At 73.1% G+C, this 57,102-nt stretch carries 51 protein-coding genes and 7 tRNA genes (2 of these 58 running past the window's edge); 15 read left to right on the top strand and 43 right to left on the bottom strand.

Translation table 11 applies throughout. The annotated features are described in order from the left end of the window. The 4 genes from CD790_RS08675 to CD790_RS08660 form a co-directional block, all read right to left on the bottom strand. On the bottom strand, positions 1–893 hold the 5' portion of the coding sequence (locus tag CD790_RS08675) for a replication-associated recombination protein A (RefSeq protein WP_144382448.1). 460 nt of this gene lie to the left of the window's left edge; only the first 893 of its 1,353 coding nucleotides appear in the window; its start codon is at positions 891–893; its stop codon lies beyond the left edge, outside the window. 96 nt (positions 894–989) lie between these two features. After that, positions 990–1,646 carry a vitamin K epoxide reductase family protein gene (locus CD790_RS08670; RefSeq protein ID WP_144382447.1) on the bottom strand — a complete coding sequence of 219 codons (657 nt, stop codon included), beginning with the start codon at positions 1,644–1,646 and terminating at the stop codon, positions 990–992. Positions 1,647–2,047: 401 nt separating this feature from the next. Beyond that, positions 2,048–3,310 carry a histidine--tRNA ligase gene (gene hisS, locus CD790_RS08665; RefSeq protein ID WP_144382446.1) on the bottom strand — a complete coding sequence of 421 codons (1,263 nt, stop codon included), beginning with the start codon at positions 3,308–3,310 and terminating at the stop codon, positions 2,048–2,050. An 11-nt stretch (positions 3,311–3,321) separates the two neighbouring features. Further along, positions 3,322–4,038, bottom strand: a complete 717-nt coding sequence (locus CD790_RS08660) for an MBL fold metallo-hydrolase (RefSeq protein ID WP_144382445.1) — start codon at positions 4,036–4,038, stop codon at positions 3,322–3,324. 177 nt (positions 4,039–4,215) lie between these two features. Between CD790_RS08660 and CD790_RS08655 the strand changes: the two genes are divergently transcribed. Further along, positions 4,216–5,007 (top strand): peptidylprolyl isomerase, encoded by a 792-nt coding sequence (locus CD790_RS08655; RefSeq protein WP_144382444.1) that lies wholly within the window; start codon positions 4,216–4,218, stop codon positions 5,005–5,007. Positions 5,008–5,231: 224 nt separating this feature from the next. After that, the gene (locus tag CD790_RS08650; protein ID WP_144382443.1) at positions 5,232–6,461 is read left to right on the top strand and encodes a DUF349 domain-containing protein; all 1,230 of its coding nucleotides are present in this window, start codon (positions 5,232–5,234) and stop codon (positions 6,459–6,461) included. A 255-nt stretch (positions 6,462–6,716) separates the two neighbouring features. Here the strand turns inward: CD790_RS08650 and CD790_RS08645 are convergent, their stop codons facing one another. The 15 genes from CD790_RS08645 to pgsA form a co-directional block, all read right to left on the bottom strand. Continuing rightward, complete coding sequence (locus CD790_RS08645) at positions 6,717–9,230, bottom strand: bifunctional (p)ppGpp synthetase/guanosine-3',5'-bis(diphosphate) 3'-pyrophosphohydrolase (RefSeq protein WP_144382442.1); 2,514 nt, start codon at positions 9,228–9,230, stop codon at positions 6,717–6,719. Positions 9,231–9,412: 182 nt separating this feature from the next. After that, complete coding sequence (locus CD790_RS08640) at positions 9,413–9,967, bottom strand: adenine phosphoribosyltransferase (protein WP_144382441.1); 555 nt, start codon at positions 9,965–9,967, stop codon at positions 9,413–9,415. Beyond that, complete coding sequence (gene secF, locus CD790_RS08635) at positions 9,964–11,097, bottom strand: protein translocase subunit SecF (RefSeq protein ID WP_144382440.1); 1,134 nt, start codon at positions 11,095–11,097, stop codon at positions 9,964–9,966. Before secF ends, CD790_RS08640 begins: the two co-directional genes overlap by 4 nt. A 1-nt stretch (position 11,098) precedes the next feature. Further along, positions 11,099–12,898 (bottom strand): protein translocase subunit SecD, encoded by a 1,800-nt coding sequence (gene secD / locus CD790_RS08630; RefSeq protein WP_144382439.1) that lies wholly within the window; start codon positions 12,896–12,898, stop codon positions 11,099–11,101. Between the two features lie 154 nt (positions 12,899–13,052). Continuing rightward, positions 13,053–13,565 carry a preprotein translocase subunit YajC gene (yajC, locus tag CD790_RS08625; RefSeq protein ID WP_144382438.1) on the bottom strand — a complete coding sequence of 171 codons (513 nt, stop codon included), beginning with the start codon at positions 13,563–13,565 and terminating at the stop codon, positions 13,053–13,055. A gap of 236 nt (positions 13,566–13,801) precedes the next feature. Then, a complete protein-coding gene (gene ruvB / locus CD790_RS08620) occupies positions 13,802–14,893 on the bottom strand; it encodes a Holliday junction branch migration DNA helicase RuvB (protein ID WP_186318928.1) in 1,092 nt (363 codons plus the stop codon). A 123-nt stretch (positions 14,894–15,016) separates the two neighbouring features. Next, positions 15,017–15,637, bottom strand: a complete 621-nt coding sequence (gene ruvA / locus CD790_RS08615; protein WP_144382437.1) for a Holliday junction branch migration protein RuvA — start codon at positions 15,635–15,637, stop codon at positions 15,017–15,019. Next, a complete protein-coding gene (ruvC, locus tag CD790_RS08610) occupies positions 15,634–16,167 on the bottom strand; it encodes a crossover junction endodeoxyribonuclease RuvC (protein WP_144382436.1) in 534 nt (177 codons plus the stop codon). Before ruvC ends, ruvA begins: the two co-directional genes overlap by 4 nt. 165 nt (positions 16,168–16,332) lie before the next feature. Then, entirely contained in the window at positions 16,333–17,085 is a 753-nt protein-coding gene (locus CD790_RS08605) for a YebC/PmpR family DNA-binding transcriptional regulator (RefSeq protein WP_144382435.1), read from the bottom strand. 113 nt (positions 17,086–17,198) lie between these two features. Next, the gene (pdxT, locus tag CD790_RS08600) at positions 17,199–17,792 is read right to left on the bottom strand and encodes a pyridoxal 5'-phosphate synthase glutaminase subunit PdxT (protein ID WP_144382434.1); all 594 of its coding nucleotides are present in this window, start codon (positions 17,790–17,792) and stop codon (positions 17,199–17,201) included. 274 nt (positions 17,793–18,066) lie between these two features. Continuing rightward, positions 18,067–18,990 carry a pyridoxal 5'-phosphate synthase lyase subunit PdxS gene (pdxS, locus tag CD790_RS08595; RefSeq protein WP_144382433.1) on the bottom strand — a complete coding sequence of 308 codons (924 nt, stop codon included), beginning with the start codon at positions 18,988–18,990 and terminating at the stop codon, positions 18,067–18,069. 240 nt (positions 18,991–19,230) lie between these two features. After that, entirely contained in the window at positions 19,231–19,770 is a 540-nt protein-coding gene (locus tag CD790_RS08590) for a hypothetical protein (protein WP_260867419.1), read from the bottom strand. Between the two features lie 109 nt (positions 19,771–19,879). After that, on the bottom strand, positions 19,880–21,055 hold the full coding sequence (locus tag CD790_RS08585; RefSeq protein ID WP_144382431.1) for a glycosyltransferase family 4 protein: 1,176 nt from the start codon (positions 21,053–21,055) through the stop codon (positions 19,880–19,882). A 13-nt stretch (positions 21,056–21,068) separates the two neighbouring features. Then, a complete protein-coding gene (locus tag CD790_RS08580) occupies positions 21,069–22,001 on the bottom strand; it encodes a phosphatidylinositol mannoside acyltransferase (protein ID WP_144382430.1) in 933 nt (310 codons plus the stop codon). Beyond that, positions 21,998–22,666: a phosphatidylinositol phosphate synthase gene (gene pgsA / locus CD790_RS08575; protein WP_144382429.1), complete on the bottom strand. Its 669-nt coding sequence runs from the start codon at positions 22,664–22,666 to the stop codon at positions 21,998–22,000. Before pgsA ends, CD790_RS08580 begins: the two co-directional genes overlap by 4 nt. Positions 22,667–22,851: 185 nt before the next feature. On the opposite strand from pgsA, the gene CD790_RS08570 reads away from it, so the two are divergent. Together CD790_RS08570 and CD790_RS08565 are read left to right on the top strand one after the other, a co-directional pair. Then, positions 22,852–25,053 (top strand): elongation factor G-like protein EF-G2, encoded by a 2,202-nt coding sequence (locus CD790_RS08570; protein ID WP_144382428.1) that lies wholly within the window; start codon positions 22,852–22,854, stop codon positions 25,051–25,053. A gap of 229 nt (positions 25,054–25,282) precedes the next feature. Beyond that, entirely contained in the window at positions 25,283–26,938 is a 1,656-nt protein-coding gene (locus CD790_RS08565; protein ID WP_144382427.1) for a hypothetical protein, read from the top strand. Between the two features lie 348 nt (positions 26,939–27,286). Here the strand turns inward: CD790_RS08565 and CD790_RS08560 are convergent, their stop codons facing one another. Continuing rightward, a complete protein-coding gene (locus CD790_RS08560) occupies positions 27,287–27,847 on the bottom strand; it encodes an HIT domain-containing protein (protein WP_144382426.1) in 561 nt (186 codons plus the stop codon). A 67-nt stretch (positions 27,848–27,914) separates the two neighbouring features. Between CD790_RS08560 and CD790_RS08555 the strand changes: the two genes are divergently transcribed. Further along, the gene (locus CD790_RS08555; protein WP_144382425.1) at positions 27,915–28,628 is read left to right on the top strand and encodes a potassium channel family protein; all 714 of its coding nucleotides are present in this window, start codon (positions 27,915–27,917) and stop codon (positions 28,626–28,628) included. Between the two features lie 31 nt (positions 28,629–28,659). Here the strand turns inward: CD790_RS08555 and thrS are convergent, their stop codons facing one another. From thrS to CD790_RS08540, 3 genes are all read right to left on the bottom strand, one after another. Further along, positions 28,660–30,639 (bottom strand): threonine--tRNA ligase, encoded by a 1,980-nt coding sequence (gene thrS / locus CD790_RS08550; protein ID WP_144382424.1) that lies wholly within the window; start codon positions 30,637–30,639, stop codon positions 28,660–28,662. 145 nt (positions 30,640–30,784) lie between these two features. Then, positions 30,785–31,996 (bottom strand): hypothetical protein, encoded by a 1,212-nt coding sequence (locus tag CD790_RS08545; protein ID WP_144382423.1) that lies wholly within the window; start codon positions 31,994–31,996, stop codon positions 30,785–30,787. Then, positions 31,996–32,574 (bottom strand): DUF4365 domain-containing protein, encoded by a 579-nt coding sequence (locus CD790_RS08540; RefSeq protein WP_144382422.1) that lies wholly within the window; start codon positions 32,572–32,574, stop codon positions 31,996–31,998. The genes CD790_RS08545 and CD790_RS08540 overlap by 1 nt, the downstream gene beginning before the upstream one ends. A 182-nt stretch (positions 32,575–32,756) precedes the next feature. Here CD790_RS08540 and CD790_RS08535 point away from each other — a divergent pair, with 182 nt between their 5' ends. Next, positions 32,757–33,482, top strand: coding sequence for a 3'-5' exonuclease (locus CD790_RS08535; RefSeq protein WP_144382421.1), 726 nt, complete (start codon positions 32,757–32,759; stop codon positions 33,480–33,482). Between the two features lie 236 nt (positions 33,483–33,718). Here the strand turns inward: CD790_RS08535 and CD790_RS08530 are convergent. The 4 genes from CD790_RS08530 to CD790_RS08515 form a co-directional block, all read right to left on the bottom strand. Beyond that, positions 33,719–33,790, bottom strand: a tRNA-Val gene (locus CD790_RS08530). A 64-nt stretch (positions 33,791–33,854) separates the two neighbouring features. Next, complete coding sequence (locus CD790_RS08525; protein ID WP_144382420.1) at positions 33,855–34,346, bottom strand: SRPBCC family protein; 492 nt, start codon at positions 34,344–34,346, stop codon at positions 33,855–33,857. A 128-nt stretch (positions 34,347–34,474) separates the two neighbouring features. After that, positions 34,475–34,546 (bottom strand) — tRNA-Val (locus CD790_RS08520). A gap of 63 nt (positions 34,547–34,609) precedes the next feature. Next, positions 34,610–35,062 carry a TIGR02611 family protein gene (locus CD790_RS08515; protein WP_144382419.1) on the bottom strand — a complete coding sequence of 151 codons (453 nt, stop codon included), beginning with the start codon at positions 35,060–35,062 and terminating at the stop codon, positions 34,610–34,612. A gap of 189 nt (positions 35,063–35,251) precedes the next feature. On the opposite strand from CD790_RS08515, the gene CD790_RS08510 reads away from it, so the two are divergent. Both CD790_RS08510 and CD790_RS08505 read left to right on the top strand, forming a co-directional pair. Then, the gene (locus tag CD790_RS08510; RefSeq protein ID WP_003959770.1) at positions 35,252–35,665 is read left to right on the top strand and encodes an SsgA family sporulation/cell division regulator; all 414 of its coding nucleotides are present in this window, start codon (positions 35,252–35,254) and stop codon (positions 35,663–35,665) included. 196 nt (positions 35,666–35,861) lie between these two features. Continuing rightward, complete coding sequence (locus CD790_RS08505; RefSeq protein ID WP_144382418.1) at positions 35,862–36,419, top strand: CGNR zinc finger domain-containing protein; 558 nt, start codon at positions 35,862–35,864, stop codon at positions 36,417–36,419. 77 nt (positions 36,420–36,496) lie between these two features. Here CD790_RS08505 and CD790_RS08500 read toward each other — a convergent pair whose 3' ends face one another. Further along, complete coding sequence (locus CD790_RS08500) at positions 36,497–36,745, bottom strand: hypothetical protein (protein ID WP_144382417.1); 249 nt, start codon at positions 36,743–36,745, stop codon at positions 36,497–36,499. A gap of 226 nt (positions 36,746–36,971) precedes the next feature. After that, entirely contained in the window at positions 36,972–37,412 is a 441-nt protein-coding gene (locus CD790_RS08495; RefSeq protein WP_144382416.1) for a dihydrodipicolinate synthase family protein, read from the bottom strand. Positions 37,413–37,566: 154 nt separating this feature from the next. Here CD790_RS08495 and CD790_RS08490 point away from each other — a divergent pair, with 154 nt between their 5' ends. Then, positions 37,567–38,091, top strand: coding sequence for a DsbA family protein (locus CD790_RS08490; RefSeq protein WP_144382415.1), 525 nt, complete (start codon positions 37,567–37,569; stop codon positions 38,089–38,091). Between the two features lie 173 nt (positions 38,092–38,264). On the opposite strand, the gene CD790_RS08485 is transcribed toward CD790_RS08490, so the two are convergent. The 3 genes from CD790_RS08485 to CD790_RS08475 all read right to left on the bottom strand — a co-directional run bounded on the left by CD790_RS08485 (position 38,265) and on the right by CD790_RS08475 (position 41,148). After that, on the bottom strand, positions 38,265–39,104 hold the full coding sequence (locus CD790_RS08485) for an N-acetyltransferase (RefSeq protein ID WP_144382414.1): 840 nt from the start codon (positions 39,102–39,104) through the stop codon (positions 38,265–38,267). A gap of 140 nt (positions 39,105–39,244) precedes the next feature. Then, positions 39,245–40,084, bottom strand: coding sequence for an aminotransferase class IV (locus CD790_RS08480; protein ID WP_144382413.1), 840 nt, complete (start codon positions 40,082–40,084; stop codon positions 39,245–39,247). Then, a complete protein-coding gene (locus CD790_RS08475; RefSeq protein ID WP_186318927.1) occupies positions 40,081–41,148 on the bottom strand; it encodes a chorismate-binding protein in 1,068 nt (355 codons plus the stop codon). The genes CD790_RS08480 and CD790_RS08475 overlap by 4 nt, the downstream gene beginning before the upstream one ends. A 171-nt stretch (positions 41,149–41,319) precedes the next feature. Here CD790_RS08475 and CD790_RS08470 point away from each other — a divergent pair. The 5 genes from CD790_RS08470 (at position 41,320) to CD790_RS08450 (ending at position 41,778) form a co-directional block, all read left to right on the top strand. After that, a tRNA-Gly gene (locus tag CD790_RS08470) sits at positions 41,320–41,392 on the top strand. Positions 41,393–41,422: 30 nt separating this feature from the next. Beyond that, a tRNA-Cys gene (locus CD790_RS08465) sits at positions 41,423–41,496 on the top strand. 1 nt (position 41,497) lies between these two features. After that, positions 41,498–41,569, top strand: a tRNA-Val gene (locus CD790_RS08460). Between the two features lie 23 nt (positions 41,570–41,592). Beyond that, positions 41,593–41,664 (top strand) — tRNA-Val (locus tag CD790_RS08455). Positions 41,665–41,706: 42 nt separating this feature from the next. Beyond that, positions 41,707–41,778 (top strand) — tRNA-Val (locus tag CD790_RS08450). 55 nt (positions 41,779–41,833) lie between these two features. Here CD790_RS08450 and CD790_RS08445 read toward each other — a convergent pair. From CD790_RS08445 to CD790_RS08430, 4 genes are all read right to left on the bottom strand, one after another. Next, positions 41,834–42,112, bottom strand: coding sequence for a zf-TFIIB domain-containing protein (locus CD790_RS08445; RefSeq protein WP_144382411.1), 279 nt, complete (start codon positions 42,110–42,112; stop codon positions 41,834–41,836). Positions 42,113–42,178: 66 nt separating this feature from the next. After that, positions 42,179–43,390: a phosphotransferase family protein gene (locus CD790_RS08440; RefSeq protein WP_260867414.1), complete on the bottom strand. Its 1,212-nt coding sequence runs from the start codon at positions 43,388–43,390 to the stop codon at positions 42,179–42,181. Positions 43,391–43,802: 412 nt separating this feature from the next. Beyond that, a complete protein-coding gene (locus tag CD790_RS08435) occupies positions 43,803–44,009 on the bottom strand; it encodes a hypothetical protein (RefSeq protein ID WP_144382410.1) in 207 nt (68 codons plus the stop codon). 189 nt (positions 44,010–44,198) lie between these two features. After that, the gene (locus CD790_RS08430) at positions 44,199–44,531 is read right to left on the bottom strand and encodes a hypothetical protein (protein WP_144382409.1); all 333 of its coding nucleotides are present in this window, start codon (positions 44,529–44,531) and stop codon (positions 44,199–44,201) included. Positions 44,532–44,760: 229 nt separating this feature from the next. On the opposite strand from CD790_RS08430, the gene CD790_RS08425 reads away from it, so the two are divergent. After that, positions 44,761–46,125, top strand: coding sequence for a serine/threonine-protein kinase (locus CD790_RS08425; RefSeq protein ID WP_144382408.1), 1,365 nt, complete (start codon positions 44,761–44,763; stop codon positions 46,123–46,125). Positions 46,126–46,155: 30 nt separating this feature from the next. Here the strand turns inward: CD790_RS08425 and CD790_RS08420 are convergent, their stop codons facing one another. The 7 genes from CD790_RS08420 to CD790_RS08390 form a co-directional block, all read right to left on the bottom strand. After that, positions 46,156–46,974, bottom strand: a complete 819-nt coding sequence (locus CD790_RS08420) for an RNA methyltransferase (RefSeq protein ID WP_144382407.1) — start codon at positions 46,972–46,974, stop codon at positions 46,156–46,158. A gap of 64 nt (positions 46,975–47,038) precedes the next feature. Continuing rightward, complete coding sequence (gene cobA, locus CD790_RS08415; protein WP_144382406.1) at positions 47,039–48,259, bottom strand: uroporphyrinogen-III C-methyltransferase; 1,221 nt, start codon at positions 48,257–48,259, stop codon at positions 47,039–47,041. A gap of 285 nt (positions 48,260–48,544) precedes the next feature. Next, a complete protein-coding gene (gene cobT / locus CD790_RS08410) occupies positions 48,545–53,044 on the bottom strand; it encodes a nicotinate-nucleotide--dimethylbenzimidazole phosphoribosyltransferase (protein WP_144382405.1) in 4,500 nt (1,499 codons plus the stop codon). 221 nt (positions 53,045–53,265) lie between these two features. Next, on the bottom strand, positions 53,266–54,510 hold the full coding sequence (cbiE, locus tag CD790_RS08405) for a precorrin-6y C5,15-methyltransferase (decarboxylating) subunit CbiE (RefSeq protein ID WP_144382404.1): 1,245 nt from the start codon (positions 54,508–54,510) through the stop codon (positions 53,266–53,268). Positions 54,511–54,898: 388 nt separating this feature from the next. Beyond that, positions 54,899–55,537: a GNAT family N-acetyltransferase gene (locus CD790_RS08400; RefSeq protein WP_144382403.1), complete on the bottom strand. Its 639-nt coding sequence runs from the start codon at positions 55,535–55,537 to the stop codon at positions 54,899–54,901. A 307-nt stretch (positions 55,538–55,844) separates the two neighbouring features. Then, positions 55,845–56,672, bottom strand: a complete 828-nt coding sequence (locus CD790_RS08395; RefSeq protein WP_144382402.1) for a MetQ/NlpA family ABC transporter substrate-binding protein — start codon at positions 56,670–56,672, stop codon at positions 55,845–55,847. Between the two features lie 113 nt (positions 56,673–56,785). Then, positions 56,786–57,102: the end of a methionine ABC transporter permease gene (locus CD790_RS08390; protein WP_144382401.1), read on the bottom strand. It continues 562 nt past the right edge of the window; only the last 317 of its 879 coding nucleotides appear in the window; the start codon falls outside the window, past its right edge; it ends in the stop codon at positions 56,786–56,788.

Raw genomic sequence — 57,102 nt, 5'->3', positions numbered from 1 at the left:
CGCGGGTCCTCCCCCGCCTCGATCATGCGGGCCAGGTAGTGCAGTGCCGCGTCCACGTCGGAGCCGCGGATGGACTTGATGAGGGCGCTGGCCACGTCGTAGTGCTGGTCGCCGTCGCGGTCGTACTTCACCGCGGCGCGGTCGACCGACTCCTCCAGCGTGGACAGGGTGATCTCGGACTCGCCCTTGGCCATCGCCGAGCCCGCGCCGGCCTCCAGGGCGGTCAGCGCCCGCCGGGCGTCGCCGCCGGCGATCCGCAGCAGGTGCGCCTCCGCGTCCTCGGGGAGGGTGACCGCTCCGCCGAGCCCGCGCTCCTCGGTGAGCGCGCGCCGCAGCAGCCCGCGCAGGTCCTCGTCGGTCAGCGGCTCCAGGGTGAGCAGCAGCGAGCGGGACAGCAGCGGGGAGATGACCGAGAAGTACGGGTTCTCCGTGGTGGCCGCGATGAGCGTGACCCAGCGGTTCTCCACGGCGGGCAGCAGCGAGTCCTGCTGGGCCTTGCTGAAACGGTGGATCTCGTCCAGGAAGAGCACCGTCTCCCGGCCGTAGGCGCCCGTGGAGCGGCGGGCACCGTCGATGACGGCCCGCACCTCCTTGACCCCGGCGGTGATCGCGGAGAGCTCGACGAAGCGCTTCTGGGTGGCCTGGCTGACCACATAGGCCAGCGTGGTCTTGCCGATGCCGGGCGGCCCCCAGAGGATCACCGAGGACGGCCCGGCCGGGCCGCCGCTGCCCTCTCCCACCAGCCGGCGCAGCGGCGAGCCGGGGCGCAGCAGATGGCCCTGGCCCACCACCTCGTCGAGGGTGCGCGGGCGCATCCGGACCGCCAACGGACTACTGGCCGGGTCCTTCTCCTGGCGTTCCTCTGCGGCGGCGGTGAACAGGTCTGGCTCCACGTTCGGAAGCCTATGCGACGACACTGACAACGCCGCCCGGATCAGGCCGGTGGCGGCTGATCGGGCGGCGCGGGGCGAGGCCGGGACGGGACCGGGTCAGGCGGTGCCGCCGGTCCAGAAGTCCCACCAGCGGGTCAGGATGAGCATCCCGATGACGGCGACCCAGAGCACCGGCACCACCCAGTGGAACTCCATCAGGCCACGCTTGAGCCCCTCGGGGGCCGGCAGGAAGCCGTGCTTGAGGTTGTGCCCGGTCACGTAGCAGAACATCACGATGGTGGCGACCCAGGCCAGGCAGCACCACAGGCAGAGCGAGCCGATGACGTACAGCGACTGGTACTGGAGCCAGGTGCAGAAGGCCACGCCGAAGAGCGTGCCGGCGTTGAAGGTCAGCCAGTACCAGCGCGGGAAGCGCGCCCCGGCCAGCAGCGACATGCCGACGCAGATGACGATCCCGTACGCCACCAGGCCCATCATCGGGTTGGGGAAGCCGAAGGCCTCGGCCTGATCGCTCTCCATGATGTTGCCGCAGGAGACGATGGGGTTGAGGCTGCAGCCCGGGGTGTAGGTCTTGCCCTCGACCTTGGCCTCGAGGATGTGGTTCTTGTCGATCGTGATGATCCAGGCGGCGAGCAGGCCCAGCGCACCGGTGATCACCAAGAGCAGTCCGAGGGCGCGGCTGCCGCCGACCGCGCTCCGCGCGTCGCCCCGTGTCCGCTCCGTGTCCACGTCCTCAACCACTGTCGTCGCCATATCCGCCGTTTCCGAGTCTCCCGAGGCCACGCGGCCGCATTGCCGCCTTAGAGCACCACTGCCGCGTCGGCGGCCACCGTCATTGTGCCGCACCCCCGTCCGTCGCGGTTCCCCATGCGACAGCCTCGGCCATCCTGACGTGCCCGTCGTTGGACGGGCGTAAGGGCGTGACTGGCGTGCCGGCCCGGACCGGAATCCGTGGGCGGGAATCGCCTGGCGGGATGAGGTCGGGGGCTCGTTGTTGACGGCGGTGCGGCGACGACCGCGCCGCCACCCTCGGCCGGAAACCGGCGACGACCGCGCGGCCGCTTCCGCCGGAACCCGGCGTACGGCACCGCCGCCGTCCCGCCGGAAACCGGCGGCGTACGGCCACGCGGAGCCGTACGCCGCCGCTCCGGGCGTCAGCCGAGGCGCGAGCGGACCGCGTCGAGCACCCCGTCGAGCGGGACCGCGGACTGCTCGCCGGACTCCATGTCCTTGAGCTGCGCGACGCCCTCGGCCAGGTCGCGCTCGCCGGCGACCAGGGCGAAGCGGGCGCCGGAGCGGTTGGCCGACTTCATGGCGCCCTTGAGCCCGCGGCCGCCGAAGGCGAAGTCGGTGGCGACGCCGGCCCGGCGCAGCTCGGTGACGACGCCGAAGAGGACGCGACGCGCCTCCTCGCCCAGCGGCACCGCGAACACGCTGGTGGCGGCGGGCAGGTCCAGCTCGACGCCCTCGGCCTTGAGCGCGAGGACGGTGCGGTCGACGCCGAGCGCCCAGCCGACCGACGGCAGCTCGGGGCCGCCGATCATCTCGGACAGCCCGTCGTAGCGGCCGCCGCCGCCGACGGCGGACTGGGAGCCGAGGCCGTCGTGGACGAACTCGAAGGTGGTCCGGGTGTAGTAGTCCAGGCCGCGCACCAGCTTGGGGTCGTCCTGGAACTCCACGCCGGCCGCGCGCAGCAGCTCGCGCACCCGCTCGTGGTACTCCTTGCACGCCTCGCAGAGGTGATCGCGGAGCATCGGCGCGCCGACGAGCTGCTTCTGCACCGCCTCCCGCTTGTCGTCCAGCACCCGCAGCGGGTTGATCTCGACCCGGCGCCGGGTGTCCTCGTCCAGCTCCAGGCCGCGCAGGAAGTCCTGGAGGGCGGACCGGTAGGCCGGGCGGCACTCCTTGTCGCCCAGGGAGTTCAGCAGCAGCCGGAAGTTCCGCAGGCCCAGCGAGCGGTAGGCGTCGACGGCCAGGATGATCAGCTCGGCGTCGAGCGCCGGGTCCTCGGCACCGATCGCCTCGGCGCCGACCTGCGAGAAGTGGCGGTAACGGCCGGCCTGCGGGCGCTCGTAGCGGTAGTAGGAGCCCGAGTACCAGAGCTTGACCGGCAGGTTCCCGGTCTTGTGCAGGTTGGCCTCCAGCGCGGCGCGCAGCACGGAGGCGGTGCCCTCGGGGCGCAGCGCAAGCTGCTCCTTGCCGCGCTGAGTGAGGGTGTACATCTCCTTGGTCACGATGTCGGTGGACTCGCCGACGCCGCGGGAGAAGAGCTCGACGTGCTCGAAGCCGGGGGTCTCGATGTAGCCGTATCCGGCGCGCTTGAGCGGTGCGGAGATCGCCTCGCGCACGGCGAGGAAGGTCGCGGAGTCCGGCGGGATCAGGTCGTACGTGCCACGGGGGGCGGAGAAGGTGCTCACGGGGTGAATCGTCACATTCCTCGTCGCGGGGCGGGCGCGGGTGCGCCGCCGCCGAGGCCGGCGGCCACCTCCCGGAGGTACGGGTTGGTGGCACGCTCGCGGCCGATGGTGGTCTGGGGGCCGTGGCCGGACAGCACCACGGTCGAGTCCTCGAGCGGCAGGCACACGCGCGCCAGGGATTCGAGCATCTCGCCATGGTCACCGCCGGGCAGGTCGGTGCGTCCGATGGAGCCGGCGAAGAGCAGATCGCCCGAGAAGAAGACGGATGGGATGTCCGCCTGTTCGGGCATCTGGAAGGTCACCGACCCCTTGGTATGGCCCGGCGCGTGCGCGACGGTCAGCTCCATGCCGGCCAGCTTCAGTCGGGTGCCGTCCGTCAGCTCGTGCACATCGTCCGGCTCCCCCACGGTGAGCTCGCCCATCAGCGGCATCCCGATGGAGCGGCCCAGGGCCTTCTCCGGGTCGCTCATCATGTAGCGGTCCGCGGGGTGGATGTAGGCCGGCACGTCGTGGGCGCCGCACACGGGCACCACGGACGCGACGTGGTCGATGTGGCCGTGGGTGAGGACGACGGCGACGGGCTTGAGCCGATGCCTGGCGATCGCCTCCTCGACTCCCTGGGCCGCCTGGTGGCCCGGGTCGATGATCACGCACTCCTCGCCGGCGGCGGGGGCGACCAGGTAGCAGTTGGTCCCCCAGGCCCCGGCGGGGAACCCGGCAATGAGCACGTTCGTCCTTAACTGTCGTCCGGATCGATCACCCGGTCGCCCGGAACGATCGTCCGGAATGGTCCGGAAGAAAGTTGTACGGCAGTTCCAGAGCCTACCGGCGGCGGTCGCGCCGCGGCGAACCCGTATACGGTACGGCCAGGCGCCCCACGACGCAGACGCGGAGGAGACAACCCGGTGGCCAGTCAGGAGCAGCGGCGGCGGCAGCTCGCCCGCGCGAAGTACGAGCGGCAGCAGCAGCGTCGTGAGGTGGCGCGGCGAAAGACCAAGCGCCGCAACACGGTGATCGCCTCCTCCCTCGCCGTGGTGCTCACGGCGGGCGTCGTGGTCGCCGCCGCGGGGGCGTTCTCCGGCGACGACGACAAGGGGGCGACGCCGAACGCCGTCGACACCCCCACCCCGCCGCCCACCCCCGACCCCAAGCCCGAGCCGTCGATGACGATCGACAAGAAGGCGAAGTACGGGATGGCGCTGAAGACCAACCACGGCGACATCCGGATCGCCATGGACGCCGCCAAGACCCCGCGCACCGTGAACTCCTTCAAGTCCCTCGCGGACAAGCACTTCTTCGACGGCTCGCCGTGCCACCGGCTCGCCGTCGAGGGCATCTTCGTGCTCCAGTGCGGCGACCCGGACGGCACCGGCCGGGGCGGGCCGGGCTACACCATCCCCGACGAGAACCTCAAGGACCCGCGCCTGAAGGGCGGCGTCTACCCGCGGGGCACGGTGGCCATGGCCAACCGCTACAACGGGGTGGACGAGGCGACCCGGAACTCCGGCAGCAGCCAGTTCTTCCTCGTCTACAAGGACAGCAAACTCCCGCCCAACTACACCCCCTTCGGCACGCTGGACGCCGAGGGGCTGAAGGTCCTGGAGAAGATCGCCGCGGGGGGCGTCGAGGGCGGTGTCACGGACGGCGCCCCGAAGAAGGCCGTCACCATCGAGAAGGCGACCGTTCAGAAGGACTGATTTGAGTCGCGCGGGATACGGACAGCCGGGGCGCCGGTCGCCTATGTTGGCGTTGTGCAGGGTGCCTGCTCCGACGGCTGCCGCCCTGCAGCACCGAACACGCCGGCCACCGGGCGGCGCGACAGCAGCTCGTCGGACCGGTCAGGGCGTGGCCCGGCCGGAAGAAACTGTGGACGATGCCAGCGGGCGGAGCGCCCGCCTCGGCATCATGTGGAGGAGGCGCTGTGAGCAGCGACCCATGGGGCCGCGTCGATGAGACGGGGACCGTGTACGTGCGTACGGCCGATGGCGAGCAGGTCGTCGGATCGTGGCAGGCGGGCACTCCTGAGGAGGCCCTCGCCTACTTCGAGCGCAAGTACGAGGGCCTGGTCGTCGAGATCGGTCTCCTGGAGCGCCGGGTCAAGACCACCGACCTGTCGACCAAGGACGCCCTGACCGCCATCGAGCACCTGCGCGTGCAGGTGGACGAGCACCACGCGGTGGGTGATCTTCAGGCGCTGAGCGAGCGGCTCGACAAGCTGGTCAGCGAGGTGGAGGCGCGCCGCGAAGAGCGCAAGGCGGCGAAGGCCAGGCAGGCCGAGGACGCGCGCCAGGCCAAGGAGGCGCTGGTCGCCGAGGCCGAGGAGCTGGCCGCCAGCGACCAGTGGCGGGCCGCCGGCGAGCGGCTGCGGGCCCTGGTGGACACCTGGAAGGGCCTGCCGCGGCTGGACCGCAAGTCCGACGACGAGCTGTGGCACCGCTTCTCGCACGCCCGCTCGGCGTTCTCCAAGCGGCGCAAGGCCCACTTCGCCTCCCTGGACGCGCAGCGCGAGGAGGCCCGCAAGGCCAAGGAGCGGCTGGTCGCCGAGGCCGAGGCGCTCTCCGGCTCGACGGACTGGGGCCCCACGGCCGCCCGCTACCGGGAGCTGATGGCCGAATGGAAGGCCGCCGGACGGGCCCAGCGGGAGGCCGAGGACGATCTCTGGAACCGCTTCCGCGGGGCCCAGGACGTCTTCTTCCAGGCCCGTGGCGAGGTCTTCGCGGAGCGTGACGCCGAGCAGCGGGAGAACCTGACCCGCAAGGAGGAGCTGGTCGTCGAGGCCGAGAAGCTGCTCCCCGTCTCGGACCTGAAGGCGGCCCGCGCGGCGTTCCGCTCGATCAACGAGCGGTGGGAGGCCATCGGCCACGTCCCGCGCGACGCCCGGCCCCGCATCGAGGGCCGGATGCACGCCGTCGAGCGCGCCATCCAGGAGGCCGAAGAGGCCGAGTGGCGGCGTACGAACCCCGAGGCGCGGGCCCGTGCCGCGGGGCTCACCGGTCAGCTCCAGGACGCCGTCGACAAGCTGCGCGGCCAGATCGACGCCGCCCGCGCGGCCGGCAACAACGCCAAGGCCGACAAGCTCGCCAAGGAGCTCGAGGGCCGCCAGGCGCTGCTGGACCAGGCGCTCAAGGGCCTGGAGGAGTTCGGCGGCTGACGCCCTCCGACGCACGCTGACACCGCACAGGGGCCCCGGGTACGCAGGTACCCGGGGCCCCTGTCGTCGGCTGGTACGGGCGGCGCCCCCATCCCGCCGCAACGGCGAGAAACCACGACGGCGCAGCCCGGCGGTGCCACACCGCCAGCAGCCGCCACGGGGCTTCTGCCGGGAGGCACCACGACGCCCGCCCGAGGGCACAGCCCCTGCCCCGGGGGCACGCCATGTACGAAACCAGCCGCGCCGCCCGCGGGGCTAGCGCTGGCGGGCCGAGGTCACCCGGTAGACGTCGTAGACGCCCTCCACGCCGCGTACGGCCTTCAGGACGTGGCCCAGGTGCTTGGGGTCGCCCATCTCGAAGGTGAAGCGGGAGGTGGCGACGCGGTCACGGGAGGTCTGGACGGCCGCGGAGAGGATGTTGACGTGCTGGTCGGACAGCACGCGCGTGACGTCGGAGAGCAGCCGCGAGCGGTCCAGCGCCTCCACCTGGATGGCGACCAGGAAGACCGAGGACTGGGTGGGCGCCCACTCGACGTCCAGGATGCGCTCGGGCTGCTGGGAGAGCGAGTCGACGTTGACGCAGTCCGCGCGGTGCACCGAGACGCCGCTGCCGCGGGTGACGAAGCCGATGATGGGGTCGCCCGGCACCGGCGTACAACAGCGGGCCAGCTTGACCCACACGTCCTCGACGCCCTTGACCACGACGCCCGGGTCGGCGCTGGAGCGCCGCTTGGTGCGGGTGCGGATCGGCGGGGCGGTCTCGGCGATGTCCTCGTTGGCCGCCTCCTCGCCGCCGAGCGCCTGGACCAGCTTCTGCACGACGCTCTGCGCGGAGACATGGCCCTCGCCGATGGCCGCGTAGAGCGAGGAGATGTCCGGATAGCGCATCTCGTGCGCGAGGGTGACCAGCGAGTCGCCCGTGAGGATGCGCTGGATCGGCAGGTTCTGCTTGCGCATCGCGCGGACGATGGCGTCCTTGCCCTGCTCGATCGCCTCGTCGCGGCGCTCCTTGGAGAACCAGCCACGGATCTTGTTGCGGGCGCGCGGGGACTTGACGAAGCCCAGCCAGTCGCGGGACGGGCCGGCGCCGGACGCCTTGGAGGTGAAGACCTCCACCAGGTCGCCGTTGTCCAGCGTCGACTCCAGGGGCACCAGGCGCCCGTTGACCCGCGCCCCTATGGTGCGGTGGCCGACCTCGGTGTGCACGGCGTAGGCGAAGTCCACGGGAGTGGCACCCGCGGGGAGCGCTATGACGTCGCCCTTGGGGGTGAAGACGAACACCTCGTTGCGGGACAGGTCGAAGCGGAGCGACTCCAGGAACTCGCCGGGGTCCTCGGTCTCCTTCTGCCAGTCCAGCAGCTGCCGCAGCCAGGCCATGTCGTTGACGGTGTCCGTGCCGGCGCCCTTGCCCGGATGGCGCGGCACGTCGGTGCGCACCTTGGAGGCGCCGGCGACGGCCTCCTGCTTGTACTTCCAGTGCGCGGCGATGCCGTACTCCGCGCGGCGGTGCATGTCGAAGGTGCGGATCTGCAGCTCGACCGGCTTGCCGCTGGGCCCGATGACCGTCGTGTGCAGCGACTGGTACATGTTGAACTTGGGCATCGCGATGTAGTCCTTGAACCGCCCCGGCACCGGGTTCCACCGCGCGTGGATGGTGCCCAGCGCCGCGTAGCAGTCGCGGACGGTGTCGACCAGGACCCGGATGCCCACCAGGTCGTAGATCTCGGCGAAGTCGCGGCCCCGCACGATCATCTTCTGGTACACGGAGTAGTAGTGCTTGGGGCGGCCGGTGACGGTCGCCTTGATGCGCGCGGCCCGCAGGTCGCCCTGCACCTGATCGGTGACGATGGCCAGATACTCGTCACGCTTGGGCGCCCGCTCGGCGACCAGCCGGACGATCTCGTCGTACATCTTGGGGTAGAGGATCGCGAAGGCGAGGTCCTCCAGCTCCCACTTGATGGTGTTCATGCCCAGCCGGTGCGCCAGCGGGGCGTAGATCTCCAGCGTCTCGCGGGCCTTCTTCTCCTGCTTCTCCCGCTTGAGGTAGCGCATGGTGCGCATGTTGTGCAGCCGGTCGGCCAGCTTGATGACCAGCACCCGGGGGTCCTTGGCCATGGCCACGACCATCTTGCGCACGGTCTCGGCCTGCGCGGCCTCGCCGAACTTGACCTTGTCCAGCTTGGTCACGCCGTCGACCAGCAGGGCGACCTGGTCGCCGAAGTCCTGCCGCAGGGTCTCCAGGCCGTACTCGGTGTCCTCGACGGTGTCGTGCAGCAGCCCCGCCATCAGGGTGGCCGGGTCCATGCCCAGCTCGGCGAGGATGGTGGTCACCGCCAGCGGATGGGTGATGTACGGGTCGCCGCTCTTGCGCTTCTGGCCGCGGTGCCAGCGCTCGGCGACCTGGTAGGCGCGCTCGATCTGGCGCAGCGTCGCCGTGTCCGCCTTGGGGTCGTTGCCGCGCACGATGCGCAGCAGCGGCTCCAGGACCGGGTTGTACGGGCTGGAGCGCTGGACGCCGAGACGGGCCAGGCGAGCGCGGACCCGGTTGGACGAGCCGGAGCGGGGCGCGGGGCCCTGGAGCGGGCGTGCCGGGGCGGGGGTCGCGGATGTCGCTCCGGCCAGGCCGGCCGGGGTGGCCGGGGGCTTCGGCGCGGGCCGCGACGCGGTCTCGCCGGCCTTCTTGGGCGTGGCCGCGCCCGCCGTGGCGTCGGGGGCTGCGGTCGGCTCGTCCGGATGCGCGGCGGTCAGCGGCTTGGCCTCGTCTGGCAAGAGCACTCCTCAAGCGGTGCCGGACCATATAGCGGTCGGGATGCCATGGTATCGATCCCGCCACTCCCGCCGCTCAGCGACCGCCGCTCTCCTCGCACGCCGAAGGGCGGGAATCCGCATGATCCGGATTCCCGCCCTCTGGATTGTCCGAGTTTTCCGCCCTCTGGGCGGTCGGCCCCGGCTCAGACCGTGATCAACGCCTCCAGCGGCGCGTTGTCGAGATCGGCCGCCAGCCGGCCACGGCCGTCGAGGAAGCCCAGCTCCATCAGCACGGCGACGCCGGCGACCTGGGCGCCGGCCCGCCGGATGAGCTGGAGCGAGGCCGCGGCGGTGCCGCCGGTGGCCAGTACGTCGTCGATGACCAGGACCCGGTCGCCGGGCGCCAGCGCGTCGGCGTGGATCTCGATCTCGGCGGTGCCGTACTCCAGCTGGTACGCCTGGCCCAGGGTGGCGCCGGGCAGCTTGCCGGCCTTGCGCGCCGGGACGAAGCCGAGGCCGGCGCGGACCGCGACCGGCGCGGCCAGGATGAAGCCGCGGGCTTCGAGTCCGACGACCTTGTCCGCGCCGTGCCTGACGCAGAGCTCGGCGAGCGCCTCGGTGAGCGCGCCGAAGGCCGTGGCGTCGGCCAGCAGCGGGGTGATGTCCTTGAACATCACTCCCGGCTGCGGGTAGTCCGGGACGTCGACGATCCGACTGAGCAGCAGTTCCCGCAGCTCCTGGCTGCCCGCCGCGCTCATCGGCGCTTCCCCGAGGGACGGCCCCGCCCGCGGTTGCGGGCCGCCGGCTGGCGACGCTGGCCGACGACCCCGGCCGGGGTGGCGTCGTCCGCGTCGTCGTCCTGCTCCGGCTCGGCGTCGGCGTCGGCCGGCTGGTCCTGGCCCTCGGCCCCGGCCTTGCCGGCCGCTGCGCGCTTGGCGCGCACCCGGCGGGCCAGCGCCCGCAGCTCCGGCTCGCGCTCCTTCAGGTCGGCGACCAGCGGCGTCGCGATGAAGATCGACGAGTAGGCACCGGCGGCGAGGCCGACGAAGAGGGCCAGCGAGATGTCGTTCAGCATGCCGCCGCCGAGGACGCCGCCGCCGATGAAGAGCAGGCCGGCGACCGGCAGCAGCGCCACGATCGTGGTGTTGATGGAACGCACCAGGGTGGCGTTGAGACTGCGGTTGGCGATCTCGCTGTAGGTGTAGCGGGTCTGCTTGGTGATGCCCTTCGCCCCCTCCTTCAGACCGTCGAAGACGACGACGGTGTCGTAGAGGGAGTAGCCGAGGATCGTCAGCAGACCGATCACCGTGCCCGGGGTGACCTCGAAGCCGACCAGCGCGTAGACGCCGACGGTGATGGTGAGGTCGTGGACCAGCGCGATCAGGGCCGCCAGCGCCATGCGCCACTCGAAGGCGATGGCGAGATAGATCACCACCAACACCATGAAGATCGCTAGACCTTGCCATGCCTTGCTGGCGATCTGTTCACCCCAGCTGGGGCCGACGAGCTGCGAGTTGATCTTGGATGCCTCGACGCCCATCTTCTTGGCGAGCGCCTCCTGGACCGGCTGCGCCTCGTTGGTGTCCAGCTCGCTGATCTGGATGCGCATGCGCCCGTCGCCGAGCTTCTGGACGACGGCGGTGTGGCCGCCGGAGGCCGCCTCCGCGGTCTCCCGGGCCTGCTCGGTGGAGATGCTCGCCTTGGGCGTGGTGAAGACGGCGCCGCCCGAGAACTCGATGCCCATGTTCAGGCCGCGCACCGCCAGGCCGACGATGGCCGTGATGGTGATGAGGATGGAGATGCCGTACCAGAGCTTGCGCTTGGCGACGAAGTCATAACCGACCTCGCCTCGGTACAGCTTGGCGCCGAGGGTGCCGAGTCGCGACATCTCACGCCTCCTTCGTGTCGACGGGGGCGGTGGGACGGCCGCGGCGCAGCGGCGGGCGGGCGCCGAGGCGCTTGGGGTCCAGACCGGACCACGGGTGGCCGCTGGCGAAGAACTTCTTCCGGGCCAGGATCGTCATGAGCGGCTTGGTGAAGAAGAACACCACCACGACGTCGAGCAGCGTGGTCAGGCCGAGGGTGAACGCGAAGCCCTGCACCTTGCCGACGGTGACGATGAAGAGCACCGCGGCGGCGAGGAAGGACACGAAGTCGGAGACCAGGATGGTGCGGCGGGCGCGCGGCCAGGCGCGCTCCACCGACGGCCGCAGCGTGCGGCCCTCGCGGATCTCGTCCCGGATGCGTTCGAAGTAGACGATGAACGAGTCGGCGGTGATGCCGATGGCCACGATCGCACCGCAGACGGCCGGCAGGTTCAGCGCGAAGCCGATGCCCGGGCCGAGCAGCACCATGATCGCGTAAGTGAGGATCGCGGAGACCCCGAGGCTCGCGATGGCCACCAGCGACAGACCGCGGTAGTACACGACGAGGTAGATCATCACGAGCGCGAGGCCGATGCCGCCCGCGATCAGACCGGCCCGCAGCTGCTCACTGCCGAGGGCGGCGGAGACGGTGGTCTCGTCGGCGATGTCGAAGGTCAGCGGCAGCGCGCCGTAGGACAGCACGTTGGCCAGGTCCTCGGACTCCTGCTGGCTGAAGCTGCCGGAGATCTGGGCGTTGCCGCCGGCGATGGTCCGCGTGACGCTCGGGTCGGAGACGACCGCGCCGTCCAGCACGATGGCGAACTGGTTCTGCGGCGGGGCCTGGGCGGCCAGCTTGCTGGTGACGTCGGCGAACTTGTCGGCGCCCTTGTTGGTGAAGTCCAGCTGGACGATCCAGCCCTCGCCGGGCTGGTAGACGGAGGAGGCGTCGTCGACGTCGGTGCCCTCGACCTCGGAGGGGCCGAGGATGAACTTGCGGTCGCCCTCGGTGGAGCAGGCGACGATCGACTTCTTCGGGTCGCCCGCGGCGGCGGCCTCACCGGCCTTGGCACGGCTGGCCTCGGTGGAGCAGTCGAGGGCCGCCAGCTGGGCGTTCAGGTCCTCGGCGTCGGACTTCTCGTCCTCGGCCTTCTTGTCCTCGGCCTTCTTGTCCGCGGAGTCCTTGCCGCCCTTGTCCTGCGGGGTCCCGGTCGGCTTCGGGGTCTCGTCGGCGCGCAGGCCCTCGGAGACGGGGCGGCCCTGGGTGCTGGCCGTGGGGCCGGGCTTGGCGGTGGAGCCGTCGGCCTTGTCGCCCTTGTCGGCCTGGTCCTTGTCGCCCTTGTCGCCCTGCTGCTTGTCCTTGCCGGGCGCGCTGGCGCCGGGGTCGGGGGTGGCATCCGGCTGCGGCGTCCTGCCGCCTTCGGTGTAGGTCACCACGGGCCGGAAGAACAGCTGGGCGGTGGTGCCGACCTGCTTGCGGGCCTGCTTCGCGTTCATCCCCTTGGGGATGTTCACGATGATGTGCTTGTCGCCCTGCGTCTGGACCTCGGCCTCGGACACACCCAGACCGTTGACCCGCCGCTCGATGATGTCGACGGCGGTCTTCATGTTGTCCGAGTTGATCGCGTTGGGCCTGCCCGGCTGGTTCTTGGCCTCCAGCGTGAAACTGGTGCCGCCCGCGAGATCGATACCCAACCGCGGCGTGGTGTGGCCGGAGATGAACATCCCCCCGGTGAGTGCCACGATGGCGATCAGGATCACGACCAGGGCGCGCCCGGGCCTGCCCTGTGTCCCAGGGGACCTGCGGCCCTTCTTCGGTGCTGCCACCTTCTCGTATCTCCCTGTCCAACCGCCCCCGCACCCGCTGTGCGGCGGGCGGCCACGAAGTGTTGTGGGGACCAGCCCCCGCCGGAGCCTAACCGCCCGGGAACCGCGGCGCACCGAGCGGAGGCGCGTCGCGGTTCCCTGAGGGCATTTCGGGCTACTTCGCTTCGGCGTCGCCCTTGCCGTCCGCGGCCTGCTCGGCCTTCTGACCGGCCTCGTCCTTCTCGGCGGCCTCGGTCTTGTCGGCGGTCTCGGCCTTCGCCGGGGCGTCGGACTTGTCCAGAGCGATCTTCTGGACGTCGTCGCCCGCGGCGGCGGAGTCGGTCAGCGAGGAGACGTCGTCGGGGACGACCGGGGCGTCCTCGTCGGCGGTCGCCGCCTCGGGGTCGATGCCGTGCACGATGCGGTTGTACTCCGAGTCCTCCAGGACGGCACCGATCGCGTTCTTCGCGTACACCGCGTGCACGCCGGGCGCGACCTCAAGGAGGACGGTGTCGTCGTGGACCTCCTTGACTGTGGCGTACATGCCGCCGATGGTGCGCACACCGGAGCCCGGCTGCATGTTGTCACGCATCTGCATGGCCTGGCGCTGCTTGTTCTTGGCCGAGCGGGTCATCAGGAACATGGCCCCGATGAGCACGATGAACGGCAGGAGAGTCACGGGATTCACGGGACGGAGATTCCTTCGCACGACCGCGGGGAAGCGGCCTGGTCTACGGGGGTAGGTATGCCGTCCCAGACGGACGGCATCGGCGGAGTCTAAGCGAGCTCGCGCCAATGGAACAACGCCCAGCATGGCACCCGGGTTCCTGAACCGACCAGTTTCCGCGCCGTCGCGGGGCGATTACCTCACGTGACCTTCCGGGGCCGGCGGCAGACGACGCCTCCGCCGGCCCGCTCCTCCGCTCAGGCCCCGAAGAGCCCCTGCTGACCGCCGGCCGGGTGCGGCGCCTGCGGGGGTGTCAGTCCGAGGTGCGCCCAGGCCGCCGGGGTGGCCACCCGACCACGCGGCGTGCGGGCCAGCAGCCCCTCGCGCACCAGGAACGGCTCGGCGACCTCCTCGACCGTCTCGCGCTCCTCCCCCACCGCGACCGCCAGCGTCGACAGCCCCACCGGGCCGCCGCCGAACAGCTTCAGCAGCGCGGTCAGCACCGCCCGGTCCAGCCGGTCCAGGCCGCGGCCGTCCACGTCGTACACGTCCAGGGCGCGGGTGGCGACCTCGCGGGTGACCACGCCGTCGGCCTTCACCTGGGCGTAGTCCCGCACGCGACGCAGCAACCGGTTGGCGATGCGCGGGGTGCCGCGGGAACGGCCGGCGATCTCGGCGGCGCCCTCCTCCTCGATCCCCACGTCCAGCAGCCGCGCGGAGCGGTGGATGACCCGCTCCAGCTCGGCCGGGGTGTAGAACTCCATGTGCCCGGTGAAGCCGAAGCGGTCGCGCAGCGGGGGCGGCAGCAGACCGGCCCGGGTGGTGGCGCCGACCAGGGTGAAGGGCGGAAGCTCCAGCGGGATGGCGGTGGCCCCGGGGCCCTTGCCGACGATCACGTCGACGCGGAAGTCCTCCATCGCCATGTAGAGCATCTCCTCGGCGGGCCGGGACATCCGGTGGATCTCGTCGAGGAAGAGCACCTCGCCCTCGGCGAGCGAGGAGAGGATCGCCGCGAGGTCGCCGGCGTGCTGGATGGCGGGGCCGGAGGTGATGCGGATCGGGGCCCCCATCTCGGCCGCGATGATCATCGACAGGGTGGTCTTGCCGAGGCCGGGCGCGCCGGACAGCAGCACGTGATCGGCGGTGCCGTTCCGCTGGCGGGCCGCCTTGAGCACCAGGTCCAGCTGCTCGCGGACCCGCTCCTGACCGACGAACTCCCCGAGGTCCTTGGGGCGCAGCGCCGCCTCGATGGCCTGGTCCTCGCCGTCGGCGGCGGCTCCCACGAGCCGGTCGCCACCGGCGGGCGACCCGCCCACCGGTGCGGGTGCGGACTCATCGTCCCAGTTCACTACGGTTCGCCTCACGGATCGTGGCGGCCAGGCCGCCGGCCTCGGGGTGGATACGGACCAGGACCCGCCCAGGCGGCTCCTGGGACCGGCGCGTCGGGGGTGCGGCGGCGGTCGCCGGGGCGCTCATCGGGCCCGATTGAGGGTCTGCAGGGCGGCCCGCAGCAGCTGGCCGACCTGCGGCCGGTCGCCCGCCGCGAGGGCGGCCTCGGCCTGCGGGGTCACCGCCGCGACGGCGTCGTCCGCCTCCCGGGGCGCGTAACCGAGGCCGGTGAGCGCCGTGTGCAGTTGGTCGCTCCAGGCCGCGGCAGGGGGCGCGGCGGCCATGCGCGGAGCGCTGCCGACCGGATCACCGAGGCGGTCCTTCAGCTCCAGCAGCAGCTTCTGCGCGCCCTTCTTGCCGATGCCGGGCACGGCGGTCAGGGCCTTCTCGTCGCCGCCGGCCACGGCACGGCGCAGCGCGTCCGGGGAGTGCACGGCGAGCATCGCCTGGGCGAGCCGGGGGCCGACGCCGCTGGCGGTCTGGAGCAGCTCGAAGACCTGGCGCTCGTCGTCGTCGGCGAAGCCGTAGAGGGTCAGCGAGTCCTCCCGCACGACCAGGGAGGTGGCGAGCCGGGCGGACTCGCCGACCCGCAGCGTGGAGAGGGTGCCCGGGGCACACTGGACGGCCATGCCCACACCGCCGACCTCGATCACGGCCGTTGTGGGGGCGAGGGCGGCCACCGGGCCCGAAACGAAGGCGATCATGCGGTGCGGCCTTTCATCGTGCGGTGGGCGGCGACAGCCTGCTGTAGCCGGTTCTGGGCGGGGGCGCGCCAGATGTGACAGATGGCCAGCGCCAGGGCGTCGGCGGCGTCGGCCGGTTTGGGTGGGGCGTCCAGCCGCAGCAGCCGTGTGACCATGGCGCCGACCTGGGCCTTGTCCGCGCGTCCCGAGCCGGTGACGGCCGCCTTGACCTCACTGGGGGTGTGCAGCGCGACCGGCAGCCCGCGGCGGGCGGCGCAGAGCACGGCGACGGCGCTGGCCTGCGCGGTGCCCATGACCGTACGGACGTTGTGCTGGCTGAACACCCGCTCCACCGCCACGCACTCGGGCCGGTGCGCGTCCAGCCACTCCTCGATGCCGCGCTCGACGGCGACCAGGCGGGCGCCGATGTCCGCGTCGGCCGGGGTCCGGATGACGCCGACGCCGAGCATCCGCAGCGGTCGACCGGCCACGCCGTCGACCACCCCGATGCCGCACCGGGTCAGCCCCGGGTCCACCCCCAGCACCCGCATCAGGTCCCTCCCCTCGCCGGCCGCACGGCTTCGGCCATCTGTTCCTGCAGGTTAGTGGCTGCCACTGACAGAGCGAGGGGCCGACGGGTGTGTGTCCCGTCGGCCCCTCGCGTCACGCCGTGGTGTGCGGGCTCACGCTCGCCCTCGGCCAGGCGTCGACCCCGGTCAGGCGTCGACCTTGGCCATCACGTCGTCGGAGACGTCGAAGTTGGCGAAGACGTTCTGCACGTCGTCGCTGTCCTCCAGCGCGTCGATCAGCTTGAAGATCTTGCGCGCGCCCTCCTCGTCCAGCTCCACCTGCATGGTGGGGAGGAAGTTGGCGTCGGCCGAGTCGTAGTCGATGCCGGCCTCCTGCAGGGCGGTGCGGACCGCGACCAGGTCGCCGGCCTCGGAGACCACCTCGAAGGACTCGCCGAGGTCGTTGACCTCCTCGGCGCCCGCCTCCAGGACCGCGCCCAGGACGTCGTCCTCGGTCAGCTCGCCCTTGGCGACGATCACGACGCCCTTGCGGTTGAACAGGTACGAGACCGAGCCCGGGTCGGCCATCGAGCCGCCGTTGCGGGTCATGGCGACGCGGACGTCGGAGGCGGCACGGTTGCGGTTGTCGGTCAGGCACTCGATCAGCACCGCGACGCCGTTCGGACCGTAGCCCTCGTACATGATCGTCTGGTAGTCGGCGCCGCCCGCCTCAAGACCGGCACCGCGCTTGATGGCGGAGTCGATGTTCTTGTTGGGGACCGACTGCTTCTTCGCCTTCTGGACGGCGTCGTAGAGCGTCGGGTTACCGTCCAGGTCGGCGCCGCCCATGCGCGCCGCGACCTCGATGTTCTTGATGAGCTTCGCGAAGAGCTTGCCGCGCTTGGCGTCGATCACGGCCTTCTTGTGCTTCGTCGTAGCCCATTTAGAGTGGCCGGACATCCGACTGTCTCCTTCGCGTAACTCCCTGAGAAACCAACGTCTGAGATCCTACCGGGATCTCGTGCCCCACCCGTCGCCCACCGCCACTCTCCTGTGAACTCCGGACGGGGTGCCTACCGCCGTGCCGCGCGGACCATGTCGACGAACAGGGCGTGTACCCGGTGGTCGCCGGTGAGCTCCGGGTGGAACGACGTGGCCAGCACGTTGCCCTGGCGGACCGCGACGGTGTGGCCGTCGTAGGTGGCGAGCACCTCGGCGGCGGCGCCCACCGACTCCACCCAGGGGGCGCGGATGAACACGCCCTCGACGGGCCCGCCTTCGATGCCGGCGACGTCGATCGCGGCCTCGAAGGACTCGTTCTGGCGGCCGAAGGCGTTACGGCGCACGATCATGTCGATGCCGCCGAGCGTCTCCTGGTCCTCGCGACCGTCCAGGATCTTGTCCGCGACCATGATCATGCCGGCGCAGGTGCCGTAGACCGGCAGCCCGGCGCGCACCCGCTCGCGCAGCGGCTCCAGCATCCCGAAGATGACGGCGAGCTTCGACATCGTGGTGGACTCGCCACCGGGGATTACCAGGCCGTCGACCTCGGCGAGCTCCTCGGGGCGGCGGATTGGACGGGCCTGGGCGTCGGCCGCGGCGAGCGCGACCAGGTGCTCGCGGACGTCGCCCTGCAGGGCGAGAACGCCGATGAGGGGGGTGGACACGGGTGGGACCTCTCTCTTTCAGGGCTCGGTTCGCCTCCGGGCGCCCCCTGGGGGGAGGGCTCGGTTCGCCTCCAGGCGCTGTGGCGACCGCCGACGGTTCGGCGGCCGCGCGCCCTTCGGCTCACTCGCCGGCCTGGAACGGTCTGTACGGGCCGGAGTCCGTACGCGACCGCGCGGCCGGGCGTCCACGGCGGGGAGCCGGGCACCTTCGTTCACTCGTCGGGGGCGGCCCGCTGTCGGCGCGGACCGCCCACCGGCTGTGGAAGCGCTTCGACTACCAGCCGCGCTTGGCGTAGCGCTCGGCCTCGGGCAGGGTGTCGCAGTTGATGCCGACCATGGCCTCGCCGAGGTTGCGGGACGCGTCCGCGATGATCTTCGGGTCGTCGTAGAAGGTGGTGGCCTTCACGATGGCGGCGGCGCGCTTGGCCGGGTCGCCGGACTTGAAGATGCCGGAGCCGACGAAGACGCCCTCGGCGCCGAGCTGGCGCATCAGGGCCGCGTCGGCCGGGGTGGCGACGCCACCGGCGGAGAACAGCACGACCGGCAGCTTGCCGAGCTCGGCGACCTCCTTGACCAGCTCGTACGGGGCGCGCAGCTCCTTGGCGGCGGCGTACAGCTCGTGGTTGTCGAAGCCGCGCAGCTTGGCGATCTCGTTCTTGATCTGACGCAGGTGACGGACGGCCTCGACGACGTTGCCGGTGCCGGCCTCGCCCTTGGAGCGGATCATGGCCGCGCCCTCGGCGATGCGGCGCAGGGCCTCGCCCAGGTTGGTGGCGCCGCAGACGAAGGGCGTGGTGAAGGCCCACTTGTCAGAGTGGTTGACCTCGTCGGCCGGGGTCAGCACCTCGGACTCGTCGATGTAGTCCACGCCGAGCGACTGGAGCACCTGGGCCTCGACGAAGTGGCCGATGCGGGACTTGGCCATGACCGGGATCGAGACGGCGTTGATGATGCCCTCGATCATGTCCGGGTCGGACATGCGGGCGACGCCGCCGTCCTTACGGATGTCGGCCGGGACCCGCTCCAGGGCCATCACCGCGACGGCACCGGCGTCCTCGGCGATCTTCGCCTGCTCCGGGGTGACGACGTCCATGATCACGCCGCCCTTGAGCTGCTCGGCCATGCCGCGCTTCACGCGGGCGGTGCCGGTCGCGGGAGCCTCGTCGGGCCGGGGCGTGCTGGGGAGCGTGCTGGACACGGTTTGACCTCACTTGACGGTGAAAAGGCGATGAGCCAATCGTAGGCTCGTTCGACGCCGGCCCCTGATCCGCCAACTGGTCCAGGTCGCCGGCCTCACTGCTACACGACAGACAAAAGCCGCTGGCCCCGGCGAGCGACAAGGGCCAATCCGAGTCCGGTGGCTCGTTGCGCCGGTCCGCGCGGAGTCCCGGGCCGCGCGGGGGCCGACCGCCGTGCCGTGGAGCGGACGGGTAACCCGTCAGGCGGCCCGTACGACCAGGGCCGTCGGCGGCTCGTCGTCCATCTCGAAGGCCATCGGGAACGGCGCGTGCCCCGCCAGGCGGAACCAGCGCACCGTACGGTGGCGGCGCAGCGCCCGCGCGGCGCGCACCGCATCGTTGTGGAACCGCCGGGCCATCGGGACCCGCCGGACGGCCTCCGTCAGCTCCCCCAGCGCCTGGTCGCCGCCGGGCGCCTCGTGGACCGCCTCCAGCTGCCCCGGCTCGCCCAGGACGGCCCGTAGCGCCTGGCTCAGCTCGCTCTCGGCCACCTCGCGGTGCTCCTCCTCCGCCTGCCGCGCCCCGTGCGCCGCCTCGTAGAGGACGATCGAGGCCGCGGGATCGAGCACCCCCGCGGTCGCCAGCTCCTGCGCCACCGAGGCACGCCGCAGCAGCTGCGCGTCCAGCGCCGCCCGCGCCGCGTCGAGGCGGCTGTGCAGCCGGTCCAGGCGTCCCGCCGTCCAGCTCAGGTAGACGGCGATGACGATCAGGACGGCCGCGATCCAGATGAGAGTGCTCACGCGCAGCCACGCTACCGCCTGCGACATGCGCCTCCGGTGCGACCGCGGCCCCGCTCCCCGCCCCCGTCACATGGTCGGGGCGGATGCGGGGTCGCCGTCTCGGGCGGTCTCAGGCGCGGCGGCGGAGGCGTTCGCGAACGGCCACCCGCGCGGGGGTGCCAGTGCGGTCGTCGGCGGCGACGGAGGCCATGCCGTCGGTGACGGTCTCGTAGACGGCCAGGATGTCGGCGCCCACCGTGGACCAGTCGAAGCGCCGCACATGGCGGCTGCCGCGGTCGCCGAGCTCCGCGCGGCGCGCCGGGTCGGCGAGCAGCTTGAGGGCGGCGTCGGCCAGCGCCTCGGCGTCCTCGTTGACGAAGAGCTCGCCGGCGGCTCCGCCGTCCAACACCTGGGCGAAGGCGTCCAGGTCGCTGGCGAGGACGGTGGCGCCGGCGGACAGCGCCTCGACCAGGATGATGCCGAACGACTCCCCCCCGGTGTTCGGCGCCACATAGACGTCCACGCTGCGCAGCAGCCGTGCCTTGTCCTCGTCGCTGACCATGCCCAGGAACTCGACGCGCTCCCGCATCTCCGCGGGCAGGCCGGCGACGGCCTCCACCTCGTCACCGCGCCCGGCCACCAGCAGCCGGGTCCGCGGCCGCTCGGCCAGGATCTTCGGCAGCGCGCGCATCAGGACCGGCAGGCCCTTGCGCGGCTCGTCGATGCGGCCGATGAAGCCGAGGGTGTCCCCCTGCCACTCCGGCCGGGGCTCCGCGCGGGCGAAGAAGTCGACGTCGACGCCGTTGGGGATCACCACCGCGTCGCCGCCCAGGTGCTCCACCAGGGTGCGCCGGGCGTACTCGCTCACCGCGATCCTCGCGCTGATCTTCTCCAGGGCCGGCTGGAGGATCGGATAGGCGGCGATCATCGCGCGGGAGCGCGGATTGGAGGTGTGGAAGGTCGCCACGATCGGCCCCTGCGCGGCCCAGCAGGTGAGCAGGCCGAGCGAGGGCGAGGTGGGCTCGTGGATGTGGATGACCTCGAAGTCGCCCTCGTGCAGCCAGCGGCGCACCCGCGCGGCCGACAGGAACCCGAAGTTCAGCCGTGCGACCGAACCGTTGTAGGGCACGGGTACGGCGCGTCCGGCGGAGACCACGTACGGCGGCAGCGGGGTGTCGTCGTCCGCCGGCGCGAGTACGGACACCTCGTGTCCGAGCCGAATCAGGTGATCGGCCAGGTCTCGGATGTGGAACTGCACGCCTCCGGGCACGTCCCAGGAGTACGGGCAGACGATCCCGATCCTCACAGTGTCTCCGTCCTCACAGCGTCTTCGGCCCGCCAGGGCCCTGGGCGCGCGTCGCGCGGCCGGGCTCCAGATCCGCGAGCCACAGCCGCTGGAGCATGTGCCAGTCCTGCGGGTGGTCGGCGATGCCCGAGGCGAAGGCGTCGGCGAGCTCCTGGGTCATCCGGGCCACGCGCTCGGCCCGGCCGCCGGTCTCGGGCACCTCGATCGGCGGATGCACCCGCCCCTGCATGACCGGCGAGTCGTCGTACCAGAGGGTGACCGGGAGCAGCAGCGCCCCGGTCTGGGCGGCCAGCATGGCGGGGCCGGCGGGCATCTTCGCCGCCTCGCCGAAGAACGTCACCTCGACCCCGGAGGCCGACAGGTCCCGGTCGGCGACCAGGCACACCAGGCCGCCGGCGCGCAGCCGCCGCGCCAGGGTGCCGAAGGCGGCGGCGCCCTCGTGCGGCAGCACCTCCATGCCCAGGCTCTCGCGGTAGGCCACGAACCGGTCGTAGAGGCTCTCCGGCTTGAGCCGCTCCGCGACGGTGGTGAAGGGCACGCCGAGCGTGGTGGTGACCCAGGCGCCGGCCAGGTCCCAGTTGGCCAGGTGCGGCAGGGCCAGCACCACGCCCCGGCCGCTGGCCAGCCCGTCCTGCAGGTGGTGCGCGTCGTGGCAGGTGAAGCTGGCCTCGATGCGCTCCGCGCTCCATGCCGGGAGTCGGAAGGACTCCATCCAGTAGCGCATGTAGGACCGCATGCCCGCGCGGGAGAGCCGCGCGAGCCGGCCGGCGGAGGCGTCGGGGACGACCCGCGCGAGGTTCGCTTCGAGGCGGAGCACGCCCGCGCCCCGTCGCTTCCAGGCCACATCGGCGATGCGCTGCCCGAGGCGCACGGCCACCGGCTCCGGGAGCTTCTTGACCGTGCTCCAGCCCAGGCCGTACAGCGCGTCGGTCAGCCGGTCCTTCACCGTGCGTCGCCTCCGTGGGCCACCGGCTCAGCCGCGGCGTCCGCCTCGGCCGCCTCCTTGCGGACGGTGACGACCCGCTGCACGAGGGTGACGAAGCTGCCCGCGGCCACGATCCACAGCGCGATCGGCAGCAGGACGTCGACATGCGGCACGCCGAACTTGTGCAGGCCGGAGAAGCCGCAGGCCACCAGCGAGATCACCAGTCGCTCGGCGCGCTCCACGAGCCCGTTCACGTTCACCGGCAGCCCGATGCTCTCGCCCCGCGCCTTGGTGTAGGACACGACCTGTCCGCTGGCCAGGCAGAAGATCGCCACCGCGCACAGCGCGTTGTCGTCGCCGCTGCCGGCGTACCAGAGCGCCAGTCCGCCGAAGATCGCGCCGTCGGCGACCCGGTCGAGCGTGGAGTCCAGGAAGGCGCCCCAGCGGCTGGACCGGCCCAGCTGGCGGGCCATGTTGCCGTCGATCAGGTCGGAGAAGACGAAGAGGGTGATGGTGACCGTGCCCCAGAAGAACTCTCCCTGGGGGTAGAAGACCAGCGCTCCCGTGATCACACCGCCGGTCCCGACCAGGGTCACCGCGTCGGGGCTCACCCCGAGGCGGATGAGCAGCGCGGCGAACGGTGTGAGAACACGCGTGAAGAATGCACGCGCGTACTTGTTCAGCATGGCCTTCCCAAGAGGGTCGATATCGGGCCGGGTGGTCAAGAGGCCACCGGCTGGCCCATCGTAGCCACGCCGCAGGGGGGCGACACGAACGCATCACGCAACGGCTGGATGTGCGACGTATGGACGGTCCGTTACCAGGGTGGAAAGCTCGAAGTACCGCAGGTGTCGACCGGGAGGCGAGACACATGGGCGAGAAGACAGGTACGCACCCAGGGGCCGCCGGCAGGGCAGTGACGGCCGACCGGCCCAGCTCTGTACGGAACGTGGTGCTGGTCGGCCACAGTGGATCGGGAAAGACCACGCTCGTGGAGGCCCTGGCGCTGGCCACGGGCGCGGTGAACCGGGCGGGTCGGGTGGAGGACGGCGGTTGTCTGTCCGACTACGACGAGATCGAACACCGACAGCAACGGTCGGTACAGCTGTCCCTGGTCCCCGTGGAATGGGGCGGAATCAAGATCAATCTATTGGACACCCCCGGGTACGCCGACTTCGTCGGGGAGCTGAGGGCCGGTCTGCGGGCAGCGGACGCGGCCCTCTTCGTCGTTTCGGCGGCGGACGGGGTGGACGGCGCCACCCGCCTGGTCTGGGACGAGTGCGCGGCGGTGGGCATGCCGCGCGCCCTGGTGATCACGCACCTGGAAGCGGCCCGCGCCGACTTCGAGGAGATGACCGAGACCTGCCGCGCGGCGTTCGGCGGGGACGATCCGGACGCCGTCCTGCCGCTCTACCTGCCGCTGCGCGGCGCGCCGGGCCCGGACGGCCACGCGCCGGTGACCGGCCTGATCGGGCTGCTGTCCCAACGCGTCTTCGACTACGCGGGCGGCGAGCGCTCGGACTCCGAGCCCACCGCCGACCAGCTGCCGCTGATCGAGGAGGCCCGTAACCGGCTCATCGAGGGGATCATCGCCGAGAGCGAGGACGAGACCCTGATGGACCGCTATCTGGGCGGCGCCGAGATCGATGTGAAGACGCTGATCGAGGACCTGGAGAAGGCCGTCGCCCGCGGCACCTTCCACCCCGTGCTGGCCGCGGCGCCGGCCACCGACGGCGCCCGGCACGGCCTGGGCACCGTCGAGCTCCTGGAGCTGATCACCGGCGGCTTCCCCACGCCGCTGGAGCGCGAGAACCCCACCGTCACCACCCCGCAGGGCGCCCCGCGCCCCCCGCTGGCCTGCGACCCGGAGGGCCCGCTGGCCGCGGAGGTGGTCAAGACCTCCTCCGATCCGTATGTGGGCCGGCTCTCGCTGGTCCGGGTCTTCTCGGGGACGCTGCGTCCCGACGAGACGGTGCACGTCTCCGGGCACGGCCTGGAGGACCGCGGCCACGAGGACCACGACGTCGACGAGCGGGTCGGCGCCCTGTCCGCCCCCTTCGGCAAACAGCAGCGCACCCTGCCCCAGGCGATCGCCGGCGACCTGGCCTGCGTGGCCAAGCTCAGCCGGGCCGAGACCGGTGACACCCTGTCCGCCAAGGACGACCCGCTGCTCATGGAGCCCTGGGTGATGCCCGACCCGCTGCTGCCCGTCGCCATCCAGGCGCACAGCAAGCCGGACGAGGACAAGCTGTCCCAGGGGCTGGCCCGGCTGGTGGCCGAGGACCCGACCATGCGCCTGGAGCAGAACCAGGACACCCACCAGGTGGTCCTGTGGTGCCTGGGCGAGGCCCACAAGGACGTCGCCCTGGAACGGCTGCGCTCACGCTACGGCGTGCAGGTCGACACCGTGCCGCACAAGGTGTCGCTGCGCGAGACCTTCGCCGAGAAGGCCGGCGGGCGCGGCCGGCACGTCAAGCAGTCCGGCGGCCACGGCCAGTACGCCATCTGCGAGATCGAGGTGGAACCGCTGCCGGGCGGCTCCGGGATCGAGTTCGTGGACAAGGTGGTCGGCGGAGCGGTGCCGCGCCAGTTCATCCCGTCCGTGGAAAAGGGCGTGCGCGCCCAGGCCGCGCGCGGCGTGGCGGCCGGATATCCGCTGGTGGACGTGCGGGTCACGCTGCTCGACGGCAAGGCGCACTCGGTGGACTCCTCCGACGCCGCCTTCCAGACCGCGGGCGCCCTGGCGCTGCGCGAGGCGGCCGCCGAGAGCCGGATCGACCTGCTGGAGCCCGTGGTCGAAGTGCGGGTGCTCGTCGCCGACGAGCACGTGGGCGCGGTGATGAGCGATCTGTCGGGGCGGCGTGGCCGGGTGATGGGCACCGAGCAGTCCCCCGGCGGACTCACCCTGATCAAGGCCGAGATCCCGGAGATCGAGATCGGGCGGTACGCCATCGACCTGCGCTCCCTGTCACACGGAACCGGCCGGTTCTCCCGGTCCTACGCCCGGCACGAGCCGATGCCGCGGCAACTGGCCGACCGGCTGCGCGAGCAGGCCGCGCAGAACGGCGGCTGAACTCCGCGACGGAGGCGACCCGGGGTCCCGCCCCGCGACGGGCGTGATCCGGGATCGCCCCGCGACGGAGGCGGACGGAGGACGGCCGCCCGCCCCAACTCCCTTGGGGCGGGCGGCCGTCCGCACGCGGACGGTTATCCACAGGCTCCGAGGCGCTGGCGACAGGCGGCGGGCACCCCCGATACGCTGTGATCGCAGCTCAAGCAGCATGCGGCATAGGGGGCGTTGAGTGACGGCGGACGTATTCGACTTCAGTCCGGGGGCGCAGGTACCGCTCTCGGGCGCGGCGGGGCAGACGGCGGCGACGCAGGCGCTGGCCTCGGCCGCCTACCGCGACAGCCCGGTGGCCAAGCTCCTCGACGCGAACTCCGATTGGACCAAGTCGGAGGTCAAGGCGCCGCGGTTCTCGCTCTTCGAGCCGAACCTGGGAGAGGCGTTCGCGCGCGCCGTGCAGGTGCGGATGCTCGGCGGCGCCCGCGGCCAGCTGATCCAGTCCTTCGGCATAGAACCGCAGACGGTCGTCGAGCACTGCCTCGCGGCCAACCGCATCCGCAAGCAGCGCGATGCCCGCCTCACCGTGGTGATGGTCATCTTCGGGCTGCTGTTCCTGCCGGGTGTGCTGCTGTGGCTCGGCGCGTTCCAGATCCGCCGGTGGGCGGCGGGGGCCCAGGACAAGCGGGTCGGCGCGGGCGGTTTCGTGGTGCTGGCGGTGCTGGGTCTGCTGGCCCTGATCTTCCTGATCAAGCTGCCCCTGACCGGCTTCCTGGGGTACTACCTGCGGGGCGTGATCCTGGCGCCGGTGATCGGCTGGTGGTGGGCCAAGCGCATCAGCGAGCGCACCGCCAAGGACCTGCGGGAGCGCTGGGAGGGGCTACTCTCGGGCGGCGGAGTCGGGGCGAAGATTCCCGAGGCCGTGCCCAGCGCCCCCGGCGAAACCGCCGCCGAGCAGCTTCGGAAGGGGCTGGAGAAGCTCACCGCGGAGCAGTACAGCAATGTGGTCTTCTACGCCGGTGGCAAGGGCATACTCGGCATGGGCACCCGCTGGGGCAGCTGGCAGCTGGCCGAGGACCTGGTGCCCGCCGAGCCCGGCACGGAGATCAACCCCTTCCGCAGCTGGGACGTCATCAAGGCCATCCACGACCAGCTGCGGCTGCTGGAGCGCGGGGCGCTGCACACCGGCGGCTTCCCCACCCCCTCGGTGCGCCACTGGGTGGTCTCTCCCATCGGTGAGAACGCCGGCTCGGTCTCGCGCGGCGGCACCACCGCGGAGGAGGGCTTCCAGATAAAGGGGGTCGAGCTCCAGCGGATCTGCGACCAGCAGCAGTTCGGCGCCGGCGACCGGCACTACCTGGGCGTGCAGTTCGTGCTGTGGGACGGCCAGCTGGTGATCACCATGCTCACCACGGTGACCTATCTGCACAACACCCTGCGGATCGAGGTCACCGGCCACGCGCTCGGCCCGGTGCACCCGCTCTTCACCACCAAGCCCACCGCCCCGTCCAAGACGGTCAACAAGACCGTCAAGTTCTGGGAGACCAAGTCCATCCCGCTGCCGCTGGTGGACGCGAAGGAGGTGGTGCGGCTCGCGGCCCGCGCCCCCTTCACCTGGTACCCGCCGCTGCTGGACTACCTGGGCGGCAAGCTCACCCTGCCCGAGCCGTTCGGCCTGCGGCACGCCTGGGCGGACAAGCCCTGGCGGCACCGGTTCATGGCCGATGACGCGCTGCGCGCCGCCACACCCGTGCTGCGCGTCGTCCACGAGGCGGCGATACGCGTGCTGCAGGACAACGGCGTCAACACCGAGCGCTTCGGCAACCGCGCGCTGGTGCTCAGCGGCCAGGTGCAGGACCCGAGCCCGCGCAAGGCGGACGAGTACAACGCCTAGCGGTGCGGCCCGCCCCGGCGACCACCCGGCCCGCCGCCCCACCGGGCCGGGCCCCACGGTCCAGCGGGCCGGGCCCACGGCCCAGCGGTCCGGCCCACCGTCCAACGGCGGGCCCACGGTCCAGCGGGCTGGCCCGCCACCCGGCGGTCCGGACCGCGACCCCACGGCCGGGCCCACGGTCCAGTGGTCCGGTTCGCCGCCCGGCGGTCCGGACCACCGCCCGGCGTCATCGCCTGGCGGCCGTCCCGTTCCGGCGGCGCGCGGCAGCCGGATGCACGTCGCCCGGCCCTGCGCCCCCCGACCCACCGGGTGGCGGGTCGGGGGGCGCAGGGCCGGGCGAGCGGGGGCTCAGACGCCGGGCCAGGCCTCGGCGAGCATCCGGCGGGTGTCCGCCAGCAGCTGCGGCAGCACCTTGGTGTGCCCGACCACCGGCATGAAGTTGGTGTCCCCGCCCCAGCGCGGCACCACATGCTGGTGCAGGTGGGCGGCGATACCGGCGCCGGCCACCGTGCCCTGGTTCATGCCGATGTTGAAGCCGTGGGCGCCGGAGGCGGTGCGCAGCGCGACCATGGCCGCCTTGGTGAACTCGGCCAGCTCCACCGTCTCCCGACCGTCCAGCTCGGTGTAGTCGGCGACGTGCCGGAACGGGACCACCATGAGGTGGCCGCCGTTGTACGGGTAGAGGTTGAGCACGGCGTAGACGTGCGAGCCGCGCGCGATGACCAGGCCGTCCTCGTCGGACTTCTCCGGGATGGTGCAGAACGGGCAGCCGTCACCCGCCCCCGGGCCGGTGGGCTTGTTCTCGCCCTGGATGTATGCCATCCGATGGGGCGTCCACAGGCGCTGGAAGGCGTCCTGGGTGCCGACTCCGATCTGCTGTTCCGGCTCACGCGTCATGATGAGCAGCATATGGCTTCGCCCGTTCGGAGCGTGTCGCCGGGTGGAGCGTCGATCACGGGCCGGCGATGCTGAGCCGATGGACGACCACTCTCGCCGGCCCCGGGACGAGCGGCGGGCCCGGAGCGACGCCCGGGCCCTGGGCGCGGAGCGGACCCGCGGCTGGGAACAGCGCACCGCGCTCGCGCTCTATGTCGCGTCGCAGCTCTTCCTCGCCTCCTACGCGGTGCGGGTGCTGGCCCCCGGGCTGCCCCCGTTCTGGCACACGGTGTGCGTGGTGGTGACCGACACCTGCTGGGCGGTGTTCATCGTGGACTACGTGATCCGATGGCGGCTCAGCGGCATGGGGCCGCGGTTCGTGCCCACCCATCCACTGGACACCGTGGTGCTGGTGATGCCGCTGCTACGGCCGCTGCGTCTGGTGCAGACCTACTCCGTCATGAAGGAGCGCCGCGCCGAGCCGCGGCTGAGCCTGTACGCACGGGTGATGACCTACGCCGGCCTCTCCGCGCTGCTGCTCGGCTTCTCCGCCTCGCTCGCCGTCTACGAGGCGGAGCGGGGGGCACCGGGCACCACGATCCGCACCTTCGGCGACGCGGTGTGGTGGGCCTGCGCGACGCTCACCACGACGGGTTACGGGGACGCGGTCCCGGTGACCCCGCGCGGGCGGGTGGTCGCGGCGGGGCTGATGGTCTGCGGGCTGGCGCTGCTCGGCGCCGTGACCGGCTCGTTCTCGTCCTGGCTGATCCAGACCTTCACGCGGGAGGACGAGAAGAGGCCCCCGGGGCGCTAGCGAGCGCTCCGGGGGCCTCCAGACGTCGGCGTCAGACCTGGACGCGGTCCTCGACGGCCTTGACGATCTCGGCGATGGCCTCGTCGATCGGCACGCCGTTCTTCTGCGAGCCGTCGCGGTAGCGGAAGGACACGGCGTTGTTCGACACGTCCTCGTCACCGGCGATGACCATGAACGGCACCTTGGCCTTCTGCGCGTTCCGGATCTTCTTCTGCATCCGGTCCGAGGAGGCGTCGACATCCACCCGCAGCCCCTTGGCCTTCGCCTTCGCGGCGAACTCCTGGAGGTAGGGGACGTGGGCGTCACCGATCGGGATGCCGACCGCCTGCACCGGGGCCAGCCAGGCCGGGAAGGCGCCCGCGTAGTGCTCCAGCAGCACCGCGAAGAACCGCTCGATGGAGCCGAACAGCGCGCGGTGGATCATGACCGGGCGCTGCCGGGAGCCGTCGGCCGCGGTGTACTCGAGGTCGAAGCGCTCCGGGAGGTTGAAGTCGACCTGGATGGTGGACATCTGCCAGGTCCGGCCGATGGCGTCGCGCGCCTGGACGGAGATCTTCGGCCCGTAGAAGGCCGCGCCCGCCGGGTCCATGATCAGCTTCAGGCCCTGCTTCTCGGCCGCCGTCCGCAGGACGTCGGTGGCCTCCTCCCACGCCTCGTCCGACCCGATGAACTTGTTCGGGTCCTTGGTCGACAGCTCCAGGTAGAAGTCGGTCAGACCGTAGTCGCGCAGCAGGTTCAGCACGAAGGTCAGCAGCGAGTCGAGCTCGTCCGCCATCTGCTCGCGAGTGCAGTAGATGTGCGCGTCGTCCTGGGTGAAGCCCCGGGCGCGGGTGAGGCCGTGCACCACGCCGGACTTCTCGTACCGGTACACGGTCCCGAACTCGAACAGGCGCAGCGGCAGCTCACGGTAGGAGCGCCCGCGCGCGTCGAAGATCAGGTTGTGCATCGGGCAGTTCATGGGCTTGAGGTAGTAGTCCGTGCCCTCGTCCAGCTGCATGGGCGGGTACATGCCGTCGGCGTACCAGTCCAGGTGGCCGGACTTCTCGAACAGCGCGCCCTTGGTCGCGTGCGGGGTGTAGACGAACTCGTAGCCCGACTCCTCGTGCCGCCTGCGCGAGTAGTCCTCCATGGCCCGGCGGATGATGCCGCCCTTGGGGTGGAAGACGGCGAGGCCGGAGCCGATCTCCTCCGGGATGGAGAACAGGTCGAGCTCACTGCCGAGCCGCCGGTGGTCGCGCTTCTCGGCCTCGGCGAGGAAGTCCAGGTGCGCCTTCAGCTCGTCCTTGGACGGCCAGGCGGTGCCGTAGATGCGCTGCAGCATCGGGTTCTTCTCGCTGCCGCGCCAGTACGCCGCGGCGCTGCGCATCAGCTTGAAGGCCGGGATCATCCGGGTGGACGGCAGGTGCGGACCGCGGCACAGGTCCTTCCAGCACAGCTCGCCCGTCTTGGCGTCCAGGTTGTCGTAGATGGTCAGCTCGCCGGCGCCCACCTCGGCGGAGGCGCCCTCGGCGGCCTCGGCGGCCGAGCCCTTGAGCCCGATCAGCTCCAGCTTGTACGGCTCACCGGCCAGCTCCTCGCGGGCGGCCTCGTCGGTCACCGCGCGGCGCGAGAACCGCTGGCCGCGCTTCTGGATCTCCTGCATCTTCTTCTCGATGCGCTTGAGATCGTCCGGCTGGAACGGGTCCTGGACGTCGAAGTCGTAGTAGAAGCCGTCCTTGATCGGCGGGCCGATGCCGAGCTTGGCCTCCGGGAACAGCTCCTGCACGGCCTGCGCCATCACGTGCGCGGCCGAGTGGCGCAGGATGTCCAGGCCGTCCTTGCTGCCGATCTCGACCGGCTCCACCTCGTCGCCGTCGGCCAGCTCGTACGCCAGGTCCTTGAGCTCGCCGCCCACGCGGGCCGCGACGATGGTGCGGTCGGCGGCGAAGAGGTCCGCCGCCGTGGTGCCCGTGGTCACCACGCGCTCTTCCCGCTCGGAATCGCGTTGGATGATCACACGGACGTCCGACACCGGTCTCTCCTGACTTGTGGCTGCGTGTCGCAGCAAACGCTGCGCAGCGTGAATCGTACCGATCCCGGGGCCATGACCGCTAAACGGTTCGCGCTCCTCGCGCGGGGCGGCGGTTTCAGTGCGGCCGTCCCCCGGCCGCGCGGCCTCACGGAGCGAAGCCCTCGGCGTCCCCGCACGCCTCCTCGAAGAAGTCGAGGTTCTCCTGGAGCGACTTCAGCAGGCGGTCCCGCTCGGCCTCGTCGACCTGGACCGGGGCCACCCCGCTCGCGCCCGTCAGCCGCCGGAAGCCTCCCCGGCTCTCCAGCCGGCCGCTGACCCGGATGGGCAGCCCGACCAGGTGGGCGTGGCCGGCGATGCGGTAGTCGTCCGCTCCCAGGGCGACGCGCAGCCGCGCGACGTCGGCGCCGGCGAGCACCCGCAGCCGCACGGTGCCGGGCCCGTCGGGGGCGTCGCGGCGCAGCCGGAGCACCACGCCGGTGACGCGCACGGGCACGGAGGACTCTCCCCGGAGGTAGCGGGCGCCGGCCTCGCGCAGCCCCGGCAGGTCGCCGGGTGAGAACTCCACCGGCTCCGGTCGGGCCGCGAAGCCCTCGGGCGGGCCGGCCGCCGGCGACCACTCGACGGCGATGCGTGCGCCTTCCGCGCCCCGGACGAGCGTGACGAGGGCCTCGGTGAGCTCGCGACTCACCCCGGCCGCGACGGCCGCTTCGAAGGCCTCCGTCCCACCGGTGGCGCGCTGGTAGTCGGTGGCGTCGCGGGCGGCGTACAGGGCGCGGAGCAGAGCGGCGGTGGTGGTGCGGCCGTCGGCGACGGGGACGAAGGCGGTGAGCTCGCGGCCGCCGGGTCCGACCGGGCCGACCAGGACGCGCGCCAGCCAGTCCGCGGCCTCGCGGCGGTGCCGGGCGCCGTGGTAGCCCACCCGGTCGTGCGTGGCCAGCGCCCCGGCGAGCAGCGTCGCCCGGGCGCCGGCGCGCAGTTGCTCCTGCGCGGCCCAGGCGCCGACGGAGCCCGGGAGCCGGCCGGACTCGGGGGCCTCGCGCCACCAGCGGATCTCGTCGCTGGGCACGGCGAGGCCGGTGAGCACCTCGCGGGCGGAGGGGGCGGCGCTGCGGCTGAGCGCGGTGAGCGCCTCGGCGAGCAGGTCGCCGCTGTCGGGGAACTCCCGGCTCTCGGGCACCAGCAGACTGGTGCCGGCGCCGAGCGGGCCGGGCGGCGTCCAGCGAGCGTAGCGCCCCGGCGCGCCACCGCGGCGGCGCCAGCCGTGCCGGGCGAGCAGGGCGCCGAGGACGGCCGGATCGGTGTGGTCGGGGTGCGGGGTGGGCACGGGTTCGTCGGTCGGCCGGTGCGTTCGGTGCATCAGGGTCTCCCTCCCGCCCCGACCCGGGTCATGATCTCGCAGAGCGCGCGGTCGTCGAAGATCCGCGAGGTCGGGATCCGCACGGTGGTCCGGCGGGCGCCCCGCACCGGGTGGCCGGCCAGATTGGTCCAGTAGCAGCAGTGCCGCAGCGCGAGCCGGTCGTGCTCGGCCCGGACCCAGTCCTCCCGGGCGCGGGGCACGATCATCACCACGAGGATCTTGTGCACCGAGACCGGGCTGCGGGCCAGCTTGGCCAGGTGGTCGTTGTCGAGGGTGAAGCCGAAGGTGGGCCCCGTCGGGTGCGGGGCGAGCTGGTAGGTGGCCTTCAGCTGCACCTTGATGGTCACCTCGTCGTCCACGGTGTGACCGCGGGCGCTGTGGCTGAGGTGCCAGTCGATGCCGTGGTCGGGGAAGGGCTGCGCCAGCGAGCAGCCGGCGGCCGCCGCTACCGCGTGCAGATAGCCCACCTGGAGGGTCTCCATGCAGGCGGTGGTGGCGAGTGAGCCGCGCACCGGGATCCTCCGCTCGGGCGACCGGCGGTGCGTCGGCGTGGCCGGGTCGGGATGCGCGAGCGCCATGTCCCCAACGCCTTCCGGGCTTTGCCGTTCGATCACCGGCGACCGCCGGCGCGTACACCTGTGTTGTCTCCGCGCCCCGGGGTCGGCAAACGACGGCGTTCGGTGACCAAAGTCCTCGGGTATCACCAGGTCGGGCGGGGTCACAGGTGCCATCTGGCAAGCAGTTAAGAGGAGTTGGGGCCATGCCGCGCTGGTTCGAGGGGCCGCTGGCCGCCTTCGACACGGAGACCACGGGTGTGGATGTCGAGCGGGATCGGATCGTGTCGGCGGCGCTGGTCGTACAGCGCACGGCCGGTGGCGTGCCGGAGGTGCGGCGCTGGCTGGTGAGTCCGGGCGTTCCGGTGCCGCCGGAGGCGACCGCGATACACGGACTGACCGAAGAGCACCTCCAGCGCCACGGCCGGTGGCCGGCGCCGGTGATGGAGGAGGTGGCGCGGGCGCTGGCGCAGCAGTCCGCGCGGGCCACACCGCTGGTGGTGATGAACGCGCCGTTCGACCTGACGTTGTTGGACCGCGAGCTGAAGCGGCACCGCAACGCCTCGTTGGCCGGCTATCTGTCGATACATCCGCTGTGCGTGCTGGACCCGTACGTGCTGGACAAGCATCTGGACCGGTACCGCAAGGGCCGCCGCACGCTGACCGATCTGTGCGCGCACTACGGGGTGGAGCTGACGGGGGCTCACGACGCCGCCGCCGACGCCACCGCGGCCCTGGATGTCGTACGGGCCATAGGCCGCCGCTTCGCCGGGCAGTTGGAGCCGCTCAGCGTCGCCGAGCTGCACACCCGCCAGGCGGTCTGGTACGCGGCGCAGGCGCGTGGGCTGCAGGCGTGGTTCGCGCGCAACGGCTCCGAGACGACCTGCGATCCGGCCTGGCCGCTGCGTCCGGACCTGCCCGCCGTGGCATAGGGCGTGCGCACGACGACACGCCCCGCGGCGACACGACCGCGCCGTGAACACGGCGGCATGGCCCCGGTGGCCCGCGACGGCACGCACCCGGCGACGACCGTGACACGGTCAGCCGGCCGGTGAGGGCGAGGGCGACCGGCCGAGGCGTGGTCGTCGGCGAGATGGCCGATGTCGACCGCCAGGGCGCCTCAACGACGAAGACCGGGCCGCCTGTTGGCGGCCCGGTCTGATCGGGGTGGGCGATACTGGGTTCGAACCAGTGACCTCTTCGGTGTGAACGAAGCGCTCTCCCACTGAGCTAATCGCCCCGGTGTCCGTTGGGGTTTCCCCCGGCGGAACGTCCTGAACAATACAGGTCGCCGGGGGTTTCGTTCAAACCGCGTACGGACCGCGCCCCCGCGCGGGGCCTCGATCCGCCCCGGCGGCCGCCAGACGGGCCCGCAGTCCACGCCGCCCGGCCCGCATCATCAGGGCGTGGTTGGCCCGGAAGAAGGGCCGGCCGGGGACCGACAGCCGACGCAGCAGCGCCTTGCGCACCACCACGTCCTGGTCGAAGACGGCCAGGCTGCCGACGCCCCGGTCCCGCACCGTCCAGCGCGCCCAGCCCTCCAGGTCGCCATGGAGGGCGATCCACAGCACCCGCGCCTCGGGGTCCTCATGAGCGCCGTCGAGGGTCACCGTCAGGTCGTACGGGATCAGGGAGCGGACACGGAGGGTGCCGCGGTCCGCGCCGGTGCGGTTCGCCTCACGCACCTGCGGCCACCACAGCGGGTACCCCTCGGGGGCCGCGAGCTCCGCGTAGACCTCGTCCGGCGGGGCGTCGAGGTCCCAGCGACTGTGGAAGCGGTAGCGACTCCAGTCCATGACGCCATTGTGACGGCCATCAGGGCCATCCCCGAGGAGCGCGCGGACAGGGGCGCCGGCCATGGGCGACATACGGCGGAGAACGCCAGAGGGCCCGGAGGTGGATACCTCCGGGCCCTCGGTCCGGGTGGGCGATACTGGGTTCGAACCAGTGACCTCTTCGGTGTGAACGAAGCGCTCTCCCACTGAGCTAATCGCCCGGGCGCAGGCCCAACATTAGCGCATGTCAGGCCCTGCTTTTGACCACCGTCAGGCGGTGGCCGTCACTCCTCGATCTTCCACGGCATCACGAGGCCGAACTTCACCACGTAGACCGCCATCGCCGCCGCGCAGATCACCAGCGCGATGGTGGTCAGGATGATGTTCCGCTTGCGCACCCTGGGGTCCAGGGCGCGCTGCGCCGCCTCGGTGACCTTGCGCTTCGTCCAGCGCAGCACGAGCTGCGCCCAGACGAACTCGGTCGCCCAGATCGCCATGCCGCCGAAGATCACCACCCAGCCGGGGCCGGGCAGCGGCAGCATGATGATGCCCACGATCACCACCGCGAGGCCCACGATGAAGACGCCGACCTGCCAGCTCACGTGCAGGCTCCGGTGTCGCTTGATGAACTGCGGCGCCCTGGAGCCCAGGGCGGGCTCTCCCGTCGCGCCGTCCCCCGTGGCGGCCCCGGCCGCCGCGGCGGCGACCTCCTGCCGCTCGTCACTCTCCGCGTTCATAGGGCCAATTTACCGGATCGCACGATGTCGCCGGGATGGCGGTACCGCTGAGCCGAAAACTCCGCCGCCCGAGCTATCAGAACACCCACAAAACGGTCAGAGGGGTTTACAACGGCACCGTAGGTGGCATGTCGATTTCGCCGACGTGCGAATCCCCGAGCGCACACTGAGCGAAAGGCCCTGGCGCTTATGAACACCACGGTCAGCTGCGAGCTGCACCTGCGCCTCGTTGTGTCGAGCGAGTCCTCACTGCCTGTACCCGCGGGCCTGCGGTATGACACGGCCGACCCCTACGCCGTGCACGCCACCTTCCATACCGGAGCCGAAGAGACGGTCGAATGGGTGTTCGCCCGCGACCTGCTCGCGGAGGGCCTGCACCGGCCCACCGGCACCGGCGACGTCCGCGTGTGGCCGTCCCGCAGCCACGGCCAGGGCGTCGTCTGCATCGCCCTGAGCTCCCCGGAAGGCGAGGCCCTGCTCGAAGCCCCGGCGCGGGCCCTGGAATCGTTCCTCAAGCGAACGGACGCCGCCGTGCCACCCGGCACCGAGCACCGACACTTCGACCTCGATACCGAGCTCTCCCACATCCTGGCCGAGAGCTGAGGCCGAGGAGCGAGGAGAGCCGAGCGCAGCCGTCCGACTCGGGGAGACGGCGCGAACACCGCGGTCGCGGTCGAACAACCGAACATCAGCACAGGTGGCGAGGGTGCCGCCGCCGCGGAGACCCGCGGCGGCGGCACCTCGGCGTGCCGAGCCGCTAGAGTCGGCAGGATCGAAGGGATGTCCCAGGGAGCCAACCGTGCTGATCAATCACGACACCCGGTGCGCGCTCGACGCGGTCGTCGCCCTGGTGAACACCACGCCGGAAGGCACCGACCAGGACGAGCTCACCGACGTAGCCGCCCTGCGCCGCTTCGTCGAGGAGCAGTCGATCAGCGACGTGCGAAACCTCACGGAGCGTGACCTGGCGGCGGTCCGCGAGGTCCGCGCCCGCTTCACCGAGGTCTTCGCCGCCGAGGACACCAAGGCCACCGCCGCGCTGCTCAACACCATGGTGGCCGGCGCCGGCACCACCCCCCAGCTCACCGACCACGACGGCTACGACTGGCACGTCCACTACTTCGCGCCCGGCGCGTCGGTCGCCGACCACCTCGCCGCGGACGGCGGCATGGCTCTGGCCTTCCTGGTGGTGGCCGGCGAGCGGGAGCGGCTGCGGCGCTGCGAGGCCCCGGACTGCGGGCGGGCCTTCGTCGACCTGTCCCGCAACCGCTCCCGCCGCTACTGCGACAGCCGCACCTGCGGGAACCGGCTCCATGTCGCGGCCTACCGGGCGCGCCGCCGCGAGGCCGCGGACTGATCGGCCCGGGCGAGCCCCCTGCCTCCGGGCCCCTCGGGCGTTGGACCTCGGGCGTTGGGCCGCGTACGTGATCGTCGTCACCAGCGGTAGAGGTCGTGGACGGCGGTGAGCAGCAGCAGCATGCCGATGACTCCGAGGAAGAGCATCAGCGGGGGCTGCGAGAGGGCGAACAGACAGCCGCGCGACTCTTCGGCCGCGGCCGGCGGAGCGGGCTTCGCCGGCGCGGCCGGCGGCGTCGGTGCCGACGGCTCGGACGCCCCGGGCAGCCGCGCGGCCGGTACGGAGGGCGCGGACGGCCACGCGGGCGGCTCGGCCTGGTGCGGCACGGGCGGGTGCGGCAGGGGCGAGGGGGCCTGCCGCCGTGGGGCCGTCGGACACGGGACCTGGCGACGGTGGGCCGAGGGGCACTGGGCGGACCGACAGGGGACCCGCGGTCGTTCGACGAGGGGAGGTCGCTCCCCGGGTGATTGCTGCATCTCGCGGAGATGATGACGCACCGTGCCGAGGCACGCGACCAACTCACGCTTTTTGACAGCTAGTTCACCAAGATCGTCAGATACCGTGTTTCTTGAGGATCGCTTCGATCTCCGAGAAGTCGTCGCCGGCGGCCGCCTTCTTGGACCCACCCTGTCCGGCGGTCCTGCCCGGCCTCCCGCGCGCGGCCGGGCGACCGGCCCCGGCGGGCAGCTCGCCGGCTCCCGCGCCGGACACGGCCCCGTGCTCCTCGGCGGCGCCCACCGCGCGGCGGTCGGCGGCCCGGGTCAGCGCGAACAGCAGCCAGGAGAGCCCCAGCACCCCGAAGCCCAACCAGACGCTGGGCTTGAAGACCAGATCGGCGACCCAGTCGATGATCCCGGTCATGACCAGGCCCAGGGGGATCAGCGCGTACGCGGCGATCCGGGCCGCGGCCCGGAAGCGTCTGCGGTACGCCGTCAGCCCGGCGATGCCCAGTCCGGCCGCGGACAGGGCGGAGCAGACGGTCTCGGTCAGCATCGGTTCCTCCCGCCGGTGGGTGCTGTCCTTCCATCGTGCACCTCGCGGCGGGGTACGGACCATCGTCTGGGCGCCGGCTCAGGGAGATCTCCGGGCCCGCCTCGTCCCCGGGTCCGAGTGCGAGGAGTACGCCGCGGGCTGGGAGACTGGCCCCATGAGCGACACCGAACCGTCCCGCCCCGCCGGCCCCGTCGTCCTCGACGTGTGGTGCGAGCTCCAGTGCCCCGACTGCCGCGGCGCGCTGAGCGACCTGCACGCCCTGCGCGAGCGCTACGCGGACCGCCTGGAGATCCGGCTGCGTCACTTCCCGCTGGAGCGGCACAAGCACGCCCACGCGGCCGCGCAGGCCGCGGAGGAGGCGGCGGAGCAGGGCCAGGGCTGGCCGTACGTGGAGGCGGTGCTGGCCCGCGCGGAGCAGCTCGGCGAGCGCGGCGAGTCGCTGCTGGTCGAGGTGGCGCGGGAACTGGGCCTGGACGCCGAGGAGATGGACACCGCGCTGATCGACGGCCGGCACATCCTGATCGTCGACGCGGACCACGCCGAGGGCAAGGCGATCGGCGTCACCGGCACCCCGACGTACGTGATCGGCGGGGAGCGGCTGGACGGCGGCAAGAGCCAGGAGGGCCTGCGCGAGCGCATCGAGGAGATCGCGGACCGGCTGCTGGCCGACCAGGGCTGACCGCCGACCGCGGGCCCGACCACCACACGGCGCCGGGCCCCCGGCTCGGTCCCGGAACGGTGGCAGGTTCACAGGCCGGTCTCGTACGGGGTCCGGAGTCCCGCCCGCACAGGGCGTGCCCGCGACCCGGGTCGCTCCGCCGCAGCGGCGCCGGCATCGGGCCCCCGCCGTCGCTAGAGCAGCTCCTTGGCGAGGTGGTAGCGGGTGGGGCGGTAGCCGAGGGACTCGTAGAGCCGCAGCGCGGGCGCGTTGCCCGCGACGACGTGCAGCCCCAGGGTGCGCGCCCCGACCGCCAGGCTCTCCCGCTCCGCCAGGAGCATCAGGGTGCGGCCGTGGCCGTGGCGGCGGTGCCGCTCGTCCACGTCGACGGTGAGGACATACGCGTCCACGCCGTCCTCCCAATCGCCGCCGAAGGCCACCCAGAGCGTGCCGACATCGATGCCGTGGTGGGCGAGGATCCGCAGCGCGACGTCCTCCCCCGCGGGCCCGTCGGGGAGCTTGGCCGCGTGGTCGGCGTCCGTCACGGCGCGGGCCCGCTCCTCCGGCACCCCGCGCTCCACCAGGCCGCGGACGTGGTGCGCGCGCTCGCGCGGGAGCCACTTCGCGTAGTCGGCCGCCGTCATGGCGCGCGGCTCGCAGCCCGGCGGCAGGGTGGGCGCCACCCGCGGCAGCTCCTTGACCATCTGACGACCGCGCTCCCCGTAGCCGAGCGCGCCCGCGAGCCCCAGGGCGGTCGTGGCGGCGGCCGGAATGGTGGTCTCGACGCGCCGGCACCCCCAGCCGCGCAGCACCTCCTCGGCGGCCAGTGCGGCGACCGTGCCCCGGCCGCGGTGCCGGTCGCGCTCGTCGATCTCCAGGCGTTCCATCCGGCCGACGGTCGGCCCGAAGCGCGCGGAGGTGGCCAGCTCGATCCGGCCGACCGGCCGACTGTTGACGCACACCTCGTACGGGCGGGCACGCCCGCCGTCGTCGGTACGCCGCTCGGGCGCGGAGGGCCGCAGAGTGGTGGTCATCTTCGTGTTCTACCTGCCGGGCGGCCGGCCGTCACCAGCTTCGGGGAAGCCCGCCGCACCGACCACTCCGCACGACACCGCCCGTATGCGCGCGACCACGCGGAGGGACGACCGAGGGCGGTGCGGCGAAGGAGCCCGCGCTACGCCGGGTCGGGCTCGACCGCCGAACGCTCCGCGAAGATCCGCATGGCCTTGGCGGCGACCGGCCCCGGTACTTCCGGATCCGACAGCAGCGTTCGCTCGTCCAGCCTCGCCACCGCCTGGACGTCCCGCAGGCTGGAGGTCAGAAAGACCTCCTCCGCCCGGCTCAGCACGTCGAACGGCAGGTCGGCCTCCTGGGCGCCCACCCAGTCGACCACCAGGGCCCGGGTGATGCCCGCGAGGCAGCCCGCGGCGACCGGGGGCGTGTAGAGCTCGCCGTCGAGCACCACGAAGACGTTCGAGCCGGTGCCCTCGCAGAGCCGGCCGACGGTGTTGGCGAACAGCGCCTCACTGGCGCCGTGTTGGTGGGCCCGCGCGAGGGCGATCACGTTCTCGGCGTAGGAGGTCGTCTTCAGTCCCGCCAGCGCGGAGCGCTCGTTCCGCGTCCAGGGCACGGTGATCGCGGCGGTGGTGTCCGCGCGGGGCGCGGAGACGCCGAGGGCGACCGCCAGGGTCGGGCCCGTGGTGCCGCGCTCGGAGCCGAGGGGGGAGACGCCGCCGGTGTAGGTGATCCGGAGCCGGCCGCGTTCCATCGGGTTGGCCGCGAGCACCCGGGCGCAGGCGTGCCGCACCTCGTCGAGGTCCGGCTCGGGCAGTCCGAGCCCCCGCGCGGAGCGGGCGAGCCGCTCCAGGTGGCGGGTGACGGCGAAGGCCCGGCCGCGCTCGGCCTTGAGCGTCTCGAAGACCCCGTCACCGACCGTCAGGCCGTGGTCGAAGACCGACACCCGCGCGGTGTCCGCCGCGCGCAGCGCGCCGTCCAACCAGATCGTTCCCGTCACCGTGCGGCCCCTTCCGTCGGCTGATGTGCCCCCGACGCTACCGCGAGCAGCCGGGACGCCTTCAGCTCGGTTTCCCGCCACTCCCGCTCGGGGTCCGAGCCCCAGGTGATGCCGGCGCCGGTGCCGAAGCGCAGCACCGGCCCGCCGGGGAGGTCCTCGGGCGTCCGGTCGATCCAGAAGGTGCGGATGCCGACCGCGAGCTCACCGCTGCCGCTGTCGGCGTCCACCCAGCCGATCCCGCCGCAGTACGGGCCGCGGGGCGCGGTCTCCAGCTCCCGGATGATCCGCAGTGCGCTCGACTTGGGCGCGCCGGTCACCGAGCCCGGCGGAAACGTTCCGGCGAAGAGCTCCGCCCAACCCGCCCCCTCGGCCAGCTGCCCGCGGACCGTGGAGACCAGGTGGACCAGGCCGGGGTGGGGTTCCACGGCGCACAGCGCCGGCACGGTCACCGAACCGGTGGCGCAGACCCGCCCCAGGTCGTTGCGGACCAGGTCCACGATCATCACGTTCTCGGCGTGGTCCTTCTCCAACAGATCCGCGGCGGTGCGCCCGGTGCCCTTGATCGGCCCGGACTCCACCGTCCGGCCGGTGCGCCGCAGATACAGCTCGGGCGAGGCCGTGGCGACCTCCACGCCGTGCCGGGGCAGCCGGACGGTCCCCGCGTACGGGGCCGGGTTGCCGCGCGCCAGCACGGCCGTGAGCGCGTCCACGTCGGCCCGCGCGGGGTCGGGCAGCGGTGCGGACAGCACTCGGCACAGATTGGCCTGGTAGACGTCACCGGCCGCGATGTACGCGCGGATGCGGCGCACGCCCTCCTCGTAGGCGGCCCGGTCCAGGGAGGAGGTCCAGTCGGCGGGGGCCGGGCCGCGCCAGGCCCCGGGCACCGGCTCGGGCACCGGTTCACTGCGCACATCGCCGAACCGGGCGCACATGAGCCCGCCCTCGAAGTCCGCGACCACGGCCCAGAAGCCCCTGGAGTCCAGGGCCGCGGGGTCGCTGGTCACATCGCGCAGATCGGTTGCGACGAGGCCGCCGAAGCGGGCCAGAGGGGGGAGGTCGTACACGTCAGCGAGTCTATGGCGGGGCGCCCAAGGGTGCCTCGGGCAGGTGAATCGGAGGTGTCCGGGAGGGCAGCGGCTCAGCACGCTGGGGAAACGGAATTTGAGCTGGCCCAGGAATCCGCTAGAGTTCAACACGTCGCCGGGACGCGGAAGCGCCCCGGAGAAACGACACCTGCGGACGTGGCTCAGTTGGTAGAGCATCACCTTGCCAAGGTGAGGGTCGCGAGTTCGAATCTCGTCGTCCGCTCGGAGTGGGGGATTCCCGTCCCCCGCGACTGGTGGAGTGGCCGAGAGGCGAGGCAACGGCCTGCAAAGCCGTCTACACGGGTTCAAATCCCGTCTCCACCTCCAAGGACGATTAGCTCAGCGGGAGAGCGCTTCCCTGACACGGAAGAGGTCACTGGTTCAATCCCAGTATCGTCCACTCGGATCCGCGAGGATCCGCCCGCGCGATTAGCTCAGCGGGAGAGCGCTTCCCTGACACGGAAGAGGTCACTGGTTCAATCCCAGTATCGCGCACGCAGTGCCCGCACGTAGGTGGTTGATTCGTGCGGTTCCCGAGGACGATTAGCTCAGCGGGAGAGCGCTTCCCTGACACGGAAGAGGTCACTGGTTCAATCCCAGTATCGTCCACACCGATAAGGCCGAGGGCCGGAGCTTCCGCTCCGGCCCTCGGTCGTTTCCCCGTTCAGGACGAGAAGAGCATGCGGCCGAAGGTGCGGTGCCGGTGGCCGTGGTGCCCGTGGTGGCCGTGGTGCGGCGCGCCCCACGCGGGAGCGGCCGGGTACGCCTGCGGGGCCGGCGGGGGCGGCGGCGGGGCGGCCTGCGTCCACTGCGCCTCAAGCTGGGTCAGCGACTCCAGCTCGCCGTAGTCCAGGAAGATCCCCCGGCAGCCACTGCACTGCTCGATCTGGACGCCGCTGCGGTTGTACGTATGCATCGGCGCATGGCACTTGGGACACTGCATGTCCGCTCAACTCCTCATGCTTCGGACAAATCACGCGATCGGAACTCCTGTCCGGCCGCGCTGAGTTCACCCTACGGCCTCGGCGAGGGCGCTCATACGTGTGCACGCCTCCACCAGGGCCTCCTCCACCCCGTCCAACGGCCGGTCCGCCGCCATGGCCTTGAGCAGCGCCGTGGCCGCGGTCTGCACGGTCAGCGCGCGAGCGGGCGCGTCCAGTTCCGCCCACGGGTCGCCCTCGGACGGGACCGCCCGGCCGCCCGCCGCGCGGTACGCGCCGAGGAAGCGCGCCCAGTCCGCCGGGTCCAGCAGCCCGGTCGCGTACCAGGCGGCCGGCCGGGCCAGGTCCCACGCCGGCTCCCCCAGCCCCATGTCGTCCACGTCGATCAGCAGCCACGCCCCCTCCGGGCCGGGATGCCGCACCAGCTGCCCCAAATGCAGGTCCCCGTGGCACAGCACGTCCGCCCGGGGCGAGGGCGCCTCCCCGCGCGCCCAGGCGGGCAGCGTGCCCCAGGCCCGCAGCACGGACGCGGCGGCCGCGCGGTGCGCGGGCACGTGGTGGGTGGGCGCGCGGTGGGCGACCTCCCCCGTACCGAAGATCACGTCGACGGTGCGGGAGGGCGCGGGCTCCTCCGCGGGGCGGAGGCGGCTCGGGGTCGCGTCCCCGGCCCCCAGGCCGGCCGCGGCGTCAGCGGGCGGCTCGGCGGGCTGGGCGCCGCCCGCCTCGCCACGCTCGCGGAGCGCCGCACGGAGCCGGTCCACGGCGCGGGCGGCCTTGGCGGGGCCGCGCATCGCCGGGATCGCCGGGGTCGCCGGGCGGTGACCGGCCGCGGTCACGGGCGAGAGCGCGGCCGTCCTTGCCACCGGGAGCGCGTGCGGGCTCGTCACGGGTATCGCGTGCAGTCGCGCCAACAGCGTTCCCGCGGCCTCCCAGGGCGCGTCCTCGGGGTGGTCCGGCGCCACCGGCGCGCCGTACGGCCACAGCGACACCGGTCGACCACCGGGCAGCGTGCCGACCTCGGCCGTCAGGGGCGGCAGCAGGATGCCCGCGAGGCGGGCGTCGGCGGCGAGCCGCACCCGCGCGGCGAGCGCCTCCGCCTCTCGCGGGCTTTCCACAGCGGCGTGCGCCTTGGCGACGACGTCCCCGAGGCGTACGACGGTGGCGTCGTCCCGGTCCGCCAACACGGTCGCCTCGCCAGCGTGGCCATGCCCACCCGCGGCGCCCATCCGACGAGCGGCCTCCGCCAGCCGGCCCACCAGCTCCGACCCTCTGTCCGCCACTTCCCCAGTCCCCCGGCTCCCGTGTCTCGCACATCACGAACGCGCCCCAGCGCGGCGCACCCGCCTCTGCGCCATGCCACGTCACGCCGGCGCGCCCGGATCCTACCTACCGGCCCCGACGGCTCCTCGCGAACCAGGGCGCCCCCACACCGGGGCGCACCGCATACGTCACTCGCCTCACGAAAGGGCCGGACGTCGCAACGGGCCTCACGTCGCAACGGGCCTCACATCGCCACGGGTCTCACGCACGCCGGGCCGTCCGGGGCGCGAACCACTCGGGGCCCGGAAACGCATGATGGCCGGGCGGCTCCCCAGCCGCCCGGCCATGCGTGCCGTCCGCCGCACCCCCGTCCCCACGGGGTCATGGCCGGAAGTCCCCGGCCCGGGCCGCTCTCCCGGGCCCGGGGCGCGATCAGCGCCCCAGTATTCCGGCCACGGACGACGCCTGTGTGACGACGGCTTCCCAGCCGCCGAACACGACAGCGAGGAGGGTGGCCAGCGGCAGCACCATGGCGGCCGCGACCAGGGGATGGCGGGTGCCGGACTCCCGGCCGTCGAGCGCGCTGAGGATCCGGCGCTTACGCGTCTGGATCACCGTGCGCGTCGCGGTGTCCGCCATCGTCCCTCCTTCTGTCACATCTGTCGCGGCGAGCGTCTGACCTCGGGGGACGAGTGCTGCCGCCCGCCGCTTGACCTCAACAGTAGGCGCGTGCGGCGGGCCTGGCGTCATGCCTTCGTACCGCTTGGCGGGCCTACGGGAGGATGAGGTGAGCCCGCTTGGCCTACTCCCCTGGGTGGAGATGCCGGGTCAGGTCCCCGGGTCTTCCCCGAGGGGACGCCCCGGGGCGTCCCCGCCGCCGCCCGCCGCGCCTCCGCTTCGCCCCCCGGCGGCGCCGGCCGCACGGCCCTCCCGCTCGCTCTCCTCGGTCCGCGGCACGGGGTGCTCGACGAGCGCCAGCACCCGGTTGGCCATGAAGCGCGCGGTGCGCACGACGCCGCCGCTGCGGGTGACTTCGCTCACTTCCACCACGCCCCGTCGCACAGCTGTCTCGACCCGCCGGCCCGCCCTGTCCGCGACCACCTCATATGTCCGCGTCGTGTCTCCGGCGTCCACGACTATCTCCACACGATCACCCTTCATGGCGTCAATCCCCCTTCGCAGACGGCCGCTTGAGATCTCGCGTCACGGACCGGAGCTCGACGTCCGCCTCTCCGACCGCTTCTTCGAGGATCCCACGCACCACCGACAATCCATCGGCCGACGCATGCGCGGCCTCGCAGCGCGACGGGCCGTCAATCCGTAAGCTGGGGCACATCAGACGGACGGCAGCGGAGTGGGGCCTCCCCACCGGAGGTAGGGGACGGACAACATGGCGATGATGCGGCTCCGACGCGAGGACCCGCGTGTCGTCGGCTCGTTCCGGCTCCACCGGCGGCTCGGCGCGGGCGGGATGGGCGTGGTCTACCTCGGCTCCGACCGCCGCGGGCAGCGCGTCGCGCTGAAGGTGATCCGACCGGATCTCGCCGAGGACCAGGAGTTCCGTTCGCGGTTCGCCCGCGAGGTGTCGGCCGCGCGGCGGATCCGCGGCGGCTGTACGGCCCGGCTGGTGGCGGCCGATCTCGAGGCGGACCGCCCGTGGTTCGCCACCCAGTACGTCCCCGGCCCCTCCCTGCACGACAAGGTCAACGAGGACGGGCCGCTGCCCGCGGCGGAGGTCGCGGCGGTCGGCTCGGCGCTGGCCGAGGGGCTGTTGGCGGTGCACGACGCGGGCGTGGTGCACCGCGACCTCAAGCCGTCGAACATCCTGCTGTCCCCCAAGGGCCCGCGGATCATCGACTTCGGCATCGCCTGGGCGACCGGCGCCAGCACCCTCACCCACGTCGGCACGGCGGTCGGATCCCCCGGCTTCCTCGCCCCCGAGCAGGTGCGCGGCGCGGCGGTCACCCCCGCCACGGACGTCTTCTCGCTGGGCGCCACGCTCGCCTACGCCTGCACCGCGGACTCGCCCTTCGGGCACGGGAGTTCCGAGGTGATGCTGTACCGGGTGGTGCACGAGGAGCCGCAGCTGCACGGCGTGCCCGACGCGCTGGCCCCGCTGATCCACGCGTGTCTGGCCAAGGACCCGGACGAGCGGCCGAGCACGCTCCAGCTGTCGCTGCGGTTGAAGGAGATCGCGGCCCGCGAGGCGCACGGGCACGGGCTGTCGGATCCGCGGCCGCCGGGCCCCCGCTCCCCGTCGGAGCGGCCGACCGGGCAGCGCGCCGACGAGTACGCGCGTCAGCGCACCGAGCGCGGCGCGGAGGGCCCGTCGCCCACCCGGCCGCACCACGGTTCACGGGCCGCCGCGCAACGACCCTCGTCCCAGCGGCCGTCCTCCCCGCGCACCGGCGGCCGTTCCGGTCCCGAGCGCGGCGGCGCCGGCACCCCGGCGCGGGCCGGCAAACGCGCGCCGGGCCGTAGCGGCTCCACGCGACCCCCCGCGCGCACCGTCCGCACCGGCTCCGGCGCGCGCCGGCCGGCCGGCCCCGACCGCCGGTTGCTGCGCCAGCGACTGGTGGTGTTCGTCGTGGTGACGCTGTTGGCGGCGCTGGGCATCGCGGCGGCGCAGGGCTGCGAGGGCCCGACCCGGGGGCTCGGTGGACTGACGCACCAGGCACCCGCGGCGCCCGACGCCCCGTACGGCGTCGCCTCCCCGCGGCCCCTGCCGGACGACTCCGCCGCCGACCCGGTGTGACGGCGGCGGAGCCCCTCGCTGCCCGCGGCCTCAGTCGCTCGGGCGTCCCGAGGTGACCGCGTAGAACGCGACGGCGGCCGCGGCGCCCACGTTGAGCGAGTCGACGCCGTGCGCCATCGGGATGCGCACCCACTCGTCAGCGGCCATCAGGGCCTGGCGGGACAGCCCGTCGCCCTCCGCGCCCAGCATCAGGGCGACCCGCTCCAGTCGGTGCGGGGCGGCCTCGTCGATGGCCGTGGCCTTCGCGTCCGGGGTCAGCGCGAGCAGGCTGAACCCGGCGTCACGGACCGCGTCCAGGCCCCGCGGCCAGGTCTCCAGACGCGCGTACGGGACGGAGAAGACGGCGCCCATCGACACCTTGACCGACCGCCGGTAGAGCGGGTCCGCGCAGTCCGGGGAGAGCAGCACCGCGTCCATGCCCAGCGCCGCCGCGCTGCGGTACACGGCGCCGATGTTGGCGTGGTCGTTGACGGACTCCAGGATGACGACGCGCCGCGCGGTGGCGAGGAGTTCCGCCGCGCCCGGCAGCGGCTTGCGCCGCATCGAGGCGAGCGCGCCGCGGTGCACGTGGTAGCCGGTCACGCGCTCGGCCACCGCGGGGCTGACCGCGTAGACGGGAGCGGGGACCTCGTCGATGACGTCCCGCATCACATCGACCCACTTCGCCGAGAGGAGCATCGAGCGCATCTCGTACCCGGCCTGACGGGCCCGCCGGATCACCTTCTCGCCCTCGGCGATGAACAGGCCCTCTTCCGGCTCGCGCCGGCGCCGCAGTTCGACGTCGGTCAGCCCGACGTAGTCGCTCAGCCGCGGGTCGTCCGCGTCCTCGATGGTGATGAGTTCAGCCACAGGGTGATACTGCCTTGTCCTGGTTGTGGTGCCAACGCCGGCCACGGGCCCGCGTCACCGGCGGTTACTTGAGCGGGTCGGAGCCCAGCGCGACGACGTCGCCGATCACGATGACCGCCGGCGGCCGCACGCCCTCCGCCACCACCGTCTCCCCCACCGTCGCCAGGGTCGCGTCCACGCGCCGCTGGGACGCGGTGGTGCCCTCCTGGACCACGGCGACCGGGGTGTCCGCCTCCTTGCCGTGCTCGATCAGCGCGGCGGCGATGGCGGCTATCTTCTCCACCGCCATGAGCAGCACCAGGGTGCCGCGCAGCCTGGCCAGCGCCGACCAGTCCACCAGCGAACGCGGGTCGTCGGGGGCGACGTGCCCGCTGACCACGGTGAACTCGTGGGCCACGCCGCGGTGGGTGACCGGGATCCCCACCGCGCCCGGCACGCTGATGGAGCTGGAGATGCCGGGGACCACGGTGCAGGCGATGCCGGCCTCGGCCAGCGCCTCGACCTCCTCCAGCCCCCGACCGAAGACGAACGGGTCGCCGCCCTTGAGTCGCACCACGGCCTTGCCCGCCTTGGCGTGCTCGATCAGCGCGTTGTTGATGGCCTCCTGGGCCATGAAACGGCCGTACGGGATCTTCGCCGCGTCGATCACCTCGACATGCGGCGGCAGTTCGTCCAGCAGGTCCCTCGGGCCCAGCCGGTCGGCGATCACCACGTCCGCCTCGGCCAGCAGCCGTCGCCCGCGCACCGTGATCAGGTCCGGGTCGCCCGGACCGCCGCCGACCAGCGCCACCCCCGGCACCCGGGTCCTGCGGTGCGGCGCCGCGAGGGTGCCGTCCCGCAGCCCCTCGACCACCGCGTCCCGCACCGCGGCGCTCCGGCGGGGGTCGCGCCCGGTCAGCACGGCCACCGTCACACCCTCGCTGCGCCCGGTGGCGGGCGTCCACGCCGAGGCGGCCTCGGCGTCGTCGGAGCGCACACACCACACCCGGCGCGCCTCGGCCTCCGCCGACGCCGCCGCGTTGGCCTCCGGGTCGTCGGTGGTGATCAGGGCGTACCAGGCGCCCTCGAAGTCGCCGTCCCGGTAGCGGCGGCGCTCCCAACGGAGCTCTCCGGCGTCCACCATCGCCTCCACGGACGCGGTGGCCGACGGGGAGACCAGCAGGATGTCCGCGCCGGCCGCGATCAGTGCGGGGAGTCGACGCTGCGCGACCTGACCGCCGCCGAGCACGACGACACGCCGACCGGTCAGGCGCAGGCCAACGGGGTAAGCGGAGTTCTCGGGCATGGCGGTGCGGCTCTCCTCATACGGTGGCGCTGGCCGCTGCGGCGCTGAAGCGGCAGGTCAGGTGTGGGCCCCACCCTACGGCCTGCGGCCGGGGCCCGACCGTCCCCGTACCCGGGGCCCGATCCCCGGGAACACCCGCCCCCGTCGGCAGGCCCCTCGGGGATGGCCGGGAGACGGCGTGAGGGGGCGGGGCCCGGCCCACCACGGATCGGGACCGACCCACCGCACACGGCGGCGCGAGGCGCACACCGCGGCGGGGCCGGGCCCGGCCGGGGTCAGGTCGGGTCAGCTCTTCTCGGTGACGCCCGCCGAGTCGAACGTGGCCACCTCGTGCATGGCCCGCGCCGCGCTCTGGACCACCGGCAGCGCCAGCAGCGCGCCGGTGCCCTCGCCGAGCCGCAGGTCGAGGTCGACCAGCGGCCGGAGCCCCAGCTTGGTCAGCGCGGCCACATGCCCCGGCTCGGCGCTGCGGTGCCCCGCGATGCAGGCCGCCAGCGCCTCGGGGGCGATCGCCCGGGCCACCAGCGCCGCCGCGCCCGCGCTCACCCCGTCCAGGATGACCGGGGTGCGCAGCGAGGCGCCGCCCAGCACCATGCCGACGATCGCCGCGTGCTCCAGGCCGCCCACGGCCGCGAGCACCCCGATGGGGTCGGCGGGGTCGGGCTGGTGCAGCTCCAGCGCGCGCCGCACGACGTCGATCTTGCGGGCGTGCATCTCGTCGTTGATGCCGGTGCCACGACCGGTGATCTCGGCCGGATCGGCGCCGGTGTAGACCGAGATGAGGGCGGCCGAGACCGTGGTGTTGGCGATGCCCATCTCGCCGGTGAGCAGGGCCTTGTTGCCCGCCGCGACCAGGTCCCGCGCGGTCTCGATGCCGACCTCGATGGCCCGCAGCGCCTCCTCGCGGCTCATCGCGGGGCCGACGGTGAAGTCGTCGGTGCCCGCGCGCACCTTGCGCGGCAGCAGCCCCGGCGTGCTGGGCAGCTCGCTGGCGACGCCGACGTCGACGATGCACACCTCGGCGCCGACCTGGTTGGCGAAGGCGTTGCAGACCGCGCCGCCGCCGAGGAAGTTCGCGACCATCTGGCCGGTGACCTCCTTGGGCCAGGCGGTGACGCCCTGGGCGTGCACCCCGTGGTCACCCGCGAAGATCGCCACAGCGGCGGGCTCCGGGATCGGCGGCGGGCACTGCCGGGACAGCCCGCTGAGCTGCGCGGAGATGATCTCCAGCATGCCCAGCGCCCCGGACGGCTTGGTCATCCGCTTCTGCCGCTCCCACGCCTCGCCGAGCGCCTTGGCGTCCAGCGGGCGGATGCCCCGGAGGGTCTCCTGGAGCAGGTCGTGCGGGTCCTCGCCGGGCAGCGCGCGCCGCCCGTAGGTCTCCTCATGGACCACCCACGACAGCGGCCGCCGCTTGGACCAGCCGGCCTGCATCAGCTCGGGCTCGTCGGGGAACTCGTCGACGTATCCGACGCAGAGGTAGGCCACGACCTCGAGGTGCTCGGGCAGTCCGAGCTCGCGCACCATCTCGCGCTCGTCGAAGAAGCTGACCCAGCCCACGCCGAGCCCCTCCGCGCGCGCGGCGAGCCAGAGGTTCTCCACGGCGAGCGCCGAGGAGTACGGCGCCATCTGCGGCTGGGTGTGACGGCCCAGGGTGTGTCGGCCGCCCCGGGTCGGGTCGGCGGTGACGACGATGTTGACCGGGGTGTCGAGGATCGCCTCGATCTTCAGTTCCTTGAACTGCTTGGCCCGCGCCTTCGGCAGGGACTTGGCGTACGCCTCGCGCTGGCGCATGGCCAGCTCGTGCATGGCTCGCCGGGTCTCCGCGGAGCGGATGACGACGAAGTCCCACGGCTGCGAGTGCCCCACGCTGGGCGCGGTGTGCGCGGCCTCCAGGACGCGCAGCAGCACCTCGTGCGGGATGGGGTCGTTACGGAAGCCGTTGCGGATGTCGCGACGCTCCCGGATCACGCGGTGCACGGCGGCGCGCTCGGCCTCGCCGAAGCCCTCCGCGGGCGGGGTGAGGGGGACGGACTCCGGGTCGGCCTCCTCGGCCCCGTCCGCTCCCGCCGCCATGTCGCCCACGGCCACCGCGTCGACCCCGTCGAGCACGACGGTCTCGGCCGCCGCGGCCTCGGCGAGGGCCTCGTCGACGACCTCGGCGATGTCCTCGCCGACGGCCTCCGTGACCGGCGCCTCGACGGCCTGCTCCGCGACGGCCCGCTCCTCGGCGGCCTGCTCCTCGAGCCCGCCCTCGGGAGTGGCGGTCTCCTGGCCCGCGGTCTCCGGGCCCGCGGCGTCGCCCGCGCTGGCGACCGACTCCGCGGGGGCCACCGGCCCGGCGGGCGCCTGCTCCGCCTCGGTCGGTGCTCCGGCGGCCGCGTCGCCCTCGGCCGGCGCCTCGGCAGCCGCGCCACCGGCGGCCGGAGTGGCCGCTTCCGCGGGGGCCGTCGGCGCGGCGGCCGCGTCCGGGGCCGCCTCGACGGCGGGAACCGGCTCCGCGGAGGCCGCGGCCACAGCGGCCTCGTCCGCGGGTGCCGCCCCCTGGTCGGCGGCCGGTTCGGCCGGTACCTGGGCGGCCTCACCGGCCGCGCTCTCCACCGCGGCGCCGGCGGCGGCCGTGGCCGCCTCCTCCGCGCCCTGCCCGTTGTCTATCGAGTCCTCCAGGGAAAGGGGGTCCGCGACGCCCTCCACGATCTGCTCGGGCTGCGGAATCTGTTCGGCCTGCGGGCCCGGCACCTGGCCGCTCTCCGGCGCCGGCCGCGGCACCACCGCGTCGGGGGCACCGCCCTGGGCGGGAAGAGGCAGCGGCTGGGCCGGGACCTGGTCCACGGTGGCGGGCTCGTCCGCCGCCTGAGCGGGCACGAACGCGGCCACGGGCGGGGCGACCTCCTCCGCGGGAGCGGGAGCGGCGGCTGCCTCCGGGGCAGCCGCCGCGGCGGGCCCGTGCGCCGCCGTAGCGTCGGCGTCGGCGACGGCGGCGGCGTCGGCACCATCCTCGACGCCGCTCTCCGCACCGGTCGCGGCAGCGGTCTCGGCGACCGCGCCGTCGGTCACGGCGGCGTCGGCTCCGGCGACGGCTTCGGCTCCGGCTCCGGCTCCGGCTCCGGCTCCGGCGGCATCGGAGACATCGGCGGCCGCGGCCGGTTCCACCGCGGAGGCGGCGGCCTCGGTCGGGTCGGCGGCCTCGGGGCTCGGCGCGGGGTCATCGCTCGGCGCGGGCTCGGCGACCGGAGCGGCCCCGGCCGCCGACTGCCCCGGCGGCACGACGGCCTCGGGGCTTGAGGCGGCGGGCGCCGGCGCCTCCGGGGCGGCCACGGCCTCCGCGGGCACCGGGGCCTCGGCAGGCGCGGCGGCCTCCGGGGCCTCCACCGCGGCGGGCGTCTGCTCGCCCGCGGGATCGGCGGCGGCCGCGGGAACGGCGACGGCCTCGGCGGACACGGGGCCACCGGCACCGGCCGCGCCGGCGTCACCGGCCACGACCTCGGCACCGGCCTCGGCTCCGGAGACGACCTCGGCGCCGGGCCCGGCCGCGGCAGCGGTCAGGTCCTCGGTGGTGGGCGCCCCCTCGGCCGGAGCTCCCCACTCCGCACCCGCCGCCGGCATCGCCCCGACCCCGGCGGGGGCCGGACTTGCGACGGGCACCGGGCCGGCCGGCGGCTGCTCGGCGGTGGTCGCGGCGGCGGGCTCGGTCGGGACCGCGGCTTCCGGCGTCGCCACCGCGTCAGGCGCGGTCGCGGTCGCGGTGGCGGACACGACCACCGGCACGGCACCGGCTTCACCGACGAGGGCCTCGGCGGGAACGGCGACGGCCTCCGCGGGAACCGCCGCCTGGGGGGGAACGACGGCCTCGGCGGGAACGGCTGCCTGGGCGGGTGGGGCGGCGACGGGCTCCGCGGCCGCCGGGGCGGGCGGCACGGCCTCGGCCGGCCGACCGACCGTTTCTGCTGGGCTCGCCGTGGCCGCGGGGGCGGCCGGGGCAACCGGCGCGGGCGCGCCCGGCTGGGGCTGCGCGGACCACGGTTCGGCGGCCACGGGGGCGTCCACGAGCTGCGGCGCGGACAGGTGCCCGGTGTCGTCGCGCGGGATGTCGAGGTATTCGGGACCGCTGGTGGGCGGGCCCTGGATCAGCGAGGACGACACGGACACCGGCGTGCCCTGTGGCACGACGGAGGGCGCGCCGGCCGGGCCGCGGTCGGCCAGGGAGCGCACGACGCCGCCGGTCGGCGTCTCCGGCACCGGCGGACCCATGTGCAGCGGGCGGCGCGGGACTCCGCCGGGCGGGGTGGCGTGGGCCGACACCGGGGCGGTGGGGGCGGGGACCGACGCACCCGCCTGAAGCGGCGAAGCGGGCTGTGGGATGCGGGCTTCGGCGTACTCCACCGGCCCGGACCCCACGCCCGCGTCCTGACCGCCGACGGCGTGTGCCCCGGGCACGGCCGCCCCGGGCGCCGCCACCCCCGCGGTCTGCGGCGGCTGTGGCGGGAACTGCGCCGGCTGGTCCATCCAGGCGCCCTGGGCGCCCGGCATCAGCAGCAGGTCGTCCTCGTCGCCGCCGATGTCGTGCGCCCCCTGGGCGTCCTGCGGGTCGAGGAAGGTGTACGCCCCGGGAGCGGGCGCGGAACCGGCGGCATGCCCCGGGTCTCCGGGGCCGGCCGGCGCGCCGGACCCGACAGGGGCATGATCACCGGGAAGGTGCACGTCTCCGGAGTGCGGCGGAAGTACGGGTTGTCCGCCTGCGTTCTCCGGCAGTCCCTCGCCCGGGACCTGGCCGGTGTCGGTCATGCGTTCCCCTCGCCCATCGCTAGTGCTCCTTCAATTCCGCCTACAGCAAGAACGAGCGTGCGCGGTGCGCGGCACGTTGCACGTTCCTGGTCCTGCCATACCGCAACGCCATCAAGGAGGGGGCGCATTCCGCCCATTGACGAACAAAGCTCCGAACGTCGGGCGGCGGAACAGGCGGTACAACGATCCGCCAGCCTACCTGCCGCGGTACCGGCGCGAGGTCAGGGGTGAGGCCGGTGACCGCACAACAAGAAGCCGACGGCGCGTTCGCGCTCCGCCCACACGCGGGTGTCCAGCTCCACCGACTGCAACAGGGCGCATTCCACGCCATATCCCCCGTCGGCGAGCGCCCTGCCGATCTCCTCGGCCTCGTCGCGGGTGCCCGCGTGCGCCACGATCCGCTCCGGGCGACGCGCCGCGCAGGCGGCCACCACGGCCGCTCCGCCGCCACCGACCCGCACCACGTCCGGCTCCGGAAGGTCCTCCAGCACCTGCGGCGCGATCCCCTGCACGATCTGCATCCGGACGCCGAAGCGGCGGGCCAGGACACCGACGCGACGACACGCCTCCGGGTCCCGGTCGACGGCGATGACCGCCGCGCCGAACCCGGCCGCCTCCACGGCCGCCGCGCCGCTGCCCGCGCCGATGTCCCACACCAGGTCGCCCACGCGCGGCCCGAGACGGGCGAGTTGCGCGGCGCGCAGCTGCGGGGCCTCACCCTCGCCCAGCACGGTGGCGTACGCGGAGGCCGGCAGCGCCCAGCCGCGCACCGGGCCGGGGTAGCCCACCTCGCGCCCCGCCAGCCAGCCCCCGCCCTGCTTGGAGCGGTATCCGGCGCCCTGCGCCGGCGAGGCGGCCGGGGCGGCGCCGCCGATGACGATGACGACGTTCGGATCGCGCCAGGCGTGGTCGGCGACCTTGTCCGAGGTGAGCACGGTCACCTGCTCCTGCGCGGTGCCCAGCGCCTCACAGATGACGAACGTGCGGTGCACGCCCTCCAGCAGCAGCGCCAGTTCGGCCGGTCCGGCGCCCGGCGAGGTGAGCACGGCGACCTTGCCGTGCGCACGGCAGACGTTGACCGCACGCCGCAGGTCGCGGCTGTGGGCGACCACCACATGGGCGTCGTCCCAGGGCATCCCGGCCCGCGCGAAGGCGGCGGCGACCGAGGAGACGGCGGGCACGACCTCGACCTCCAGGCCGTACTCGGGCGCGCGCAGGGTGCGCACGACGCCGAAGTAGCCCGGGTCGCCGTCGGCGAGGACCACGGGGGAACCGCGGTGCTGGGCGATGCGGCGGGCGGCGAGCTCCACGCTGCCGAGGGTGATCCGCTCCGCGCCGGACGGGATCTCCGGCAGCGCCAGATGGTGCGGGGCGCCGGCCACCAGGGTGGCGGCCGCGAGGGCGGAGCGAGCCGCGTCCGTGAGCGGGGAACCGTCCCAACCGATCACCGTGACGCGGTCGGCCATCGTCGTGTGTCTCCCGGGGTTGTCGCAGGTTGGTGGCGAGGCGGCGCACAGCGGGCGCCGGGCGTCGACGCACGGGCGAGAGCGCGCGGGCGCCGGGGCTAGGTGAGCGTACCCCGGCTGGTCCAGACCGAAAGACCGGGTATGACGGCCCGGGGTGGCCGTCGCCGGGCGCCGGAGCACGAGGGTGCGCCGGGCCGCGTGCCGCTGACGCCCCTGGGGCGTGTCAGCGCCGGACCGCGGGGAAGCGCCCGACCGGATACGAGCGCCGCGCCCGCGCCCACCCCGCGCCGGATCGCCGAGGCCGGGCCGGGGCGGTCGGGGCCGTCGGAAGGTGGCGCGGACGTCCGTTCCGCGCGGGGTGGCGTGCGGAGGCGCCGGGGAGGGGGCTCTAGCTCCACTCCGCGAAGCCGGCGTAGCCGAGTTCGCCCGCCAGCTCGCCGAGGCCGCCCTCCAGGTCCTCCGGGAGCAGGCTCCAGATGATGAGGTCGGTGCGGATGTCCGTCCAGCTCCCGTCCTCGGTCTGGGCCCGCGCTATCCAGGCGTTGCGCAGCACGCCCTCGCTGATGCAGCCGACCTTCTGTGCGACCTGCTGGGCGGCGGTGTTGTCGGCGGGCGTGCGCAGCTCGAGCCGTTCGAACTTCTGGTCCCGGAAGAGCCAGCCCGCCACGGCGAGGACGGACTCGGAGGCGTACCCCTCGCCGCGCGCCCAGGGGGCGGTGACATAGGCGATCTCGCTGGCCAGGCAGCGCCGGTCGGTGTTGCGCAGTTGGGCGATGCCCACCAGCCGCTGGGTGAGGAACTCCGTGACGGCGAAGACGATGCCGCGGCCCGAGGTGCGCTCGGCCGGGGCGAGCCGAGTGATCCACTCGCGGGCGTCGGCGGCGGTGTAGGGATGGGGCACCGGCGTCCAGGCGGTGACGAGTTCGTCGTTCATCATGTCCGTGAGCTCGGGGATGTCCGCGAGCTCGAACGGGCGCAGCACCAGCCGGTCCGTGTTGATGGAGATATCCGGGAAGGTGGATGTCATGGGTCGCTCCGTTACCAGGGCCGGGGCCATTGGAAGTGCCCAGCATGCAGCATCGAAGGGCCCCACGTCCCATCGGTTGTGAGGCCCTCGCTGACGCTTCGTCACCGCGCGGACGTCGGTTCAGGCGATCGGGTCGGCACCGACGGCGGTGGCGCCGACGACGAGAGTGTCGCCGGCGCCACCGACAGTCCGCGCGGCCTGAGCCCGCGCCGCACACGGCCAGCCCGAGGGCGCGTGCCGCGACGGCCGTGGGAACGACGAGTTCGCGCAGGGCGCCGCTCCCCCTGTGTTCCCCTGTCCGAGCGCCTCAGAAGGAGGCGATGACGGAGCCCTTGTACTTGTCCTCGATGAACTTCTTCACCTCGGGCGAGGTGAGCAGCTTCTTGAGCTTCAGGACCCGGGCGTCCTTCTCCTTGCCCTCCTTCACGGCCAGGAAGTTGCCGTACGGGTTGTCCTTGGGCGACTCCAGGACCAGCGCGTCCTCGGAGGGCTTGAGGTCGGACTCGATGGCGTAGTTGCCGTTGATCACCGCGGCGTCGAGGTCCTTGAGGGTCCGGGGCAGCGCCGCCGCCTCCAGCTCCTTGAACTCCAGGTCCTTGGGGTTCTTCTCGATGTCGTCCGGGGTGGCCTCGTTGCCGACGCCCTTCTTGAGGGTGATGATGCCGTTGGCGTCCAGCAGCTTGAGGGCGCGGGCCTCGTTGACCGTGTCGTTGGGGATGCCGACGGTCCCGCCCTTCTCCAGGGCGTCGACCGACTTGGCCGTGTCGGAGTACAGGCCCAGGGGCTCCAGGTGCACCGTGACGACGGGCACGATGTGGGTGCCCTTCTTCTTGTTGAAGTCGTCGAGGTAGGGCTGGTTCTGGAAGTAGTTGGCGTCCACCGAGCCGTCCTCGGTCGCCGTGTTCGGCGTGACGTAGTCGGTGAACTCTCTCACCTCCAGCTTCAGCCCCGCCTTCTCCGCCAGGTTGTCCTTGACGTAGGTGAGGATCTCCGCGTGCGGGACCGGGCTCGCGGCGATGACCAGGGGGTCGTTCTCGCCGCTGCCGGACTTCTTGTCGCTTCCGCAGGCGGTGAGCCCGAGGGTGAGGGCGCCGGCGGCGAGAACGGTGGTGGCGATCTTGATGGTGTTACGCACGAAAAGTGCCTTTCTTCCTGGGTGTACCTGGGTGTACGAGGCCGCCGCGGGTGCGGGACGCACCGCGGGTGCTTCGGGGTACGGGGGGGGTGTGTCCTGTTCCGGGGTCCGGCTCAGGTGGTCTCGGTGGATTCGGCGACCGTCGCCGAGGGGGCGGTGGCCCGCTTCTGCGCGGGCACCGAGGCGGACGCGGCCGCCTTGGGCCCGGCCTCCGTCGGGGACGTCTCGCCTGCGGGCTCCGTACCGGACTCGGCCGGGGCCTTCACGGGCTGCGACGTGGACGCCGGCAGCGGCGCCGGGCGGCGCAGCAGCCGCAGCCGCGGGGCCGCCGAGCGACCGCGCCGGGACACGGCGCGGGCGGCGAAGTCGCCGATGAACTGGATGACGGCGATCACCACGGCGAGGATGCCGACGATGATCCACATCAGTT

Origin of the sequence: Streptomyces sp. SAJ15, assembly GCF_007595705.1 — a bacterium.
Lineage (GTDB): Bacteria > Actinomycetota > Actinomycetes > Streptomycetales > Streptomycetaceae > Streptomyces.
The sequence above is the reverse complement of the archived record's forward strand: the minus strand, read 5'-3'. Positions and strand labels throughout refer to the sequence as shown.

Coding starts and splice junctions, on each gene's coding strand:
- CD790_RS08535 (WP_144382421.1), top strand. CDS start 32,757: ATGCCGCGCTGGTTCGAGGGGCCGCTGGCCGCCTTCGACACGGAGACC.
- CD790_RS08425 (WP_144382408.1), top strand. CDS start 44,761: ATGGCGATGATGCGGCTCCGACGCGAGGACCCGCGTGTCGTCGGCTCG.
- ruvC (WP_144382436.1), bottom strand. CDS start 16,167: ATGCGGGTGCTGGGGGTGGACCCGGGGCTGACCCGGTGCGGCATCGGG.
- CD790_RS08435 (WP_144382410.1), bottom strand. CDS start 44,009: ATGGCGGACACCGCGACGCGCACGGTGATCCAGACGCGTAAGCGCCGG.
- cbiE (WP_144382404.1), bottom strand. CDS start 54,510: ATGGCCGACCGCGTCACGGTGATCGGTTGGGACGGTTCCCCGCTCACG.
- CD790_RS08400 (WP_144382403.1), bottom strand. CDS start 55,537: ATGACATCCACCTTCCCGGATATCTCCATCAACACGGACCGGCTGGTG.
- CD790_RS08445 (WP_144382411.1), bottom strand. CDS start 42,112: ATGCAGTGTCCCAAGTGCCATGCGCCGATGCATACGTACAACCGCAGC.
- CD790_RS08570 (WP_144382428.1), top strand. CDS start 22,852: ATGGGCGAGAAGACAGGTACGCACCCAGGGGCCGCCGGCAGGGCAGTG.
- CD790_RS08430 (WP_144382409.1), bottom strand. CDS start 44,531: ATGAAGGGTGATCGTGTGGAGATAGTCGTGGACGCCGGAGACACGACG.
- CD790_RS08540 (WP_144382422.1), bottom strand. CDS start 32,574: ATGGCGCTCGCGCATCCCGACCCGGCCACGCCGACGCACCGCCGGTCG.
- CD790_RS08545 (WP_144382423.1), bottom strand. CDS start 31,996: ATGCACCGAACGCACCGGCCGACCGACGAACCCGTGCCCACCCCGCAC.
- ruvA (WP_144382437.1), bottom strand. CDS start 15,637: ATGATCGCCTTCGTTTCGGGCCCGGTGGCCGCCCTCGCCCCCACAACG.
- cobA (WP_144382406.1), bottom strand. CDS start 48,259: ATGCCCGAGAACTCCGCTTACCCCGTTGGCCTGCGCCTGACCGGTCGG.
- CD790_RS08515 (WP_144382419.1), bottom strand. CDS start 35,062: ATGAACGCGGAGAGTGACGAGCGGCAGGAGGTCGCCGCCGCGGCGGCC.
- cobT (WP_144382405.1), bottom strand. CDS start 53,044: ATGACCGACACCGGCCAGGTCCCGGGCGAGGGACTGCCGGAGAACGCA.
- CD790_RS08525 (WP_144382420.1), bottom strand. CDS start 34,346: ATGGACTGGAGTCGCTACCGCTTCCACAGTCGCTGGGACCTCGACGCC.
- CD790_RS08490 (WP_144382415.1), top strand. CDS start 37,567: ATGAGCGACACCGAACCGTCCCGCCCCGCCGGCCCCGTCGTCCTCGAC.
- CD790_RS08510 (WP_003959770.1), top strand. CDS start 35,252: ATGAACACCACGGTCAGCTGCGAGCTGCACCTGCGCCTCGTTGTGTCG.
- CD790_RS08485 (WP_144382414.1), bottom strand. CDS start 39,104: ATGACCACCACTCTGCGGCCCTCCGCGCCCGAGCGGCGTACCGACGAC.
- CD790_RS08670 (WP_144382447.1), bottom strand. CDS start 1,646: ATGGCGACGACAGTGGTTGAGGACGTGGACACGGAGCGGACACGGGGC.
- CD790_RS08605 (WP_144382435.1), bottom strand. CDS start 17,085: ATGTCCGGCCACTCTAAATGGGCTACGACGAAGCACAAGAAGGCCGTG.
- CD790_RS08560 (WP_144382426.1), bottom strand. CDS start 27,847: ATGCTGCTCATCATGACGCGTGAGCCGGAACAGCAGATCGGAGTCGGC.
- CD790_RS08555 (WP_144382425.1), top strand. CDS start 27,915: ATGGACGACCACTCTCGCCGGCCCCGGGACGAGCGGCGGGCCCGGAGC.
- CD790_RS08495 (WP_144382416.1), bottom strand. CDS start 37,412: ATGCTGACCGAGACCGTCTGCTCCGCCCTGTCCGCGGCCGGACTGGGC.
- CD790_RS08640 (WP_144382441.1), bottom strand. CDS start 9,967: ATGAGCGCGGCGGGCAGCCAGGAGCTGCGGGAACTGCTGCTCAGTCGG.
- pgsA (WP_144382429.1), bottom strand. CDS start 22,666: ATGCTGAACAAGTACGCGCGTGCATTCTTCACGCGTGTTCTCACACCG.
- secF (WP_144382440.1), bottom strand. CDS start 11,097: ATGTCGCGACTCGGCACCCTCGGCGCCAAGCTGTACCGAGGCGAGGTC.